This window comes from Maribacter polysiphoniae, from assembly GCF_003148665.1.
Lineage (GTDB): Bacteria > Bacteroidota > Bacteroidia > Flavobacteriales > Flavobacteriaceae > Maribacter_A > Maribacter_A polysiphoniae.
In genome coordinates, this window is the sequence record NZ_QGGQ01000001.1 from 199433 (window position 1) to 257103 (window position 57671).

Annotated in this window: 59 protein-coding genes and 1 pseudogene (2 of these 60 running past the window's edge); 13 read left to right on the forward strand and 47 right to left on the reverse strand. The window is 38.7% G+C overall.

Annotated features, from left to right (window positions below; genetic code table 11):
• The 15 genes and pseudogenes from atpG to LX92_RS00930 all read right to left on the reverse strand — a co-directional run.
• Positions 1-534: the 5' portion of an ATP synthase F1 subunit gamma gene (atpG, locus tag LX92_RS00860; protein ID WP_109648389.1), read on the reverse strand. 327 nt of this gene lie to the left of the window's left edge; only the first 534 of its 861 coding nucleotides appear in the window; the start codon lies at positions 532-534; its stop codon lies off the left edge, out of view.
• 30 nt (positions 535-564) lie between these two features.
• A pseudogene (locus LX92_RS00865) lies at positions 565-902 on the reverse strand (four helix bundle protein).
• A 23-nt stretch (positions 903-925) separates the two neighbouring features.
• Positions 926-2506 carry a F0F1 ATP synthase subunit alpha gene (gene atpA / locus LX92_RS00870; protein WP_109648390.1) on the reverse strand — a complete coding sequence of 527 codons (1581 nt, stop codon included), beginning with the start codon at positions 2504-2506 and terminating at the stop codon, positions 926-928.
• Positions 2507-2550: 44 nt separating this feature from the next.
• Positions 2551-3090 (reverse strand): ATP synthase F1 subunit delta, encoded by a 540-nt coding sequence (gene atpH, locus LX92_RS00875; protein ID WP_109648391.1) that lies wholly within the window; start codon positions 3088-3090, stop codon positions 2551-2553.
• 6 nt (positions 3091-3096) lie between these two features.
• Positions 3097-3597: a F0F1 ATP synthase subunit B gene (locus LX92_RS00880; RefSeq protein WP_109648392.1), complete on the reverse strand. Its 501-nt coding sequence runs from the start codon at positions 3595-3597 to the stop codon at positions 3097-3099.
• Positions 3598-3681: 84 nt separating this feature from the next.
• Positions 3682-3873 carry an ATP synthase F0 subunit C gene (gene atpE / locus LX92_RS00885; protein ID WP_109648393.1) on the reverse strand — a complete coding sequence of 64 codons (192 nt, stop codon included), beginning with the start codon at positions 3871-3873 and terminating at the stop codon, positions 3682-3684.
• A gap of 68 nt (positions 3874-3941) precedes the next feature.
• Positions 3942-5069 carry a F0F1 ATP synthase subunit A gene (gene atpB / locus LX92_RS00890; RefSeq protein WP_109648394.1) on the reverse strand — a complete coding sequence of 376 codons (1128 nt, stop codon included), beginning with the start codon at positions 5067-5069 and terminating at the stop codon, positions 3942-3944.
• A 114-nt stretch (positions 5070-5183) separates the two neighbouring features.
• On the reverse strand, positions 5184-5582 hold the full coding sequence (locus LX92_RS00895; protein WP_223308299.1) for a hypothetical protein: 399 nt from the start codon (positions 5580-5582) through the stop codon (positions 5184-5186).
• Positions 5579-5809 (reverse strand): AtpZ/AtpI family protein, encoded by a 231-nt coding sequence (locus LX92_RS00900; protein ID WP_109648395.1) that lies wholly within the window; start codon positions 5807-5809, stop codon positions 5579-5581. The genes LX92_RS00895 and LX92_RS00900 overlap by 4 nt, the downstream gene beginning before the upstream one ends.
• Positions 5787-6230, reverse strand: coding sequence for a bactofilin family protein (locus LX92_RS00905; RefSeq protein ID WP_109648396.1), 444 nt, complete (start codon positions 6228-6230; stop codon positions 5787-5789). Before LX92_RS00905 ends, LX92_RS00900 begins: the two co-directional genes overlap by 23 nt.
• A 2-nt stretch (positions 6231-6232) precedes the next feature.
• Positions 6233-8788 (reverse strand): type IX secretion system periplasmic lipoprotein PorW/SprE, encoded by a 2556-nt coding sequence (gene porW / locus LX92_RS00910; RefSeq protein ID WP_109648397.1) that lies wholly within the window; start codon positions 8786-8788, stop codon positions 6233-6235.
• Between the two features lie 142 nt (positions 8789-8930).
• Positions 8931-9650: an ABC transporter ATP-binding protein gene (locus LX92_RS00915; RefSeq protein ID WP_109648398.1), complete on the reverse strand. Its 720-nt coding sequence runs from the start codon at positions 9648-9650 to the stop codon at positions 8931-8933.
• A 64-nt stretch (positions 9651-9714) separates the two neighbouring features.
• Positions 9715-11184 carry a DUF5687 family protein gene (locus LX92_RS00920; protein ID WP_109648399.1) on the reverse strand — a complete coding sequence of 490 codons (1470 nt, stop codon included), beginning with the start codon at positions 11182-11184 and terminating at the stop codon, positions 9715-9717.
• A gap of 59 nt (positions 11185-11243) precedes the next feature.
• Positions 11244-11936, reverse strand: a complete 693-nt coding sequence (locus LX92_RS00925; RefSeq protein WP_109648400.1) for a hypothetical protein — start codon at positions 11934-11936, stop codon at positions 11244-11246.
• 11 nt (positions 11937-11947) lie between these two features.
• Complete coding sequence (locus tag LX92_RS00930) at positions 11948-12286, reverse strand: PadR family transcriptional regulator (protein WP_109648401.1); 339 nt, start codon at positions 12284-12286, stop codon at positions 11948-11950.
• A gap of 135 nt (positions 12287-12421) precedes the next feature.
• Between LX92_RS00930 and LX92_RS00935 the strand changes: the two genes are divergently transcribed.
• From LX92_RS00935 to LX92_RS00955, 6 genes are all read left to right on the forward strand, one after another.
• Positions 12422-13474 (forward strand): ferredoxin--NADP reductase, encoded by a 1053-nt coding sequence (locus tag LX92_RS00935; protein ID WP_109648402.1) that lies wholly within the window; start codon positions 12422-12424, stop codon positions 13472-13474.
• Positions 13475-13505: 31 nt separating this feature from the next.
• The gene (locus tag LX92_RS22360) at positions 13506-13679 is read left to right on the forward strand and encodes a hypothetical protein (protein WP_170117772.1); all 174 of its coding nucleotides are present in this window, start codon (positions 13506-13508) and stop codon (positions 13677-13679) included.
• A 91-nt stretch (positions 13680-13770) separates the two neighbouring features.
• On the forward strand, positions 13771-14466 hold the full coding sequence (locus LX92_RS00940) for a TIGR04282 family arsenosugar biosynthesis glycosyltransferase (protein ID WP_109648403.1): 696 nt from the start codon (positions 13771-13773) through the stop codon (positions 14464-14466).
• Between the two features lie 128 nt (positions 14467-14594).
• Entirely contained in the window at positions 14595-14930 is a 336-nt protein-coding gene (locus LX92_RS00945) for an arsenosugar biosynthesis-associated peroxidase-like protein (protein ID WP_109648404.1), read from the forward strand.
• Positions 14931-15013: 83 nt separating this feature from the next.
• Positions 15014-16069, forward strand: coding sequence for an arsenosugar biosynthesis radical SAM (seleno)protein ArsS (gene arsS / locus LX92_RS00950; RefSeq protein ID WP_109648405.1), 1056 nt, complete (start codon positions 15014-15016; stop codon positions 16067-16069).
• A gap of 235 nt (positions 16070-16304) precedes the next feature.
• Positions 16305-16922: a TetR/AcrR family transcriptional regulator gene (locus LX92_RS00955; protein ID WP_109648406.1), complete on the forward strand. Its 618-nt coding sequence runs from the start codon at positions 16305-16307 to the stop codon at positions 16920-16922.
• 11 nt (positions 16923-16933) lie between these two features.
• Here LX92_RS00955 and LX92_RS00960 read toward each other — a convergent pair whose 3' ends face one another.
• From LX92_RS00960 to LX92_RS23020, 3 genes are read right to left on the reverse strand one after another with little or no spacing between them, the layout of a single operon-like run.
• Positions 16934-17974, reverse strand: a complete 1041-nt coding sequence (locus LX92_RS00960) for a glycosyltransferase family 9 protein (protein WP_109648407.1) — start codon at positions 17972-17974, stop codon at positions 16934-16936.
• 17 nt (positions 17975-17991) lie between these two features.
• Entirely contained in the window at positions 17992-18594 is a 603-nt protein-coding gene (locus LX92_RS00965; protein WP_109648408.1) for a DUF4254 domain-containing protein, read from the reverse strand.
• 35 nt (positions 18595-18629) lie between these two features.
• On the reverse strand, positions 18630-19208 hold the full coding sequence (locus LX92_RS23020) for a hypothetical protein (RefSeq protein ID WP_394340333.1): 579 nt from the start codon (positions 19206-19208) through the stop codon (positions 18630-18632).
• Positions 19209-19605: 397 nt separating this feature from the next.
• On the opposite strand from LX92_RS23020, the gene LX92_RS00975 reads away from it, so the two are divergent.
• The gene (locus LX92_RS00975) at positions 19606-19827 is read left to right on the forward strand and encodes a DUF6341 family protein (RefSeq protein ID WP_109648410.1); all 222 of its coding nucleotides are present in this window, start codon (positions 19606-19608) and stop codon (positions 19825-19827) included.
• On the opposite strand, the gene purD is transcribed toward LX92_RS00975, so the two are convergent.
• The 20 genes from purD to LX92_RS01075 all read right to left on the reverse strand — a co-directional run bounded on the left by purD (position 19822) and on the right by LX92_RS01075 (position 42066).
• Complete coding sequence (purD, locus tag LX92_RS00980) at positions 19822-21093, reverse strand: phosphoribosylamine--glycine ligase (protein WP_109648411.1); 1272 nt, start codon at positions 21091-21093, stop codon at positions 19822-19824. The two genes, LX92_RS00975 and purD, sit on opposite strands and share 6 nt — an antisense overlap.
• Before the next feature lie 41 nt (positions 21094-21134).
• Positions 21135-22115 (reverse strand): UDP-glucuronic acid decarboxylase family protein, encoded by a 981-nt coding sequence (locus tag LX92_RS00985; protein WP_109648412.1) that lies wholly within the window; start codon positions 22113-22115, stop codon positions 21135-21137.
• On the reverse strand, positions 22116-23294 hold the full coding sequence (locus LX92_RS00990; protein ID WP_109648413.1) for a glycosyltransferase family 4 protein: 1179 nt from the start codon (positions 23292-23294) through the stop codon (positions 22116-22118).
• A gap of 85 nt (positions 23295-23379) precedes the next feature.
• Positions 23380-24627 carry a glycosyltransferase family 4 protein gene (locus tag LX92_RS00995; protein ID WP_109648414.1) on the reverse strand — a complete coding sequence of 416 codons (1248 nt, stop codon included), beginning with the start codon at positions 24625-24627 and terminating at the stop codon, positions 23380-23382.
• 377 nt (positions 24628-25004) lie between these two features.
• A complete protein-coding gene (locus LX92_RS01000; protein ID WP_223308300.1) occupies positions 25005-25739 on the reverse strand; it encodes a UDP-N-acetyl glucosamine 2-epimerase in 735 nt (244 codons plus the stop codon).
• Between the two features lies 1 nt (position 25740).
• Positions 25741-27015: an O-antigen ligase family protein gene (locus LX92_RS01005; RefSeq protein ID WP_109648415.1), complete on the reverse strand. Its 1275-nt coding sequence runs from the start codon at positions 27013-27015 to the stop codon at positions 25741-25743.
• The gene (locus tag LX92_RS01010) at positions 26996-28123 is read right to left on the reverse strand and encodes a glycosyltransferase family 4 protein (RefSeq protein WP_109648416.1); all 1128 of its coding nucleotides are present in this window, start codon (positions 28121-28123) and stop codon (positions 26996-26998) included. Before LX92_RS01010 ends, LX92_RS01005 begins: the two co-directional genes overlap by 20 nt.
• Entirely contained in the window at positions 28113-29363 is a 1251-nt protein-coding gene (locus tag LX92_RS01015) for an oligosaccharide repeat unit polymerase (RefSeq protein ID WP_146197783.1), read from the reverse strand. Before LX92_RS01015 ends, LX92_RS01010 begins: the two co-directional genes overlap by 11 nt.
• A complete protein-coding gene (locus LX92_RS01020) occupies positions 29341-30618 on the reverse strand; it encodes a lipopolysaccharide biosynthesis protein (RefSeq protein WP_109648418.1) in 1278 nt (425 codons plus the stop codon). Before LX92_RS01020 ends, LX92_RS01015 begins: the two co-directional genes overlap by 23 nt.
• 208 nt (positions 30619-30826) lie before the next feature.
• Complete coding sequence (locus LX92_RS01025; RefSeq protein ID WP_109648419.1) at positions 30827-31765, reverse strand: Gfo/Idh/MocA family protein; 939 nt, start codon at positions 31763-31765, stop codon at positions 30827-30829.
• Entirely contained in the window at positions 31762-32859 is a 1098-nt protein-coding gene (locus LX92_RS01030; RefSeq protein WP_109648420.1) for a DegT/DnrJ/EryC1/StrS family aminotransferase, read from the reverse strand. Before LX92_RS01030 ends, LX92_RS01025 begins: the two co-directional genes overlap by 4 nt.
• A gap of 19 nt (positions 32860-32878) precedes the next feature.
• Entirely contained in the window at positions 32879-33463 is a 585-nt protein-coding gene (locus tag LX92_RS01035) for an acyltransferase (protein WP_109648421.1), read from the reverse strand.
• A gap of 18 nt (positions 33464-33481) precedes the next feature.
• On the reverse strand, positions 33482-34279 hold the full coding sequence (gene rfbD, locus LX92_RS01040) for a dTDP-4-dehydrorhamnose reductase (RefSeq protein ID WP_109648422.1): 798 nt from the start codon (positions 34277-34279) through the stop codon (positions 33482-33484).
• Positions 34258-34803: a dTDP-4-dehydrorhamnose 3,5-epimerase gene (rfbC, locus tag LX92_RS01045; protein WP_109648423.1), complete on the reverse strand. Its 546-nt coding sequence runs from the start codon at positions 34801-34803 to the stop codon at positions 34258-34260. The genes rfbD and rfbC overlap by 22 nt, the downstream gene beginning before the upstream one ends.
• Positions 34804-34932: 129 nt before the next feature.
• Positions 34933-35796: a glucose-1-phosphate thymidylyltransferase RfbA gene (gene rfbA / locus LX92_RS01050; protein WP_109648424.1), complete on the reverse strand. Its 864-nt coding sequence runs from the start codon at positions 35794-35796 to the stop codon at positions 34933-34935.
• Positions 35797-35828: 32 nt separating this feature from the next.
• On the reverse strand, positions 35829-36872 hold the full coding sequence (rfbB, locus tag LX92_RS01055; protein ID WP_109648425.1) for a dTDP-glucose 4,6-dehydratase: 1044 nt from the start codon (positions 36870-36872) through the stop codon (positions 35829-35831).
• A gap of 54 nt (positions 36873-36926) precedes the next feature.
• Positions 36927-37928: a hypothetical protein gene (locus tag LX92_RS01060; RefSeq protein WP_109648426.1), complete on the reverse strand. Its 1002-nt coding sequence runs from the start codon at positions 37926-37928 to the stop codon at positions 36927-36929.
• A gap of 6 nt (positions 37929-37934) precedes the next feature.
• Positions 37935-39620: a DUF6909 family protein gene (locus LX92_RS01065; RefSeq protein WP_109648427.1), complete on the reverse strand. Its 1686-nt coding sequence runs from the start codon at positions 39618-39620 to the stop codon at positions 37935-37937.
• 72 nt (positions 39621-39692) lie between these two features.
• Entirely contained in the window at positions 39693-41195 is a 1503-nt protein-coding gene (locus tag LX92_RS01070) for a GH3 family domain-containing protein (RefSeq protein ID WP_109648428.1), read from the reverse strand.
• Position 41196: 1 nt separating this feature from the next.
• Positions 41197-42066 (reverse strand): M23 family metallopeptidase, encoded by an 870-nt coding sequence (locus LX92_RS01075; RefSeq protein WP_109648429.1) that lies wholly within the window; start codon positions 42064-42066, stop codon positions 41197-41199.
• A gap of 490 nt (positions 42067-42556) precedes the next feature.
• On the opposite strand from LX92_RS01075, the gene LX92_RS01080 reads away from it, so the two are divergent.
• The 4 genes from LX92_RS01080 (at position 42557) to LX92_RS22960 (ending at position 46335) form a co-directional block, all read left to right on the forward strand.
• Entirely contained in the window at positions 42557-42742 is a 186-nt protein-coding gene (locus LX92_RS01080) for a Sec-independent protein translocase subunit TatA/TatB (protein WP_109648430.1), read from the forward strand.
• Positions 42743-43083: 341 nt separating this feature from the next.
• On the forward strand, positions 43084-45558 hold the full coding sequence (locus LX92_RS01085; protein ID WP_109648431.1) for an OmpA family protein: 2475 nt from the start codon (positions 43084-43086) through the stop codon (positions 45556-45558).
• A 190-nt stretch (positions 45559-45748) separates the two neighbouring features.
• Positions 45749-45919 (forward strand): DUF6747 family protein, encoded by a 171-nt coding sequence (locus LX92_RS22365; protein ID WP_170117773.1) that lies wholly within the window; start codon positions 45749-45751, stop codon positions 45917-45919.
• Between the two features lie 239 nt (positions 45920-46158).
• Positions 46159-46335: a DUF6747 family protein gene (locus tag LX92_RS22960; protein ID WP_188245151.1), complete on the forward strand. Its 177-nt coding sequence runs from the start codon at positions 46159-46161 to the stop codon at positions 46333-46335.
• A 68-nt stretch (positions 46336-46403) separates the two neighbouring features.
• On the opposite strand, the gene LX92_RS01090 is transcribed toward LX92_RS22960, so the two are convergent.
• The 3 genes from LX92_RS01090 to LX92_RS01100 form a co-directional block, all read right to left on the reverse strand.
• Positions 46404-47390 (reverse strand): DUF4837 family protein, encoded by a 987-nt coding sequence (locus LX92_RS01090; RefSeq protein WP_109648432.1) that lies wholly within the window; start codon positions 47388-47390, stop codon positions 46404-46406.
• Positions 47391-47402: 12 nt separating this feature from the next.
• Positions 47403-49046, reverse strand: a complete 1644-nt coding sequence (locus tag LX92_RS01095) for a LysM peptidoglycan-binding domain-containing protein (RefSeq protein WP_109648433.1) — start codon at positions 49044-49046, stop codon at positions 47403-47405.
• Between the two features lie 114 nt (positions 49047-49160).
• The gene (locus LX92_RS01100) at positions 49161-50354 is read right to left on the reverse strand and encodes a phosphoglycerate kinase (RefSeq protein ID WP_109648434.1); all 1194 of its coding nucleotides are present in this window, start codon (positions 50352-50354) and stop codon (positions 49161-49163) included.
• A 136-nt stretch (positions 50355-50490) separates the two neighbouring features.
• Here LX92_RS01100 and LX92_RS01105 point away from each other — a divergent pair, with 136 nt between their 5' ends.
• Together LX92_RS01105 and LX92_RS01110 are read left to right on the forward strand one after the other, a co-directional pair.
• The gene (locus LX92_RS01105; protein ID WP_109648435.1) at positions 50491-51666 is read left to right on the forward strand and encodes a DNA polymerase III subunit; all 1176 of its coding nucleotides are present in this window, start codon (positions 50491-50493) and stop codon (positions 51664-51666) included.
• An 11-nt stretch (positions 51667-51677) separates the two neighbouring features.
• A complete protein-coding gene (locus LX92_RS01110) occupies positions 51678-52076 on the forward strand; it encodes a DoxX family membrane protein (RefSeq protein WP_190263527.1) in 399 nt (132 codons plus the stop codon).
• A 55-nt stretch (positions 52077-52131) separates the two neighbouring features.
• Here LX92_RS01110 and LX92_RS01115 read toward each other — a convergent pair whose 3' ends face one another.
• The 6 genes from LX92_RS01115 to LX92_RS01140 form a co-directional block, all read right to left on the reverse strand.
• Positions 52132-52638: an OmpH family outer membrane protein gene (locus LX92_RS01115; RefSeq protein ID WP_109649025.1), complete on the reverse strand. Its 507-nt coding sequence runs from the start codon at positions 52636-52638 to the stop codon at positions 52132-52134.
• A 313-nt stretch (positions 52639-52951) separates the two neighbouring features.
• A complete protein-coding gene (locus LX92_RS01120; RefSeq protein WP_109648436.1) occupies positions 52952-53779 on the reverse strand; it encodes a class I SAM-dependent methyltransferase in 828 nt (275 codons plus the stop codon).
• Positions 53757-54317, reverse strand: coding sequence for a hypothetical protein (locus LX92_RS01125; RefSeq protein WP_109648437.1), 561 nt, complete (start codon positions 54315-54317; stop codon positions 53757-53759). Before LX92_RS01125 ends, LX92_RS01120 begins: the two co-directional genes overlap by 23 nt.
• 145 nt (positions 54318-54462) lie before the next feature.
• Positions 54463-56331, reverse strand: coding sequence for a tRNA uridine-5-carboxymethylaminomethyl(34) synthesis enzyme MnmG (gene mnmG / locus LX92_RS01130; protein WP_109648438.1), 1869 nt, complete (start codon positions 56329-56331; stop codon positions 54463-54465).
• 4 nt (positions 56332-56335) lie between these two features.
• Entirely contained in the window at positions 56336-56758 is a 423-nt protein-coding gene (gene ybeY, locus LX92_RS01135) for an rRNA maturation RNase YbeY (protein WP_109648439.1), read from the reverse strand.
• Positions 56751-57671, reverse strand: partial view of a hypothetical protein gene (locus LX92_RS01140; protein ID WP_109648440.1) — the 3' portion only. 2496 nt of this gene lie beyond the right edge of the window; only the last 921 of its 3417 coding nucleotides appear in the window; its start codon lies beyond the right edge, outside the window — the gene reads right to left on this strand; its stop codon occupies positions 56751-56753. Before LX92_RS01140 ends, ybeY begins: the two co-directional genes overlap by 8 nt.

Here is a 57671-nt window from a genome sequence, read left to right on the forward strand (position 1 = left end):
AGCGGCATTCTTGAATTTGTTATAGACGAGTTCTATACGATCGTAAGATCCGTTTTTAAACAACCCCATCAATTCCTCAGCAATAGCGGCAACATTCTCAAAGGTCAAATCTTCATAGACATCACTATGGTTTGCCGTAATTGTACGTTTCTTACCTAGAATATCATTGGCTTTCTTGCCTATCGCCATAAAATCGACTTGCTTTCCTTGAAAGGTTTCATCAGCCAAAAATGTACTCTGCTTTAGAATATTGGTATTAAAGGCTCCACACAAACCACGATTTGAGGTAATTGCAACTACCAAAACCTTATTGATCGGTCTGTTATCCGCATATGTACTACCCGAATCAGCATCCATACTTGCACTTAAACCCTGTAAAAGTTCAGTAAGCTTATCTGAATATGGCCTCATGGCGGTAATTGCGTCCTGTGCCTTCTTCAACTTTGCGGCAGATACCATTTTCATGGCACTGGTAATCTGCATCGTTGATGATACCGATGATATTCTGTTACGTATTTCCTTTAAGTTGGCCATTTTTATAAATTATAAGTTGTGAATGATGAGTTATGAGTTTTTTATTATTGCCACTAAAATTCGTATTAACTCTTCACATTTTTTCCTCATCCCTTTTGGTACTTGCCTACCGGTTGCTTCTAAAATATCTAACCAATACAACGTTTCGTCTGCCTCCTTAAGCGCAATACCAAACTTATGTTTAAAATCTTTTTTACTAACTCCTCTTTGTGCTTCCTTAGTATTTGCCCAATACTCGTTCCACTTTTTAACAACTGGGATGCTAGTTCAAAATCATTATTTTTCTTTAAAATATCACAGTATAGAACAATATCACAGGCAAACTGAAAGCTTTTAATCTGAATCGGACTCTCATTCAATGTGCCCATAACCCTGCACTCATAATTCTTAACTAGCTTCTGTATTTTCCTGTTAGGTCCTTACAAACTGCCGTTAATGTATCGGTAACCTCATCGGTCAATTTACCTGTTTTAAGCAAATCCAACACATTCCTATGTTTGGCATTCATGAATTCAATGAAATCCTTTTCAAATTCTTTCACCTTTTCTACAGGAACATCACGTAATAGGTTCTTGGAACCAGCATAAATAATGGCTACCTGATCTTCCACGGTAAAAGGATCATTCTGGGCTTGTTTTAGAATCTCAACGTTACGACGTCCTTTTTCAATAACGTTCAATGTTGCAGCATCCAAATCGGAACCAAACTTGGCAAAAGCTTCCAATTCCCTAAACTGGGCTTGGTCCAATTTCAAGGTACCCGCTACTTTCTTCATTGATTTTACCTGGGCGTTACCACCTACCCTAGACACAGAGATACCTACGTTAATCGCGGGACGTACACCTTGGTTGAATAAATCCTGCTCCAAGAAAATCTGTCCGTCGGTAATAGAGATCACGTTTGTTGGGATATAGGCTGAAACGTCACCTGCCTGGGTCTCAATAATAGGCAAGGCCGTTAAGGAACCTCCACCTTTTACCATAGGTTTTAATACATCCGGTAAATCGTTCATATCTTTTGCGATGTCATCATCGGCAATAACCTTTGCCGCACGTTCCAACAATCTTGAATGCAAATAGAATACATCCCCAGGATATGCCTCACGTCCCGGTGGACGTCTTAATAACAATGAAATCTCACGATAAGCCACCGCTTGTTTTGATAAATCGTCATATATGATCAATGCTGGTCTACCCGTATCCCTGAAATACTCTCCGATCGCAGCACCTGCAAAAGGAGCATATACCTGCATTGGTGCAGGGTCAGAGGCATTTGCCGCTACTATCGTAGTGTAGGCCAAAGCACCTTTGTCCTCCAATACCTTAGCTATGGCTGCAACGTTCGACGCCTTTTGGCCAATAGCCACATAGATACAATACACAGGGTTACCTGCATCGTAAAATTCTTTTTGGTTTAGGATGGTATCGATACATACTGTAGTCTTACCCGTTTGACGGTCACCGATAACCAGCTCCCGTTGTCCACGACCTACAGGAATCATAGCGTCAATCGCCTTGATACCCGTTTGCAATGGCTCTGTAACCGGCTGGCGGAAAATTACCCCTGGTGCCTTTCGCTCCAATGGCATTTCGTAAAGTTCACCGGAGACAGGACCCTTACCATCGATGGGAGCCCCTAAAGTATTTACTACTCGACCAACAATACCTTCACCTACATTAATAGATGCGATACGCTGTGTACGTTTTACAGTAGCCCCTTCTCCAATTTCCCTGGAATGGCCCAAAAGTACAACACCAACATTATCCTCCTCCAAGTTCAAAACGATACCCTCAAGGCCTCCTTCGAACTCAACCAATTCACCATATTGGACGTTTGATAATCCATATACCCTTGCAATACCATCACCTACTTGCAATACGGTACCTACTTCATCCAACGAAGCGGTTGATTCAAATCCTGATAATTGCTGTTTTAAAATTGCTGATACCTCAGCGGCTTTTACTCCTGCCATTTGTTTTAGATATAAAGTTTAGACTTGTTGAGCCTTCAAATATATTATAGACTATTTGTAAATTCTCTTTTTAAATTATTCAATTTATTGGCGACACTGGCGTCGAACTGCAAATCACCTATCCTAAGAATAAAACCACCAATGATATCCTCATCGATTTTATTCTGTATGGTAACCTCATTACCGGTAATCTGTGCCACCTGGACCAATATCTTTTTCTCAAGATCTTTGGTCAATGGTACGGCAGTTGTTACTACAGCCACATCCTGACCTTTAAGTTGCTCATTAAGAATGATATATTTTAAGGCCACCTCGTTTAACATGCCGATTCGCCTATTGTCAACCAATAGCTTGATCAAACCCTCGGAAATCGCATGGGCACCTTTAAAAATAGTGGTTAATGCCTTCTTCTTATCCTCAGCCTTGACAATCGGACTTGCCAACATATTCTTTAATTCCTTACTATCGGAGATAGTTTTGACCACAGTGCGCATATCGTTTTCAACATCAGCGGTTGCTTTGTTGTCAACAGCAATATCCAAAATTGCTTTTGCGTATCGTATGGCGGCTCTCGTATCCTTCATTCTTGATTAATTCAATTTAATATCACCTAACATATCATCGACCAACTTCAATTGTTTGTCTTTGTTGGACAATTGTTCCTTGATGATTTTTTCAGCGATATCAACAGAAAGTTCCGCTACTTGGTTCTTAATATCGGCAACCGCAGCTTTTTTCTCGCTTTCGATGGCAGCTTGGGCCTGCTTGATCATTTTATCACCTTCCACTTTAGCCTGCTCCTTTGAATCGGATATCATTTTATCCTTAATCTCACGGGCTTCTTTCAATAATGCCTCACGCTCGGCTCGGGCTTCTTTCAAAAGCTTTTCACTATCGGCCGTAACATTCTGCATTTCCTTTTTGGCATTTTCAGCTGCCGCTAGAGCATCCTTAATACCTTCTTCCCTATCATTAACAGCATTCAAGATGGGTTTCCATGCAAACTTTCGCAATAACAAAAGCAATAGCACGAACAATATGATCTGCCAAAAGAAAAGGCCGAACGAAAAGTCATTTACTAATTTTTCCATGTTGTCTTGTATTCTATCCTATGTTTTTAAACAATAACAAACAGCTATAACCAACCGTTATAACTGTTTGTCTTTTTGTCTGGTTTATCCCGCAAAAATAGCGGCAAAACCAATTCCTTCAATAAGCGCTGCTGCAATCAACATCGCTGTTTGAATTTTACCGTAAGCTTCAGGCTGACGAGCAATAGCTTCCATTGCTTTTCCACCAATCATTCCGATACCGATACCAGCACCGATGACCGCTAAACCTGCACCTACTACACTTGGAATTTCCATAAAATATATATTAAAAATTAAACATTCAACTTAGTCGCCCAAACCATCGGACATTAATAATTCTTTTGCTAATGTGCCAATTCGGCGTCATCATCAAATTCGTGCCCGGGATCATGCTCTTCCGAGGCGAATCCAAAATACAAGGCGGCCAACATGGTGAAGATATATGCCTGTAAAAGCGCAACCAACACTTCAATCAACGAAATGGCGAACGAAAGTCCAAACGACAATGGACCTCCCACCCAACTCTTGAAAATAAAGATCAATCCGACCAAACTCATTAAAACTACGTGACCTGCAGTCATGTTCGCATACAAACGAATCAAGAGTGCGAATGGTTTAATGAACAAACCTAAAATTTCAATGGGGACCAAGATAATATAAATAATGATCTTACCATACCAAGGCATACCATCACCAAGAGGATCGAAAACATGTTTCCAATAATCCTTGGTTCCCGTTAAGTTGGTAATTATGAATACCAATAATGCCAAAGCCGTAGTTACGGCAATATTTCCCGTTACGTTAACTCCCAATGGGGTTAAACCGAACATATTCAAGAACCATATAAAAAAGAATACGGTCAACAAGAAAGGCATGTACCTTTTATATTTCTTTTCGCCGATATTGGCAATGGCAATATCATCCCTTATATAGAGTACGATAGGTTCAAAGAAACGACCCATACCTGTGGGTATGCTATTGTTCTTTGCGTAGCTTTTTGCAAGACTACTGAAAAGCCAAAGCAATAAAAGTCCTGTTACTATCATCATAACAACACTCTTGGTAATGGAAAAATCCAATGGTCTTACATTGGTGGGATGATGCTCCCCATCGTAACTGATGGTACCTTCGGCATCGGTTTTATATATTTTACTGTGGTACAACACATAATGGTTGCCATCTACCTCTGCGACTTCCTCCCCATGGTGGAATTTGGATGACGAAAACACTTTCAAGCCATTATCCCATAAAATAACAGGCAATGGTAGACCAACGTGATGCACTTTACCATGCTCGTCAGTGGTGCCATAAAAATTAAAATAGTGGGAATCTTGAAGGTGATGTTCTATGAATTCCTTTATTTCGGTTTTCTTGTCCTTTCCTTTCTCAACCTCCTTTTCATTGGCAAAAGAAGAATTGCCAAAAAGAAGAATTGCAGCCAAAAGAAATTTCAATAAAAATGGTTTTCGCATATCACTTTATAGTATCGGTCTCTAAAAATCGCTGCAAATGTAAGTTATTCCCGCAAAAATAAAAAAGCATTCTTGAGTTTATTTAAAGGTATAGGCGCTATAAATGAGAATGTTCTAATTAATCCATTTCTTTAAGGTTTGGGCTGTAAATATCGTTTCGATGATTAGGGAAATACCATAAGGAACAAAAAAAGCGGCAAATTCCAATCGACTCATCTCTCCATCTGCCTTATAAGTCGGATAAAACAATAGGAAGAAGAAAAGGAATTTTATAAAACTTCCTCCCATAAAAAGGAAACCGATCTGGTTTTTCAATTTACTCCTGAAAATATAAATGAAAATAAAGATAGAGGCGGCCAAAATGCAGTTCACCACATAGGAAAGTACAATGAGGTTGTCGTACTTCGGAAATCCTTTATTACCGAGAAAAGTGACATGCACGAGGAATGCCAGACCCAAAGAAAGGATCACAAGGGCAAGAAACTGTATTATAGGGTTGATCTTCGCTATCAATACTTTATTCTTTTTAGCTGTCGCAAAACTACCCAAATAGCAATGGCCACACCGAAAAGGGTAGCTATCGCGGTATAAATTCTTTTTTCAGTCTGATAATGTTCATCGAGCCACATGCCCCCTTGTGCCGCCAAATAAATGATAGCACCCATTTCAAAGGCAATACCTGAGAGCATTGCCACATTTCTAAGGTTATTCTTTTTCTTAGGAGGCTTTTGCTGGTCCATTGTTGTTCGATGTACTGCCGCTTATAGATGATTTGAAACCACCGGAAGCCGAAGTTCCTCCTTTACCTTTCATGGTACAGGATGCGTTGAAAGTAGCACCGGGTTCCACGGCCAATTTGGTCACTGACACCGTTCCTTCTATAACAGCGGATGATTTAAGGGACAATAGGTCGGATACTAAAAGCTCACCATTGAAACTACCTTCAATATCAGCATTTACACATTCTACCTTCCCGTGAATATAGCCATCCTTACCGATGACCACTTTTCCTGAAGTCTTTACATTACCGTCAAGTTTGCCATCGATGCGGAAATCAGCTTCGGAAATGATATCACCTTTGATCCGGGTGTTCTTTTCTATCCTGTTGGGCTGTCCACCAATTTCATTAGTAGCTCTGGGTTTTTGTTTGTCTGAAAACATGTTTATGGTTTTGGGGTTAAAACGAAATTCTTATAATCCAACAGGTTTTTATGTACCTGAATGATTTTATAGTTTGAAGATAAAATTACAAAATTCTCATTGCTAATTCTGTAATCCTTATTGTTTTTTAGCAGTTCGGCATATCCCAAGGCAAAATCCCTCGATTTGAATCCGTGTACCACCACAAATTGATTCTCAACATCATAAATATCCTTGGAAACAACATTCCTGTATTTTAAATCCTGTATGGAATTTTCCAGGCGTTCCATTAAGTCAACCGCTTCTTTTTCGTTGGTTCTCTTAAAAGGAAAGACCACTTTCCAATTCCCTTTTCCCGTTGTACCTGTTTCCTTTGAAAATTCCTTGACTTCCAATTTTGGCAGTTGTTCGGCCACCATTTGCTCGGCCTTCTTGCCTTCCGGATTGTTGGGGTAGGTCAACGCCACATAGTTCAAGGCTTCCTTAAAATCCTCAAAGCCCTGCAACCTTCCAATAGCATTGGCTTTCAACATCTCAAACTTCGGTACGATTGGATCCCCTGTATATTTATTTATATTCTCCTCCGCTTCAGCGATTACCCTTAGGAACTTTTGCTCTTGGAACATTTTATAAAGCCTATCATAATGGGCATCCGGACTATTGGTATTGCCCTCGATCACAGCCGCAGGATTCAATAAAATCTCAGCATATCTCGAATTGGGGTGGTTTTGAAGGATATTCGTTTTCATATCAGCAGCCAACGGACTCCCTTCTTCTTCGTATATCTTGAAAAGGTTGTATTTCGATGGAAGTATCAAACGTTCTTCCGGATTCGATTTTAACACCTCTTCCAACTTACCGGCCGCCAATAGGTTCTCTTTGAATTTTTCCTTATAGATCAATCCCAATTGATAATTGGCAAAATTCCGTTCGGTATTTAAACTGTCAATGACAGTCATATCGGTCGGAATCCTATCTATATAAAAATCCAAGGAAAATTTCTCCTCATCGGATGCGACAAGACCTTGAGCGCCCCCATCAGCAACAACAGCATTACTCTCATCTACCCTGGAAATCGTATTCTTATTCGACCAACGCCAATCATCTTCTAGGTTTCTTTTTCCCCATTTGTTCGTAAAATCGTTTTTACCATAGCCAAGACTGGTGATATTATAAAAATAGAACTTGCCCTTGTTCTCTTTTCCTCCTTTGCTGGCGGCAAAAGCGGCGAAACCTTGGGAAATGCGCTCTACTTCCTTTTTTTCCGCTTCTTCCTTGGCTTTTTTCAAGGCTGCGATATGGGCTTCAAAAAACGCGACCTGTTCGTCCTTAGGTAGATTAAACAAGGTAATTACACTATCGGCATATTGTACGATGTTCTCATATTTCACTACATCTTCCAGGTTATCCAATTTCTTTTTAACCGACCGGTATTTTTTAGTGTTTTCCGGCAAGTTGGTCAAAACGCTATCGTAATAGGCCCCTGCCGTCTTGTATTCGTTCAGGTCAAAATTGTAAATGGCCAGATTCTCATAATTCAAGGCATTAAGCTTGGGTTCATTCTTTGTGGCACGCAAGGATTTATTGAAATACACAATGGCCATACTATCTGACTTGGTGGCCAAGTGGTATTCTGCCAACTGCCTATATATTTTATCGAGAAACGGACGGTTCTCCCTGTTCTCCTCCAAATCGGTCAAATATTCAAATAGTTCCTCACGGTTTTCATTGGTCAGTTCTGTATTCCTGATCTTTTGCAAATGCGCATTGATCATATACACCCGGGGCGATTTCCTATTGAGCTCAATAACCCTGTCAAAAGCAAGGTTTGCACTGTCCTTATATTGCAATTGATTGTATAACTGTCCGATAATATAGTAATATCGCCCTTTTTCTGGATTTTTCTTCGTGTAATAGGAAGCGACCTTTAAGTTTTGTATCGCGGTGTCGGGAACGTTAAGATTGATATACGCCTGGGCCATCATTGCCCTTGCATCGGCATATTCCTGGTCTTTTAGATTTTCAAACTTCATCAAGCGCTTTAAGTTCTTAATGGCCAGTTCCTCGTTCTCTAAACGGATGTTCACTTTCTCCCGCCAAATATTGGCTTCATTCAACTTATCGCTCTCATCGTATTTCCTTAAAATGTAATTGAAGGCCTCTAAGGCAGGAATGTATCGCTCGTCAAAATATCGGGCCTTGCCCAAAAGCAGGAAAGCCTCATCGGTCTGGGGATTGCGTTCAATCTCCTTGATGTCCATGCTGTGCTTTTGAATGGCTTTTGTGGCCTTTTCCTCGGCGATGATAAAGTTGGGGTTGTTATCCTCCGAATCCAGTTTTACCTCATCGGTTACCTCTAGCCTTTCTATGGGCAAGATTTCCCAATAATCGTCCTGATAACCGGCATTGAGTTCCTCGCGACCTTGTTCAAAGGCAATTTCACCGTTATACAGTGTATTGTATTTGGTGTTCATGGCGTGCCAATTTCTATTGATAAATGCGTCCTTTTTGGTAGAACAGGCACTTAGAATGGTCATCGCCAAAACGGCTGAAAGGATGATTTTATATTGAAGCTTCAAAATTCTCTGTATTCGTACATCTAGTAAACTGAAAAACGACCGGATTATTATGCAGTTGGTCGATAAAATACAGTTTTAGGTGGCAACAGGGACTCCTTGAATTGAAAGAACGATGGAAATCGGGAAATCTCCAAGCCAGGAACTATTCTTCCTCCTCTGAAACCTGGTTGCCCGCAAAGAAGCTTTCGAGTTCCCGCAAGGTCTCCGCGGAGGTCTCAATATCCCTAACGACCACGCCTTTGTTCAAAACCACAATGCGCTCGCAGACTTCGGTAACATGCATCAGGTCATGACTGGAAACCAAAACGGTAATTTCCTTTCTTGCCGACAAATCCTTTATGATCGCCTTTAACCTAATCTGGGTGGTAGGGTCTAGGTTGGCAAACGGTTCATCCAATATAATTACTTGCGGATTTCCAATAAAGGAAGCTACGATTCCCGCTTTCTTCTGGTTTCCTTTAGAGAGGTCCCGCAAATATTTTCGCTGTCCTAAAATCTCCCCATGGAAAAAATCCTCAAAATTGGCCAATAAGGCATCCACATCGGCCTTGTTCTGACCCCGAAGCTCACCTATAAAATAAAAATACTCCTCTGGGGTCAGGTAACCGATCAAAAAGGACTCATCAATAAAAGATGATGTAAAAGGTTTCCAATCCTCACTCGTGTTTACCTGTACATCGTTATTTATAATTTGACCGGTGGTCGGTTGTATCAAATCCAACAACAAACTAAAATACGTGGTTTTACCGGCACCATTATTACCTACCAGTCCAAAACTTTGGCCTTTTGGAATTTCCAAATGCCCTATGTTCAAAACCATTTGGCTTCCATATTTCTTGGTCAGTTGTTGTGTTGTGATCATAATTCTAGTTCAAATTTTAAATATTCTTTTTTCTTGCCCAACAAGATTATAACAACCCATAGGCTTAATTATTCTGCTCCTTAAACCCAGCAAGCATGGTGTATTTTCTTTTTCTATAGGCTTCGGTCACTTTGTCTAACAAGGTTTTGCGAAATACAAACCCGACAATACCCATTACCGATAGTGTAATGAGGGCAACCTCAAAGGAGACAAACGTCTTCAAAACAAAATAAAGCACACTTGGAACCACCATAAGGGGCAGCAATACCAAAAACTGGGTAGCACTGGTTCCCTGCATGTTGCCCACCGCACTTTTGGTCAAGTCTATCCTTTTTTTGTTGAAAGACCCGAAAAACAAAATCACGGGAACATTCACCCCGAGATTGTATAGGGCGCAGGCAAAATTAATGGCCAAGGCTTTCCATCCAAAATACACATACGGTATAGAGAGTAAGAACATAACGACTATACTCACGGAAATAAGTCCGGCCTTACTTTCAAGGTATTTGCGCAAGGGAATATTCTGTGACATCATCATACCGTAATACTCACTGTCCCACGCTGGAATGAATTGGCCAAAGTTCGAAAGAAAAATGCCGGTCATAAAAATACCGACAAAAAGGTATATGGTACTGGTATCCCCATAGGTATCCATACTATAAAAAAACAATCCATAGAGTATCATCGCCAAGGAAATGAATACCTGCATCTTGGTACGTTTGTTTCTCCAGATAAGTTTTAAATCCAGTTGAAGAAAAGGTGCAATACTACCAAAGCGTTTGGTCCATGTTAGATCGGAAGTTTCGACCTTGATCGCTTTCTTTTTTAGGGAAGCATCGAGATATAGTTTTTTTCGAAGAAAATTATAATTAACATAGTAGGTACCAATGGCCAACACAAAAGGAAGTAGTGCCAAAATGGGGTTTTGATACAGGCTATAAAACAATTGGCCGGCATACTCCTTAACAGGGAAAACACTAAAATATTCCAAACTATAAAGGGCTAAAATCAGTACTCCCAAAAACAGAAATACCTTATCGCTCTTATTAATAATAAAGTTGGTGTAATTGATGGTGAGTACGATACAGACAATCGCAACCAACCAACCTAAAACATTGGACACAGGATAGCCCTGCGTGATTAAAACGATCGAAAAAGGCACTGCTATGAACAGGGATAGGAAATTATAACCCGACAGTCCTGACTTGACCAAAATATAATGTGCGATCTTACTTTTTTTTATCGGATATAGCAATAAAGGCTTAATATCCATAACCGGTAATTTTTGCATAAAATACCTAAAGAAGAGCTCTATCAGCACCCAGTATAACAAATATCCACACACAATAAGCATGGGGTCTGAATCGGGAAATGCTTTTTTTAGGATAAAAAACAGCCCCACACCCAAACCGGCAAAGGTCACCATCATATAAACCCCCAAAAAGCCCATTAGGAGCTTAAGGGCAAGACTTTTCCCAAAGTTGGAAGACCTGAAGAACGATTTCCACTGAAGGCTAACAAAGTGTTTGAACATAGAGGTTGGTTTTTTGTTCTGTGGAGTTAGTGTTTATAAACATGGTTTTGTTACAAAATTCATGTCATTTTGTATTCGGGATAGGTTTCAGCCAAGAGTTCTTCGGTTTTATGGGGAATAATATTGACCATAACGTGAAATAAAATCCCAATGAGGACCACCACAAAAGAAACCATAAACATACCAAGGGGACTTCCCAAAGGCCATTTTATAAGATTAGGGAAAAGTAAAATCTGAAGTGCAAAATTTAAATAGATAAAAATATTGCCATTGGCCGCAATCATATCCTCCAATAACCATTTCCTGGTTTTAGATCTTTGTTTTCTTCTGTTTCGAAAAACATTGATAAGAAATAAAACCAATACAATTAATATTGCCAGTCCGGGAATATATTTGCTTGTTTCAACGGGTAGCGCTCTCAATACAAGAAAGAGCAATGTCGATGCAGCAAATAGCATGAGCACCTTTGGAAGCTTAAAATATTCCTTGTAAAACCGAAAGAAAATCTTCCAATAGCGCTTATGCATGGCATCACTCTTTTTTTTGATGACATCATAAAAACCAAAGACCCCAAACTTTTTGAATTCCAGATCAAGTGCCTCCTTGAAGGTCAATTGGGGCCGTTGAACCATTACTTCCTCAATACCGTTGGCCAAATGATCGACCAATTCCAATTGCACGTCATAGTACTCAACATAATGTTTGCGAGTGAATTTGAAGAGTTCTTGTATTTGGTCTTGGGTTAGTTTCATTGAAAATAATATTATTGGATACTCCAATCAGGATTGACCAGATTGTGCATACTTCGAATAAATTCTTCCAGTTCTGCCAAACGGTTCACGGTTTCCTTTTCCCCCTTTTCTGTGAGCTTATAATACTTGCGAAGTCGATTATCCACTTTGGCCACCTCTGCTTCCAGAAGTCCTTCTGCCTCTAATTTATGAAGTGCAGGATAAAGAGCCCCTTCAGTAATTTTTAATTCCCCCTTGGTAAGCTCCTTTACCTTTTGGGTAATCTCATAGCCATACATTTTACCCTTTTCCTCCAACAACTTGAGGATAATCGTATTTAAGCTACCTTTGAATAATTTGGAATTTGCCATTTTTCACTTTATGCCATTTCAAATTTATACATAATTTTCTTATGCATAAGATAGTTATGTATGTTTTTTTTATATTCCAGTTTAAAATAGAATTCCCAATGCTTAGCTTTGCAGTTCATTAATAAGAATTTAAGCATGACCCATTTTCATCCTTTGACCGTAAAACAGATCAAACAACTTACACCAAGTTCAGTGGCCATTACTTTTGAAGTACCCAAAGAATTAAAGCAGACTTTTGCTTTTGTTCCTGGTCAGTATATCACTATAAAAAAGGAAATTAAAGGTAAGGAATTGCGTCGTGCCTATTCAATCAGTTCTTCACCCAAACGCGATTATATAACCATTGGAGTGAAAAAGGTGGATAAAGTTGGATTTTCACATTACGCCAACACCGAACTAAAAGTGGGCGATGTCCTTGAGGTTATGCCTCCTGATGGTCGGTTTGTTTTTGAACCTACCGATTCACCTACAAACGTGGCTGCATTTGCTGCCGGCAGTGGCATTACCCCAATCATGAGTATTTTAAAGGAGGTTTTGGAAAGCAATCCCCACAATACATTCGTACTCGTTTACGGTAACAAATCCAATGCCGAAACCATGTTCTATAAGGATTTGCTAAAACTACAGCTAGACCATGCCGATCGTTTTTTCGTGTATTTTACCAATAGTAAGGTCCAGGAAGAAGGTTCCTTGTTTGGACGTATTGATACGTCATCAGTCAACTACGCCTTAAAGAACAAGCATAAAAACATCAAATTCGACGCCTTTTATCTTTGTGGTCCCGAAGATATGATCCATTTAGTAAGCAATACACTCCAGGATAATGGCGTTGCCAAGGATAAAATCCATTTTGAATTATTCACCACTACCGAAACCACTGCGGAGGTCGCACCGGTCGCGACTGACGGCAAGACCCGGGTAACGGTTATTCTGGATGATGAGGAATTTAAACTTACCATGGGTAAAAACGAAGTAGTCCTTGATGCCGTTTTGAAGGAGAACATCGATGCCCCTTATTCTTGCCAAGGTGGGGTTTGCAGTAGTTGTATCGCTAGGATTACAGAAGGAAAGGCCGAGATGGTGAAAAACCAGATCCTTACCGATGGGGAGATTGAGGAAGGATTGATCCTCACCTGCCAGGCACGCCCCTTGACTCCGACTTTAAAAGTCGATTATGATGATGTTTAAGAGTATTTGGGCCTAAAAACACTTTGTGTGGATGTGCCGTTTTCAAACCAGCCGGTTTGTTTTGGTCGCCAAGGCATTCATTACCATTGAATCGATGCATTTCATCGATGACACAGGGCAATCTGGCCATAAACACCTATTACCACAGATTAAAATAAATATCAAAACCGACCCACGGGTCGGTTTTGACAAACCACCCATGTAAATAAATTATTTTCTTGGCTGTTAAGAATACCCTCTCTTTTCGACTTATTTGAAATAGGTTTTGTATAAATTTACAGGAACGCTTTACACAAATGCACGCATTGAACATACATGATACGGCTATTTTGGTTTTTGCACTGTCCTCGCAAGCGGAATGCAGACGCAAAAAAATTGCAAATAGCAATGCTTTGTTCAGCGCGCTTTCCGAGCACAGTCTTGGTATGGTTACCAAAACAGGTCTTCCCTATTTTCATTACACTGAAAAAGAACAGGAAGGCCATACTTTTGGCGAACGATTCACGAACGCCATACAAGCTGTTTTCGAAAAAGGTTATAAACGTATCATTACCATTGGCAATGACACACCCCAATTAAAAACCTCCCACATCCTGGAAGCAGCCAAGCTTTTGGAAAACAACAGATTGGTATTGGGGCCTTCAGCCGATGGCGGCTTTTATCTGATGGGGCTTCATCAAGAAAATTTCAATCCGGAAAATTTCCAAGCCCTGCCTTGGCAGACTTCGGGATTGGTTTCCCGGCTATTAGCGTCATTTCCTGCGGGCAATCATGAAATAGTCCAACTAGATAGGTTGTTCGATATTGATACGTATTGGGACATTAACCTTCTTTCCAAGTTCTCAAATCAGCTTACCCCCTTTATTGAGAAGATTATTTTGGCATTGATAAACACCAATGCCGTTATATATCCATATACACTTCTTTCCAAAGAACAGTTCAACTACTGTATTCATCAAAACAAAGGCTCGCCAATACCTTTAGAGGCATAGCATTACACTGCCTTTTCCTTCGACATATCACAAAAACACAACACCAAAGGGGTGCTCCTTGCCATTTCGCTTCGAAATGAATGGGAATATCACCCTAAAATCAATAACAACTTCTTAAAAGCTTTATAATGGCAAAATCATATTACGACCCTGCAGACCTTAGAAAATTTGGAAAGATTACGGAGTGGAGTGAGGAATTAGGTACTAAATTCTTCGATTATTACGGTAAAGTCTTTGAAGAAGGAGCCTTATCGGCGCGCGAAAAATCGTTGATTGCATTGGCCGTTGCCCATGTGGTCAAATGTCCCTATTGCATCGATGCCTATACCAAAGACGGATTGCAAAAAGGAATTACCAAGGAAGAAATGATGGAAGCCGTTCATGCTGGGGCCGCAATTGAAAGTGGGGCAACCTTGGTACATGGGGTGCAGATGATGAACAAGTACGATAAATTAAGCATGTAAACAGCACAGTGGCGGCACACAAATCCAATCGGGCAATTATTTGTCCCGATGGGATATGGTGACCGACAACCAAATAGGAAACTATGGCGACAAAATCATTAAAAGCAAGGCATAATGGACTTGCGGAAAAAAACGAGCAACTGAAAATACTCAATGGCGGTGTTTTTGAAGAAGGTGAACTGCCTTATTTTAAAGATAAGATCGCGCTCACAGGACATTATCCCCTGAGACCGAAAAAGCTGGAGATCTTTCAGATCAATTTAGGTTATATGTGCAATCAGGTTTGTGAACATTGCCATGTTGATGCAGGACCGGACCGTAAAGAAATCATGACCCGTGAGACCATGCAGTATTGTTTGGAGGTCATTCGCAATACGGGGGCCCATACGTTGGACCTTACCGGAGGTGCCCCTGAAATGAACCCCGACTTTCGATGGTTTGTTGAGGAAGCTGCCAAGGCCGGTATCCAAGATTTTATCGTTCGTTCGAACCTAACCATCATTAGGGCCAATAAAAAGTACCATGATTTGCCAGAGTTCTTTAAAAAACACAATGTACATGTGGTATCCTCTATGCCCCATTACACTCGGGGAAAAACCGATAAACAAAGGGGTGACGGGGTTTTTGATAAGTCGATCAAGGCTTTGCAGGAGTTAAATGCCGTAGGCTATGGCCTGCCAGACAGTGAACTTAAACTGGATTTGGTATATAACCCTTCCGGCGCCTTTTTGCCCGGAGACCAAGTAGCCATGGAAAAGGATTTTAAAAAGGCCTTGAAAGAGGATTTTGATATTCAGTTCCATCATCTGTTTGCCATTACCAATTTGCCTATTTCACGGTTTTTGGACTATCTGATCGCTACGGATAATTATGAGGACTATATGTATGCCTTGGTTGAGGCCTATAATCCTTCGGCGGTTGAAAATGTAATGTGTACCAATACGATTTCAGTCAGTTGGGACGGGTGGTTGTACGATTGCGATTTTAACCAGATGCTCGAATTGAAGGTCGATAGTAAAATCAAACACATCAAGGATTACAATGAAGATATTCTGAATGATAGGGATATCATCATCTCACAGCATTGCTATGGTTGTACCGCAGGGGCAGGTAGTAGTTGCCAAGGAACTGTGGCCTAATATTGGTCTAAATCTTAGCATGTATAGGATTTAGACCCCCTTTTTATCTAGGGAATACAACACTTAAACCGACCGGCCGGTTTGTTGAAGCGTTCGACAATTGGGTAGTACATCGGGATTTCTGCATTTTAACGTTTTTTTCCTTACCCTTATCCTTTTAAAACGGGCATTACCTAAGGTTGGGGGTTCTTTGTTTAAGACTTAACGGTCTAATTGAACCATTAAACCCAATCTTATGGACAAGAACCTAAAACGCATGGCTACCATGCAACGATTACAAGTAACAGGCCTTGAATTGTTTTACAAAAATGGCTATTACAATACTAGTGTCGATGATATTTTAAAAAAGCTTTCCCTTTCCAAAGGGGCATTTTATTATCATTTTGACTCGAAGGAGGATTTCTTTACCCAAATTCTTGAGAACCTTTTGGCCCGTAAAGTCTATAGCATGTTGATAGAACCCATCGAGGGGCATGAAAATCCGTTGCTTTTAATCACCAACTGTTTTGAAAATGCATTGGAAACCGCTGTGCACAACGAGATGGATTGTGGCTTTGTCCTGAACAATTTCATTAATGAGTTTCGTGGAAAAAACGAAAAGATAATGAAGCACCTGAATGATATTCTCCAGATTTGGGAAGTCAACCTGGTATCCGCATTGCAAAAAGGAAAATTCAACGGCCATATCGATAGGCATATTGATGCCGAGGGCATTGCTTTATTCTTAATGAGTTCGTATATGGGCATACGTACCCTTATGGCCGATAACGCCCCAAGTGCGCGTAAATACAGATTCATGTCGCAACTTAAAATGTACTTTAAGACGATTGAAATCAAACAACCCACCCTATAGTCGAAGAACAACTACGCATTCAGGAGAAAGATGATTTTTTCAAGGATATCTTCGGGGTCTATTGAAGTCATCACATTTTCATACCCTTTGGGAACTTTGTTACCATAAATGGAAGTCGGTATCAAGGGATAATTGGTCCTGTCGGATAAAAGTGCATTATCCAAATCTTGTCCATAGGGATAAAATCCGGCAAATGGATGTGTAACACCCCATAGGGTAATCGTAGGGATACCGAACAGTGCAGCCAAATGTGCATTGCCACTATCCATGGATACCATTACATCCAGGTTCGAAATCAAGGCCAGCTCCTCTTCCAAGGTAAGCTTGCCTACAACCGAAAGACAATCATTGTACGTTACGGCCCAAGAATCGAGGAGTTCTTTTTCCTTTTGCCCCCCTCCAAACAGCAATATTTTATACTGATTGGTACTGTTTAAGTCCCGCACTACCTGTTCCATTAACTCCAAAGGGTACATTTTTCCGGAAAAAGCGGCAAAAGGCGCAATTCCCACCCATTTTCTTGAATCGCTTCCCACAGTATCCAAAATAAAATTAGGCAATGTCCTTTTCGGCAAATAGTTGTTGATTGTGAGGTTAAAAGGATATCCCATTTGAGAGAAGACATCTGCATAGCGCTGATGCGTGGTTTTTAATTGCTTAAAGACTCTATTCTTTTCAGCGGTCAATGCCTTTTTCTCTTTTCTTCCCTTATCAATCTGTATAAAAGGAATCCTGTCCAAACGGAAATACTGTTTTAGGATATTGCTTCGAAGCACGTTATGTAAATCGGCAACGGCATCTATTTTTAATACCTTAAGTTCCTGGTATAGTTTCCAAAGTCCAAAAACCCCTTTATGTTTCCCAGAAACATCGGCAACATGAACATTAACCCGTTCCAAACCATTGAAAATAGGTACAAGGAATTTTTTGGTAAGTACGGTCACCTTAAGATCGGGATAAGCATCAAGAAGTGATTTAATCACCGGAACGGTCATTGCAACATCACCCATGGCAGAAAGCCGTATTACCAATAGGTGTCTACCGTTTTCCATAGTATAAAGTCCAAAAATTACTTTTGACCGCGAAGAACCGGGTTCAATTCGTCGTCATTGTACATTTTCATTTGTTTATAGACCTTCATATACTTTTGTCCAGCTTCGATATCGTTCAATAATTGATCTATGGCCGTTGACAAATCAACTCGCTGTTCCAGCAGTACATTCAATTTTTCCCGACATTTTTGAAGATGTTCTTCCGAGGCGTCTGTTCGATCCGCCTCCTCTTGCATGTGATAGATCTTCAATGCCAGAATTGATAATCGGTCTATGGCCCAAGCCGGACTCTCCGTATTGATAACAGCGTTATCCACAATGTTGACCGATTGGTATTTTTTAAGGAAATAACTGTCTATATATTCAACCAAATCAGTCCTATCCTGATTACTGGCATCGATTTTCCGCTTTAAAACAAGGGCAGCCACCGGGTCAATGTCTGGATCACGAATAATATCCTCATAATGCCATTGAACCGTATCAATCCAATTTTTACGATATAGCAAATGTGCGATATCATCTTTAGGATACGGGTTATTAAAAGGTTGGTCCACGGAATCTATTTCGTGGTATTTTAAGATACTTTCCTGAAAAATACGATTGGCTAACGAACTGAACATCTCAATTTATTTTACACAAATATACCTTTTATTTGCTATAAAATCATGACGGATAAGAAGACAATAACAGGGATTAATATGGATCCCAACAAAACAATTTCCTTGATTTTCTCGCGCTTTATGGACTCAACATAATTTGTCATGAACACCGCTCCCGGGAAAAATGTCAGCAATATGGGGTATTGTTCTTCTGAGGATACCAACACATTTATAACCAGACCGATAATAAGGAAAAAAACGACGAGCCGCGTTGTCACGATTTTACCGACACCGGAATTCCCAAGGTTTATAAAGGCCAAAACACCTAATATAAACAAGACGAGAACGTAAATAATGAGTCTACCACTACTCGCCCAATTTAGATAATCACTAGGGTCGAACATGACCGTAAAGTGGTAATGTGTAAGAAAGAAATCGAGATTACTGGTCAACACCAAAAAACCGGAACTTAACAAAAGTACCGCAAAAAAAGCGGCAAAAGGCACCAACCAATTTCTAAAGCTCTTAGGGTCATAGATGTAAATTGCAATAAATACGACCAAAAGGAACAAAAGTGCCCAATCATAAAAGAGACTGGCAAAAAGAATCCATAACGATGCGTCGAATATCTTCATCTTAATCCCCTTCAATGTCCGCATACTAATAATCCTCCGAATGGACAATAAGATAAAAGTATTGCTTAGGATAGCTTTGTTATCGCTCAAAGTTTCCGGAAAGACAACCATCAAGAGGGCAAAAAACAAGATTGTATAGGAGTTCGCCAGCGTTATTTTATTCCTTTTTACAATGAAATCGACAAGAAAAATGGAAAAAAACAATGTGGACAACACCAATGTTTGCCACAACAATTCCTCTGGGGGATAAGCCTTTTTAAATAGTAAAAAATGAACAAGCCAATAGAGCAAAAACAAAAAAGTTACTACAATTATGTAGTTAATAGGTTTAGTTTTGCCAAAAATACTTGTAATCATCTGCGGTTTTTATATTTTTGTCCCGTAAATATACTATAAGATGAAGGCATTTTTTGAAGGCATACAGGATTTATTTGTGAATGGTCTTTTCTGGCCCTATGATTTTTTAAGGTTCACCAAAAACTGGTGGGCCGCCAATACGGTCAACTGGATATTCATGATTATCTGCTTTACCGCTTTTGTGTATTGGATGCTTCAACTCAAGAAATACAACGACAATAATGAAGAGGATAAATCAATCTCTTCACATTCCTACTTATAGGTCGAACCCAATATCCTTTCGAAAGTCCATCTTCTCAAAACATATCTTAGCGATATTTTGATAAGAGGTTTGTAGTGCTTCCTTAAAATCATTGCCATAGGATGTAATTGCCATTACCCTACCGCCATTGGTCACCACCTTACCGTCTTTAAGGTCTGTGCCTGCATGAAATACAATGGAGTCCTTGATGTTTTCGAATCCCATAATTTCCTTTCCTTTTTCATAGGCTTCAGGATAACCCCCGGATACCAACATTACGGTTGATGCCGTGCGGTCATCAATTTCAAGGTCGATGCTATCCAGAGTTTGATTGGCAACCGCTTGGAAAATGGTGACCAAGTCGGTTTTTATTCTTGGTATGACCACTTCGGTCTCTGGGTCTCCCATTCTAACATTGTACTCAATAACGAATGGATCATCACCTACTTTTATCAAACCAATGAAAATAAAACCCTTATAAGGCAGTCCATCGATTTTAAGCCCCTCTACGGTCGGTTTAACCACTCGCTCGTGTATCTTGTCCATTAACTCCTTATCCGCGAAAGGAACTGGCGAAATTGCACCCATACCACCGGTATTCAATCCAGTGTCACCTTCACCGATTCTTTTATAATCCTTGGCTGTTGGCAAAACTTTATATCCCTTACCATCAGTAAGCACAAAGACGCTTAATTCTATACCCGATAAAAACTCCTCGATAACAACGGTCGTACTCGCTGCGCCGAATTTGGCATCGACCAACATGGATTTCAGTTCCTCCTTGGCCTCTTGTAAATCGTTCAAGATCACTACCCCTTTACCAGCTGCGAGCCCGTCTGCCTTTAAAACGTATGGGGGTTTGAGTGAATCCAGAAAAGTATACCCAGCTTCCAAGGTCTCTGCAGTAAAACTATCATACGCTGCCGTAGGAATATTGTGTTTTATCAAAAACTCTTTGGCGAACCCCTTACTCCCTTCCAAGGTAGCAGCTGCTTTCTGGGGCCCGATTACCGGAATATCCTTTAGCTCGGGGTCACCAAGGAAAAAATCATGGATTCCATTCACCAATGGGTCTTCAGGACCCACGACCACCATATCAATGTTATTGGCGATTACAGCCTCCTTGATTTTTTCAAAATCATTTACACCGATGGGTAAATTAGTACCAATAGTACTCGTGCCAGCATTTCCGGGAGCAATATAAAGATGTGATAATTTAGGGCTTTGGGCAAGTTTCCAAGCGATGGTATGTTCACGACCACCCGATCCAAGAATAAGAATATCCATAATTAAAGTTTGCGCAAAAATACAGCTTGAACGCTAATAATCTATACTATACCCGAAAAATCCCTATGTTCCTTGTCGTGCAGTTCTTCCGGAGTCAATGACTTGAAATATTCGAAAACCTTTTTTAAGCCTTCAGCACGCCCTACCTTGGGTTCCCATCCCAATATTTCCTTGGCCTTTGTTATATCGGGTTGTCTTTGTAAAGGATCATCCTTAGGTAATGGTCTATAAACAATTTTCTGATGGGTACCTGTCAATTGGATGATCTCTTGTGCGAATTCCAGTATCGTAGTCTCGTGCGGATTACCAATATTAATGGGATTGGTATAATCACTCATCAACAAACGATAAATTCCCTCGACCTGATCATCGATATAACAAAAAGATCGTGTTTGTGAACCATCGCCAAAAACGGTTAAATCCTCACCTCGTAGTGCCTGCCCCATAAATGCCGGTACCACACGGCCGTCATTTAACCGCATTCGAGGTCCATAGGTATTGAAAATACGGACGATGCGGGTATCTACTTCGTGATAACGATGATAGGCCATGGTAATGGATTCCATAAAGCGTTTGGCCTCATCATATACCCCGCGAGGGCCTATTGGACTCACATTGCCGTAATACTCCTCATTTTGGGGATGTACTAAGGGGTCTCCATATACCTCCGAGGTGGATGCTACCAAAATCCTTGCTTTCTTTTCCTTGGCCACCCCTAACAGATTAAGAGTACCCAAAGACCCTACCTTTAAGGTTTCTATAGGGATTTTCAAATAATCAATAGGACTTGCTGGAGAGGCGAAATGTAGAATATAATCCAGTTCACCGGGCACATTCACGAACTTGGACACATCATGATGGTAAAATTCAAAATGCTCCAAGGGGAAAAGATGTTCTATGTTCTTAAGGTCACCGGTAATCAGATTATCCATCCCGATGACATGAAAACCTTCCTTAATGAATCTATCACATAGGTGAGAGCCCAAGAAACCGGCTGCACCCGTTATTAAAATTTTTTTCATTTATTCTTTGTACTTTTCATTCTTTTTAACACCACCATCTACACCGTTACGGTTGCTTTCTTTTTTCCTTCCTATAATATTTTTAACCTTTCTTTTTAAAAGAATTTTTTGCTTTAAATTTGTGAAATTGTAGTTGTACTTAAAAAAAATATAACTTAAAAACACCACCACAGACACTAACATAATTACCATGCCTAAATTTTTTGCCTTACTTCCCAAAACAATAAAGAGAACTACAAAAAGCAAATTAAAACAACCGATAATAAAACTTGCCTGTTTATGGCTTAGTCCCCAATAATCAATAAGTACATGATGAACATGGTTTCTATCTGGTGAGAAAGGTCCTTTTTTATTTGCGATGCGAATTGTAAAAACCCTGGCGGTATCAAAAAGTGGAACTATCAATATACTAATTGCGATTAATGGTGCATTTTCCAATAAAAAAGGTAATTCCGAATAGGATTGTGGTTTAAGGGCCAGGAACTTCAACGTTAAAATACTTATTATAAAACCAATAATAAGCGACCCGGTATCCCCCATAAATATTTTGCGATCAGAGGAGATGTTAAACCCAAAAAATGCAATCAGACATGCGTTTACCGTAATAGTAATCAAAGCAAAGAAATATTCACCGACCAAATAAAAAATAGTTGTGTAAATAACCATTATAACAATCCCAACTATAGATGCCAACCCATCTATACCATCAATAAGATTATATGAATTAATAATGGTCAACATCATAAATCCCCCAATGATTAAATAAATAAAATATGGTATTTCATAAATATTCAAAAAACCATTTAATGAAGTAATAGTAAAACTTGGATTTATCAAAATAAATGTTAATGCGCACGCCTGCGCAATTAATTTGGCTCCTGGGGAAATAACGACTAAATCATCTTTTAAACCTACTATAAACAAAATTGTTAAACCTGGAATTATATACATTGCTTCATCGTATAAATCCCTTCCCCTAATAAAAAACAAAGCGAAAATCAATGTGTAATAAAAAGCAATCCCTCCCAATGTTGGTGTTCTTGAAGTATGTGAACTTCTATGGTCTGGATCATCCATTAACCTTTTAACCTCAACCACCTTAATAATTTTTGGTATGGTTAAATAAGTCATAAGAAATGCTCCAATGAATAATAATATGGCGGTTTCTAGAAAAAACAAATCTTAAAATTTAATCAAAAATAGTAAAAGAAAAGACTCTATTATCATCTTTAATCCTAAACTGAATTTTTTTCTTAAACAAAACTTAGTTTAAATCTTGATTTAACTCATCAAATACTTTCATATATTCTTTAGCCAATTTTTCATATGTCAATTGCGCGATAACATATGAATATCCATTTTTCCCTAACTGAGATCTTTCCATAGAACTCAAATTCCGAAACTCATGGATTTTCTCTTTTATACTTAAAGAATCTTCCGCCTTAGTCACAAGCCCGCAATTTGCCTCTTCGATAATATTATCAGGAATATTGCAAGACATTAGTATTGGCGTTTGCGAGTACATATACTCAAATAGCTTATTTGCAGAAACCCCAAATTTGTATAAATCAACATTGCGCCAACTCAAATACAACACATCACATTGCTGATAAAAAGAATTAAGGGATTCTCTTTTAACAGATTCTAAAAACACGATATTATTGTTTCCCTTTGCCTTTTCAATCAAATTTTGTTTCTCTCCTCCTTCCCCTAATAAAACCAAATAACAGTTTGAACCTGCAAAAAAATCATTGAATGCCTCGATTATAAATTCCATAGCGTTGGCATTGCCTAGGGTGCCAGCATAGCCAATTATAAATGCATTTTCATTAAACATTTTACCTTTAAACCCCCAATCTTTTTCTTTTTGAATACCAGCAAAACCTTTTAAATCTATACCATTCGAAATCCACTTAAAATTAAACTTCTTTGACCCAAGTACCGATTCAATATGTTTGTCTGAATTCTTTAATACCGAAACTATATAGTCGGCTTTAGAATAGCATTTGTATTCCAAATGTGTTAGGATTCTGATAAACAAGCTTTTATCAGAGTAATTTCCGATACTTTTTGGAGTCATGGGCCAAAGATCCCTTGTTTCAAATATAAACTTGCAATTGGGGTAGATTAATTTAAAAAACAAAACGTTGTACACCGGAATCATCGGGGTAGATGACAAAATAATGATATCTGGCTTAGAAATTCTTGAAAATGGAGCGAAAAAGAGTAAGGCTGAAAATAAAACCCAATTGATTATTCTAATAATACTACTAGAGTTTTCATGTGCAAAGCCTTTTATTATCAAAGTAGGTAAGGCTCCTTTAAGAACTTTCATTAAACCTATTAATCCAACCTTTCTTTTAGGATTGTGAGAAAATGATGAAGTAATCAAAGTTACGTCATATCCATGCTTTAAGAACTCCGTTCCTAGAGTAAAGTGCCTACTATGGCCGTTTTCACTCAAATCAGGAGAGGTCAAATGCTCATTAATGATCCAAATTCGTTTTGTCATACTTTTAAAATAATACCATTTGAAATAATTTTGTTTAATTCCTATTGTGATATGCTATCAATTTCGAAACAATTTCTTCGCCGGTATTACCCGTACCATACAAATTAATATCAAAATTGATTTTCACATTTTTCAAATTATTAAATGTACCCAATATTCTATTTTTGTTCGGCACTGTGATAAATTTAACCTTATGTTTTATTAGTTCTTACCATTCAGTTTCTTCTCTAACCGTAATACATGGCTTCTTTTTGAAGTCCACCATTATCAGTAATAACACAAGAGTAATTTTTAGTAACCAAATCATTTCAAAATATCCAACAGGATCTAAAATTTTAATATTCTTATGAATATCGATGCCATATTCTTTTAATTTTTTAATTGTTCTTGGATGCAATGGTAGTACAACCATGGTTTTTATTGCAATCTCCCCCCAAGGCATCAAAAATAGAAGCAAGTGAATCTGGGTCATCCGTATTTTCTTGTCTATGTATCGTTGAGAGCACAAAATCGCCTAGTTCAATCTCACTTTTTGGTTTAGCGGCATCTTTGGTGTGAAAAAGGGCAGCATCGTACATTACATCACCACAATGTACTTGTTTGATTTCAATATTGCTATAACCTTCATTTTTTAAGTTATCAATAGCTGTTTGAGTTGAGCAAAAAAGGGTATCACTTATGTGATCGGTTAAAATTCTGTTGACTTCTTGTGGCCTAAGCATATTAAACGAACGAAACCCGGCCTCCCTATGTGCGACTTTGATATGTATCTTCTTTGCAGCTAACCCACCTGCAGTGGTAGCATTGGTGTTACTATAAACCAATACCCAATAAGGCTTTTCGGCCACCAAGACCTCTTCCGTTTTTGCTAGCATTTTTCCTTTCATTGTCCCATGAGATAAACTCTTGAGATCAAGATTATAATGGGGCTTAGGAATATCCATTTGATTAAAGAACACTTCACTCATATTCCTATCAAAATGCTGACCGGTATGCTCAATAATCTCTTGAATCTTAGCGTCATTAACTTCATTATACCTAAATATGGCCCTACTCACATCTGCAGCTTTAACAAATTGTGGGCGCGCACCATCTATAGTGATAATCTTCATTTTATAACTTTTGAAATTGTCTTAAACTATTTTTTAAGAACTCGTTATCATTCCGCATTAAAAGTGGGATTATAATCGCATAAAATATAATTCCATTGTATCTAACCAATAAAGATTCAAATCCCATCAAAATAACTATAGCTATGATTGCGGCTAGCACATATGGATTCCGAAGACCCTTGGAAAATATCAAACCAATTGGTACAATTAATATAACAAATGCAATTATACCTGCTTGTAGAAACGTTTGAAAAAACTGACTATGTGCATTGTACTGATTTTTTGCTAAGGTTAAATATGAGTTGGCCGAATATTCTTCTTGTAAAACATCATTAGCGTCACCAATACCATACCCCATAATTGGACGTTTTTTAATCAATTCCATACAAGTGTGATAAATCAAGATTCTTGATTGCTCAGAAGTAGTATAATTGTAATTTTTCTTTTCCTTAAAAGTTATGATTCTTTCATAAAAGGTTTTTGTCCTTGGATTTAAAAAAATAAAAAGAATAACCGCACTTAATGCGAGCAAACCTAACCCTATTCTCTTTTTCATGTCTCCAAAATAAAATATAAAAAGAAAAGCATAAGACAATAAAACCATCAACGCAGCCCTTGAGGATAATAAGAATAAATAAACAAGTAACGCAGCGAAAACTATATACTTGAACCTAATTCCATTTTTGCCAAAATATACAAGACTTATTAAAATGTAAAGGGCAATATAAGTGGGGTGTATGGTATTAGAAAACCTTGTTCCAAAAAAATGGTTGCCTCCATGATTAAACGATTCGTAAAAAGAAAAACCACCTTCGTATGAAGCATCAAAAATCAATTGACTCTCGACAATACTAAGGGAGTTGTTGAGGGCCAAGAAAAGATTAATTGCCATTGATGCCAATATACCTATGAGTAGCATAGTAAACAACTTTCTTAATACATCTTCATTTTCTCGTATATACAATAAGAGTAAGGGGAAAATAGCAATGGGTATCATTCTAGTGATTAAATCGATACCGGTTTTAATGTTATTTGTATATATAAGGCTTATAACTAATAAAATCCATAGGATAGGAAGGCATAGAAAATATAAATCTTTTTTATCAATCTTACTTTTATTTTTTATGCTATAAAACGCACCCAAAAGCATCGCTATTACAAAAAATGGAGTAGATGGATTAATGCTAATAGGCAACAATAAAAAACCTATTAAAATCGAATTCCAGAACAAACTTAAAGTAGGTTCTTCACCTAGCTTAACGAATAGCTTCTTCATAAATAGCGTGAAATTTTTCAGATATTTTTTCCCATGTAAAAGCTACTGATTCTATTCTAGCCTTTTTACTCATTTCTTGGTAATTTCCAATAATTTGTTCAATCCCACGTAATGTATCTTCAGGGTCGCTAGCCTTTATTGCCACACCTACGGTGTTATTTTCGAAAAAACCATCTACCGCTTCATCTTTACAGTATAATATTGGCAAGCCTTGCGACATTGCTTCAATGTAAACTAATCCAAAGGTTTCTTTTATAGATGGCATGGCAAAGATATGACAGCTATCAAAAATGCCTTGAAGCACCTTAAAATCGCTAATTCGCCCCAAATACTTTACGTTTTCATCAAAGAGTTTTTCTACATCCTTTAAAAAAGGTCCGGAACCAACAATATCCAGTGTTGCTTTATGATTACTTTTAGCATTAAACAATTTCATTGCTTTAATAACCACATCAAGTTTTTTGCGTTTTATAATTTGGCCAACGTAAAGTAATTTTAAAGGTTCTGATATCGTTTTGACCCTGGAATTGGTGGCAAACCACTTTTGGTCTACTGCATTGGGTATAACTGCAACCTTATTGTCAAAATCCTTAAAAAAAGAGCTTAAATATTTTTTTTTGAAAAGGTTGACATACGTAGGATTAATAAAAATAACCCTTTCCGCTGAAGACATAATCTGGTTGCCGAACTTTCTTTCATGCACCATGAGTTTAAAGAAATAAAAAAGATCTGTGGCACGAACACTCACAACATAGGGAATGCCAAATTTTTTTTTTATTAAGTACGCCACGCCACCATCACTGAACAAAAAATGAGCATGAACCAAACCTACGGACCCAATCTCGACTTTTGAAAGTAAATCATTATAAATAATTTTCAACTTTCGCCTAAACCTCAATTTGAATAAAAAATTGTCTTTCAATACATGTGAATACACATATTCGCAATTGGGTATGGTATCATCTCTATTACCATTTAACTGTGCCGAATTTCGCACAGGAACGTAAATAATTTGATCATACCCTTTTTCAGAAAGCTTTTTCGTCAGGTTTATATAGATCTTTTGAATTGCAAAAGCACTTGAGATCTGTAGTAATTTATCTTTCATAATCCTTGTTCAAAAAAAGGTAAGCAAAAAATACAAAGAATGCTAAACCATGTGTTAACAAAAGCGTTGTGAAAAAGGAGGTGTTCATATAATAGATATAAACGAATACCAATCCGAAAAAAATAGGATTCATCTTAATATGCTTTAAAATCAAAAAAACGAAACCAATAAAAAGTGAATGTAATATTACTCCTATATACCCAAATGAAAAATAACCCTCCGTAATTAAGCCTACGTTTGCATTTAGACCTTCTTTTTCAAGCAACACTTCGCCTACATAATAATTTGGAGATTGTTCCAAAGGATAGTCCATAAAATATTCACCAATAGAATTGTGGCTCCAAAACGTAGGGTTTTCTCCAAAAAAAGAGTAAAAGGAATTATCCATTCTTGCGGGCGTAAACAAAACCCTTCTTACAAATGAATTTACTAAAAAGGTGTTGTCCGTTATAATAAAAACTAGTAAACCAAGAAAACATAAGCCAAAAAATAGATACAGTAAATAGTGAAGCTTGTCAATATACGCTTTGCCTTTAAAAAAGAAAACCGCAGCGATCATACCTATGAAAATACTCTTCAAAGCACCTATCAAAAAAATAAATGATATCATAAAAATAGAAAGACCAACCAGCCAAAACTTTTTTTTCACAATACCGATAATTAACAAAGAAGGCAATATTACTCTCGACAAGGGTGCGCTTAAATACCCGAAATAGCGATCTTGAATTTCTCGAAAATAATATCGTGTTTCATAAACATCGGCCAACAAAAGATTTTTGAGTTTCACATGAGGCAGATATTTTATAAATATGGGTACAAATAGCACAATAGAAATCAATAAAACAATGCTCAACATTTGCCCTTTAAAATGTATTACACTAAAGTTTAATTTGAAAAATGAACAAACGAAGAGTACTAATAAAAGAATACTGTGTGCAAAGACTGGTTGTATGATGCCATCATTAAACTGATAATACATCACCTGACCAAAAAAATATAGTACGAAAATCACATGCCAAATGGTATAAAAAAAATCTCCCTTAACCTTGGTGCCTAGAAATAGCATGGGAATAAAAAATAGCCAGCCTATAATTACTTTGGCTATTTTTATATCATGGTCATGCCCCATATAACCGTACATGTCCTTTATTATAAAAACATAGACAATTGATATAATTACAAAAGTTATAGCCTCTAATAAAAAAACACTCTTTTTACTATGTCTGAGTTTTAATTTCAATTTGATATTTATGGGTTTGATATATTATTATAGCCCCATATAAAAGGTAGAAAAAGACAATTATGCCCGTGTACAACCAGATATATTCTTTAATAGTATAACTATTTGGGTAAAATAAAAACAATATTGAGATGAATTTTGTTATCTCCCAAATTGAATTTGTCTTGAACTTCTTTAATGCAATTAGCACCTTACCTAGCGGAGAAAAAACCAGCATGACCGCTGATGCATACACTAAAATTTTTGAGTATTCACCCGACTTCTCCCACCCATCACCGCCTATTAACACAAATATCGATTCTCCAAAAAACTCGATTACAACTATAAATAAAAAAGAGACCATAATTAATAACGACATAAGCGATAAAACCAATGGCATCACTTTTTCTTTTTTATTGATCAAATTGCTAACGCGTTGAAAAACTACTTGCGAAATAGCAACCGAAACAAATACCGAAGGAATAGCCAGGATTCTTTGGGTAAATTCTAAAAAACCTACTTCTTTAAGGTCAAAATTATTCAAAATCAAGAACGTTAATGCCCCTAAAGCAAAGGTGTTAAGCACATTTGGCACCAAAGTGTATAAAGGCAGTTCTCTATACTCCTTTAATACCTTTTTAATTCTAGTTTTACTAATTAACCTAAAAGGACTAATTTTATCAGCCTTCCAAAAAGAGTAAAAACCTTGAACCACATTGCCCACAAAATCACCAACCACAAGACCATGTGGATTCTTGAAAAGACCAATAATCACTTGTACTACACCTTCACCAAGCCTTCTTGAAATTTTACTGGTAGATGATAATGCAAATTTTCTATTTCGAATGAGATATAGGTTAAACACATTAAAAACCGCATAAAAAAATACGCTTAATGGAAGTAAAAACAGAGCAATCATGTTCATGTCTATTAACAGCCCCACTACAAAATCAGAGAAAAGAAAGAAAAACAACAAGGTAACAAGAAATATCACACCACTAATAAGTAAGCATAAGTATATTACATGTTTAGAATCCGAATCTTTCTTAGGTAAAAGAATAGCATTTTCATATTTGAGGCACGAGAGTGCTACTAAAATCGAAAACGTCTTTAGGTATACATCATAGGCTCCAAAGTCTTCAGGTGAAAATGTACGTTTTAGGAACGGTTGTAAAAGAATCGGTATTAAACTTGCAACTATCACACCCATTGCCAAAACCATCACATCTTTTGACACATTCAGAATAGATTCGTCGCCTTTTTTTATTTCCGGCATACATTAATATTTGAGCCTTGCTAACTTAGTGCTGTTTAACAAACATTTTCCTAATTGAAAAACCTTTGACTCCTATAATTCGTTGAGTCAATCAATAGCCTTCTAACTTTCATGTCATAAATGAGGTTTATGGTTAACTCATAATCTAGGTGTATAACTTTCTATCTTTACACGTCTTTAGAATAGTGTAGTCTAAAATAAAACCCTACTACTTCAAAAACCCATGATACTCTCCCTTTAGCCCTATCGGCTTGGCATTTCGGATATCGTGTACAATTTCAATAGCCGTTCTGGCCGCATCAACGCCGTAACCCTTACCCGCTAGTATGTCTTTATAGACCATGGTATGAAGGTCCTTAAAACCGCCGCTAAACTCCAATTCCTCGCCATTAATGGTAATGGACCTAAAGGTGGTCTGCCCTTTTTCCTTAATTTCTTTCGGCAAGTACTTTGAACTGATCGAAAGAAACCATTTTACCCGGGCATTCTCGAACTCCAAATAGCCCGCGGCGCGGTCGTTTTCGTGCACGTGTACAATATTTTGCTGTACATCGCCGAATATCCAAGAGAGCATATCATAAAAATGCACCCCTATGTTGGTAGCTATACCCCCTGACTTTGTCTTGTCTCCTTTCCAAGAGGTATGGTACCAGTGTCCCCTTGAGGTGAGATAGGTAAGGTCTACTTCAAATTTTGTATCCTTCTTTGCATTCTTTACTTTCTCTCTCAGGGCAATTATACTTGGATGTACCCTTAGTTGTAAAATGTTGTATATTTTCTTGCCCGTTTTTTCCTCAACATGCTGTAACTTATCTACGTTCCAAGGGTTGAGCACCAAAGGTTTTTCACAAATGGCATCAGCCCCACTGCGCAATGCGAACCGAATATGCGCATCGTGTAGGTAATTGGGCGAGCAGATACTTACATAATCCAAGTAGGTATCCTTCTCGTATTTCAACTTTTCTATATGGCGGTCAAAACGTTCGAATTCGACGAAAAAGTCCGCATTGGGAAAATAGGAATCGATTACACCCACACTATCGCCTTTATCGAAAGCCGTAAGTAAATTGTTTCCTGTATCCTTAATGGCTTTCATGTGCCTGGGCGCTATATAGCCTGCTGCGCCAATTAATGCGAAGTTTTTCATCTAAAAGAGTTTATTATGTTTGATGTTATATATTCTAGTTCGTCGGTGGTTAAATACGGATTCATGGGAAGGCTCATGACCTCTGTAGCACAAGTCTCGCTAATGGGAAAATCACCCTTTTTATGTCCTAAATAAGCAAAACATTCCTGTAAATGCATGGGTATAGGATAGTGTACCGCGGTAGGAATACCAGCTTCTTTCAGCTTAGACTGGACTTCTTTCCGATTTTTGATTCTAATGGTATACTGTGCCCAAACCGAGGTTCGGTCTTCTTTTATGCTCGGTGTCGATACATAGCTCTTGAGCAATTCGGTATATTGTTTGGCAACCTGCTGCCTTCTTTCAATATCCTTCCCGTAATGTCGAAGCTTTACGTTCAGGATAGCGGCCTGAAGGTTGTCCAATCGTCCGCCCATACCGATATATTTGTGGGTATAGCGCTTTACCTGTCCGTGTACGCGCATCGCTTTCATTTTCTCGTAAAGCTTTCGGTCTTGTGTAAAGACCGCTCCCCCATCACCAAAGCATCCCAATGGTTTTGCGGGAAAGAAACTGGTACAGCCAATGGTTGAGGCCGAACAACTTCGTTTTCCCTTGTAAAGGGCCCCAAAGCTCTGTGCGGCATCCTCGATTACCGCCAAGTTATGCTTGGCTGCAATTGCGTTGATTTCGTCCATATCGGCCATTTGCCCATATAATGATACTGGCATAATAGCCTTTGTCTTGTCGGTAATGGCATTTTCGATTTGAGAAACATCAATATTGAAGGTTTCTTCATCTATATCGACAAAAACCGGTTTTGCCCCCAAACAGGCAATGGTCTCGGCCGTTGCGATAAAGGTAAAGGGCGTGGTTATGATTTCATCGCCTCCGCGTATGCCCAATGCCATCATGGCCAATAGCAGGGCATCGGTACCCGACGAGACCCCTAAAGCGTAATCGCTTTTGACATATTCTTGCAGCGATGCCTCCAGTTCATTGATCTCCTTGCCCAAAATATAACGGGCCGATGACATAACATCCAAGGATACCCGCTCAAATTCGGCGCTATGCTCGTCATAGGCTTTGGTCAGGTTGGCAAAATCGATTTTCATATAGGGTCTCTGTTTAAGATTATTTTATCCGTACTACGGCTTTGTCGTCCAACTTGTATTCTTGACCGCTTTCGGGACATACGGCCCCCCGGTGGTCGGCATCAAATTCCAAGCGATGCCCGTATTCGCTCACCCAACCGATCTGCCTCCCCGGGTTTCCCACGATAAGTGCATAATCGGGCACTTCCTTGGTGACGACGGCCCCGGCGCCTATAAGACAAAACCTTCCTAAGGCATTACCACAGACAATGGTAGCGTTGGCGCCGACCGAAGCTCCTTCCTTTACGAGTGTCTCCTGATAACTATCGCGACGGATAATGGCACTTCTAGGATTGATGATATTCGTAAAGACCATGGAAGGCCCTAGAAAAACATCATCCTCACAGATAACGCCCGTGTATATCGATACATTGTTTTGAACTTTAACATTGTTACCTAGCACTACCTGGGGCGAGACTACGACGTTCTGCCCAATATTACACCTTTCCCCTATTTTGCAATCAGACATAATGTGGGAAAAGTGCCATATTTTAGTACCTGTCCCTATAATGCAGCCTTTATCAACAACTGCAGTTTCGTGGGCAAAAAATGTATCGGTAGACATATTGGAAAGTTAATTCTATTATTCTTTTAAGACACTATATTTCGGCTTTCTAGCAAAAGTACGATAATTATTGTCCTTCACAATAATTGTAGTATTTTTCAATCCATTTTCTCCCAGGATGTTGAGGGCAAAACCATACCAACTCATGGCTTGTCCATCCGTAAAATGGTGAATGCCATATTTCTGATTTTCAGTAACAATGAGTTCCAATACATACTTCGCTAAATTTATGGCATCAGTGGGGCAACCCACCTGCTCGTCCGTAATGCGCAATTCTTCTCCTTTGTGTGCTTTTTCCAATATGGTCCTATAAAAATTCTTGCCATATTTTTTATGGTACAGCCATGAGGTGCGGATAATGAAATAATTAATTGAAATCCCTTGAATGTATTTTTCGCCTTCCCATTTTGATTTCCCGTATCGGTTGATGGGATTGGGTAGGTCTTTAACGGTATAAGGGGAACCCTTTCCCCCGTCAAAGACATAATCCGTAGTGATATGGATTAGTGTTACTCCGTATTTTTTGCATGTCAATGCCAAGTTCTTTACGGCCTCTGCATTCACTTTAAAGGCTTTTCCCGGGCTTTTCTCGGCCTGATCCACATTGGTGTAGGCTGCACAGTTGATGCAATAGTCAAAACCATCCGTTTGGAAAATCTGGACAAGTGCTTTGTAATCGGTTATGTCCAAAGCATCCGAATCCAGAAAAACGAATTCCGTTTTAGGGTAAACATGAGCCAAATCCTGAAGACTTCGTCCCAATTGTCCCGATGCCCCGGTAACCAAAATCCGTTTTACATTTTGCGATTTTTCCATAACGGCAATCTTAAATCTTTTTCGGAAAGTATCATATTCGTTTCCGGAAATTCCCAATCAATTTTCAATTCCGGGTCATTATACACTATTCCTGCTTCCGATAGGGGGTGGTAATAGGCATCACATTTATAATAAAAAACAACTTCTTCCGAAAGGGCCAAAAACCCATGGGCCATACCTTTTGGTATAAAAATTGATTTCTTGTTTTCAGATGAAAGTTCTATTTTAAAATGCTGTCCAAAAGTGTTGCTATCCCTACGCAGGTCTACCACTATATCCAAAACCTTACCTTTTATAACTTGAACCAATTTGGCCTGGGCATATTTTTCCGTTTGAAAATGTAAACCGCGCAAAACGCCTTTTTTGGAAACTGAAATGTTGTCTTGGACAAAATCTATGGACGCTCCAAGGGTTTCCTCCAATTGTGCCTTGTTATAGGACTCAAAAAATAGTCCACGCCCATCTTCATATACCTTAAGCTCCAAAATAAAACAGCCCTTTAGCTTTGATTCCGTTATTTTCAATGTTCTTATTGTTATCTAGTTGTGTTATTATCAGATTGAGGAACAATATGGTTCTTTAATTGTATTTTATTTAATCGAGGTTTAATTATTCCAATTGCTTTTATTTCCTCACTACAAAACTGATTAGCATTATTCCCCAATCAGACCCATCAGATATTTGCCATACCCACTTTTTAACAATGGGATGGCTAGATCGTGCAACTGTTCCTTGGAAATATATCCCATCGTATAGGCAACTTCCTCTATAGCCCCTATCTTCAAACCTTGACGCTCTTCAATAACTTCTACAAATTGTGAAGCCTGCATTAAGGAGGCAAAAGTACCCGTATCCAACCAGGCGGTTCCACGATCCAAAATTCTGACCTGTAATTTGCCTCTTTCCAAATAAGCTTTATTGATATCGGTTATCTCCAATTCCCCTCTTTTACTGGGCTTTATGTTCTTAGCAATGGCCACCACTTCATTATCGTAGAAATAGATGCCAGGCACTGCGTAATTAGATTTGGGTTTAGTCGGTTTTTCCTCAATGCTTATGGCCATTCCTTTTTCATTGAATTCCACTACACCGTAACGTTCCGGATCTTGTACGTGATAGCCATATATAATTCCACCATCCGGATTATTATTGGCTTGTAATAAATCTGCCAGACCAGACCCATAAAAAATATTATCCCCCAGTATCAAAGCGACCTTGTCGGTCCCAATAAACTTCGCACCAATCAGAAACGCTTCGGCCAATCCGTTTGGTTTTTCCTGACTTGCATAAGTAAATTGGCAACCTAATTGAGAACCATCCCCCAAGAGTTTATCAAATAGGTTCCTGTCCTGCGGAGTGGTAATAATCAATATTTCACGGATACCGGCCGACATTAAGGTGGCTAGTGGATAATAAATCATGGGCTTGTCATGGATGGGCATCAGTTGTTTGCTCATCGCTATTGTGATGGGGTATAATCGCGTTCCGGAACCACCTGCTAATATTATTCCTTTCATGCTCCTGTATTTCTTCTAGTCCAAAAAACGATTTAATAATACATTTTCTTGTAATACTCTTGATAACTTCCTGACGTAACATTGTTCAACCATTCCTCATTCCCTAGGTACCAGTCAATGGTTCTTTCAAGACCTTCTTCAAATGTAACAGAAGGGTTCCACCCTAATTCCCTATTTATTTTATTGGCATCAATTGCATAACGCAAATCATGCCCTGGTCGATCTTTAACATATGAAATAAGTTTCTCGGAAGAACCTATGGGTCTACTCAGCTTTTTATCCATCAACTTACACAAAAGGGTAACCAAATCTATATTTTGCCACTCGTTAAAACCCCCAATATTATAGGTTTCATGATTTTTCCCTTCGCGAAAAACCAAATCAATGGCCCCTGCATGATCTTCAACAAATAACCAATCCCTTGTATACCTACCATCACCATACACCGGTAAAGGTTTGTTCTCTATGATATTATGGATAAATAACGGAATTAACTTTTCCGGAAACTGATTGGGACCATAATTATTGGAGCAATTGGTAATAACATAGGGTAAGCCGTAAGTTTCTCCATAAGCCCTCACAAAATGATCGGAACTTGCCTTAGAAGCTGAATAAGGAGAATTTGGATCATAGGCCGTTGTTTCCAAAAAGAGGCCTTCTTTACCTAAAGACCCATACACCTCATCCGTACTCACATGATAAAATCGCTTATTGCTAAAATCTTCTTTCCATGCTTCCTTGGCAGCGTTCAACAAATTTACAGTGCCAATAATATTGGTCCTTACAAAAGCCAGGGGATCGGTTATTGATCGATCCACATGGGATTCTGCCGCTAAATGAATAACTCCATTAAACTTATACTTCTTAAAGGTTTCCTCGATAAAATCAGCATCTACAATATCCCCTTTAATGAATTTATAATTTTCATGGTTTTCAATATCCCTTAAATTCTCGAGATTACCTGCATAAGTTAAGGCATCAAGATTATAGATTTTATAATCCTTATACGTATTCACAAATTTGCGAACCACATGGGAACCTATAAATCCTGCACCTCCTGTAATCAATAATTTCATTGCCCATATTTTATCTATAATTCAAGTTTTTTGTGATTTGGAACATGCGTAATGTTATTCTTGAACATTACTTGCTTTCTTATTAAGGAATTTCAGAAAAGACCCCAAAAAGAACAATCCAACAAGTATTAAAGGTATCAATATAATATTCTTTCCAAAAAATGCTTTAATTACTTCTTGTGGCTTCCCGAAATTTATGATTTTGATGGGATCCGTACGTTCTGCGAGTTCTAGATTTTTTGATTCAATATCTTTAATCAAACTATTTTTAAGATCAAACAACCCTGTAATATTCACTGTTTCTTGATTGTCCAAAACAATTCTATCATTACCGACCATTCCATCATTTTCTGCCATTTTTTTAGCATAGTTGGTAATTATCTGATCCACTTGCTGTAGTAGTTGCTTATTTTCCTCAATCCGGGTGGTTGCATTTTCCCTATATACCGTTATTAAACCATCAAAATACTCATTGGTATTGATATATTCCATTACTCCTTTAGCCAAATTTTCGCCTACTTTGATATCTTTATAATAAAAGGTGATGCGATGGTTAAACGAGCTTTTATTCTGTAATTCAGCCCTAACAATATCTGAGATTGACCCCGTATTTTCAAAACTTTGAAGCAATTCCAAATATTTCATTTCACTTTCGCTGCTCACCCGATTTTCATCTACTGGGGCAATTGCTATCTCTAATCCCTCGAAATTGGTTATTTGAACTCCAATCTCCGAGAAAAATGTCGTATTCCTTGTTTCAATATTCGCCTGAATTTCATTGACTACATCATACAAATAGTTCTTGCTCTCCATAAGAGGCTTCACAATAACCTCTGTCTTTAATTTTTTGGAAACAATCTGATTTAAACCGAAGCCTATTGCCGCCCCTAAAACAATCAGTCCAACAAGAATCAGGGCATTCTTTTTTAAGTATAGGAATACTCTTAAAAAAAACCTGAAAATACTGTTAAACCCTTTTCCTATAAGTTGAAACAACTGCCCCAAATCTATTTCGTCCGAAGCGTTGGTGTTGTTGGGCGTATTACTTTCTGCCATTGTATCTTATGAATTAAATATTTGTTCTAAAATTCGGTCTGTAATCAAATAAGTAGGTTTTACCCCTGTGGTCCCCAATCCGCCTGAAGCTAATGTCCCTCCTGTTTCCAAAGGGTTATCCGAGGCATAATAGGCATACCGTACTTTTACATCCTCTCGAATACTCTTCCGTATTTTCGATGCCGATTGGATGGCTTTCTGATAATGTACCCCTTCCATTTCCAAACCTATGACATTCCAGGTGGACTTATGGAAAAACTTCAAAATATCCCTATTCTGCAATGAAGTACCCAAAACCGTAACCATTGCTCCTTCAAAAACCTCTAAACCATATCCTTGGAAATCCTTCGCACATAATTCATTCTTAAAAGGGTAATTATCCGAAGTGCCTTCAAATATATGTGCAGAAGGTATCATTAAATCACCTTTGCCCCCTTCCAAAATTCCAGCCTTGCCCATGATTGAAATCGAAGCAACATCCAAGAAAATATCCCCTTTTTGTTTGCTCTTATAAGGTTTCAACAACTCATCTATGGTTTCATAGGCTTGCTCCCCAAAGGCATAATCCATCACAAATATAACAGGTTTTTCTTCTTGTGGAAGTCCTTTTGGTAAATCGTAGCAACAGGCATCCTCCCCAATTTTTGCCAAATCGAAAATTTGAACATCAATATTGGTCCCCGTATGATCATCTATGGTGATCATCCCATTTTTTCTTGCAATATCACTCACTTTCTTTTGCAACAAATGATTCTCAGGTGAACTCAACGCTTTATAGATTTCCAATGAGCCGTCTTTCGGATATTCCTTGGCCAATGCCTTTTTGGCAAACAAGGAGTTCATTACGCTATGCATGTTCGCACTTATGATATGGATGGGCCGTGATAACAAGTCGTTTTTTGCCATGACCTCTTTGATCGTATTCGCCCAACGTTCCCCATGTATATGGTGCCCCAATCTTTCGCGTAACATCGAGGTAAAGGTAATCGCTCTTTTATTCCCCGTCACTTCTTCCTCTATAGCCAATTTACCCATCCAGTAAATGATATGAAGAAACTTTTCCGGTTCGGCCTTGGTGGCGAATTTTTTGTGGTATTCCAACACTTCCTCAAAGGGCCGGTTCAATATATTTGAGGTGTGGATCAATGCCACTTCACGTTCGGCCAATGAAAGTTTTTTCTTTTTAACCGCAGCTTCCAGTTTACCCCAATCACGAATGGTTTCATCCGTATCCTCTATAAGTACATGTTTACAGATTTTATGGGACTCAATAAACAAAAATGTAAGATGCGTAAGAATATCATAAATATCGGAACGCCCCCTGGTAATCTCGATATTCATCTGCTCGTCATCGATGCGATAACAATTTCTTCTTCTCTTTGGTGGAATTATCGGTGCAAAATGGGCCTTTCCGTACCCTTCATCCGAGGTAAGGTTTATAAACCTACATTGCTCAATGCCTTCTGGCAAACGCTCCAAAACATATACAAGTCCGTCAAGTTCTGCTTTCTCCTCGCCTATGGAACCATAAATCTCCGGGCGTAACTGCAATAAGGCATTCCTTAAGGTTTCCCCTGAAACCCCCATTGGTTTATAAAATCCGCGGTTGAACAGATGGCGCATCGTAATATACAAACGCTCAATGGCATTGGTGGATTCTTGCGCCCTAGTAGTTACTCTAGTATTTTTCATACAAAAATTTCAAGCAAAATTACAATTTAAATCTATCAATAATAAGTGGTGTATTAAAGTTCATGGTTGTGGCTACCCTTCTACCGCGAAGTGTGATAGCGCATCGGCCACTTTACGGTCATTGGCCAAACGTTGTACCTTGTTCTGTCCACCCAACTTTCCGACCGATTTCATATACTCCTGGAAACCACCATTCTTTATCGAACAAACCTTAAGGGTCTGTAAAATCTTACCATCGATCAAATCAAAATAATAGCTGTTTTGGGCCTGTAGGGAAGTATCCAGTATTTGAATGAATTTTTCCATATCCGAAGGTCGTTTTTCAAACTCGATGAACCATTCGTGATAGGGCAATTCGTTTTCGTTGGGGGTTATTTGTGGGGCCACCGTAAACTCATTGATACGTGCATCCGTCGCATGAACCGCCTTTAACATCGCTTCTTCCACTTCCTTGGCGATAACATGTTCCCCAAAGGCCGAAATAAAGTGTTTTATACGCCCCGAGACCATGATTTTATAGGGGTTCAATGAAATAAACTGAATGGTATCCCCAAGATTATAGGCCCACAATCCCGCATTGGTAGAGATAATCATCACATAATTAATCCCGACCTCTACATCCTTTAGGGTAAGTCGTTGCCTATCTTCATTAAAAAACTCATCGGCCTTTACGAACTCGTAAAATATCCCGGAATTCAAAAGCAACAACATCCCCTTTTCGGTCTGGGAATCCTGATAGGCGAAAAAACCTTCACTAGCGGGGAAAAGCTCTAAACTATCGACTTTTCTCCCGATCAGGTTTTCGAACTTGGCGCGGTAGGGTTCGTAATTCACTCCCCCATAAATGAACAATTGGAAGTTCTTGAACAGTTCACCGACCTTTTTTTGGCCTTTGGTATTCAATTTCTCAAAATACATTTGCACCCAAGAGGGTATCCCTGCAATGACAGTCATATTCTCTCTAATGGTCTCGTCTACAATGGCATCGACCTTGGTTTCCCAATCTTCTATACAATTGGTTTCCCAGCTGGGCAATCTATTTTTCTGAAGATAGCTTGGCACATAATGTGCGGAAATACCGGAAAGCCTCCCTAATTTAATACCGTTCTTTTCGTCTAATTCGGGGCTGCCTTGAAGAAAGATCATTTTTCCATCCACAAAATCCGCCTGCCCGGTTTCATCGATATAATTCAATATCGCATTCCTCGAGGCTTCCACTTGTTGTTTAATGGACACTTTTGTAATCGGAATATATTTTGCCCCAGAGGTCGTCCCGGAGGTTTTGGCAAAATAGATAGGTTTCCCTGGCCAAAGTACATCGGCATCCCCTGCCACTACTTTTTCCACATAACCTTTAAGCTCTTCGTAATCACGGATCGGCACATTTTTTACGAAATCGGCATGATCCTGTATTTTTTCGAAATTATGTTCTTTTCCAAAAAGCGTGTTACGGGCAGTATGTACCAGCTCTTGAAATACCGCATCTTGGGTTTCCAAAGGATTGTTTACCCATTTGGCTGTTTTTTTAGCGACTTGTTTTGCAAATATTTTGGCCGCGATGGACTTTAATGACATATTATTTAAAATCTATAAAATCAAGTGGATTTACTGGATTTCCATTATCCCATAATTCAAAATGCAAATGGGGCCCTGTGGTAAATTCCCCCGTATTGCCAACGGAAGCGATAACCTCCCCTGCCCGAACGATATCACCCTGCACCTTGCTCAATGAACCATTGTGTTTATAAACACTAAGAAGTCCGTCTTTATGTTCCAAAATAATGACATATCCGGTTTCCGCAGTCCATTCCGAAAAAATGACGATTCCACTGGCCACGGCTTTTATAGGGCTATCCTTAGGAGCGACGATATCAACCGCGAAATGCTTCTTCTCCCTGTCAAAAGAATCTGAAATTGATCCACTTAAAGGAGGAAACAGCACCAAACTGGATTTATCGCTATTTGTTTCGAATAAGTTATACTTGTCTTCCAAGGCTACCTCAGCCCGTAGTAGGGAATCTTCCTTAATCGGATGAAGATCAACACTGGAAGGATCTAATTTAAATTGTTCGAACAAAGAATCCCTATTGATCTCATTGTTTTCTATATCACCTCTAAGTACCTTTCTGATATTATCTAAATACTTATTGGTATAATTTAAGACGTTGACCAAAGAGTCCGTTTTATAGGTAAGTTCTGTAGCCTGTCTCTTTAATTTCGTGGATGAATATCCTGGAATGTATTCCCGAAGTGGCGTGAAGGCAATCAATAATATCGTAAAGCCAATTAAACCTATAATAAAAAGGGAACCCGAAACAAATACGTTTAACCGACTTAACTTAAAACTTATTTTTTCCTCAAATGTACTTTCATTAAGAATCACCAAGCGATACTTATGCAGTAGCTTTCTTTTGATAGCCTTTCTCTTTTTTACTTTTTTAGCCATTGTTCACAAAGATAAACTTAGAATTTAATTTTATGACCATCTTTAAAATTTATAATTGAACAAGATAGGGCAAAAACTCCCTCTAAATACGTTAATTTATCATTGTTGGTTTATACGCTTAACATTTCACTTTGAAAGTTTTAGGTGGGGTACCTTAGATATTTACCGGTTATTCGTGATCGAATATCAAATTTAACCAAGATTATCCCTGCCATATTTTTCCAACTTAATTATTCCCTAACAAAAAGTCAATCGCCGCGAACTGCCAATAATACTATGGTATAACACTCGTTTACGACAGATTTAATACTAATTGGTATAATATAGGTTTGATTACCATTCACCACCTTAAAATGCCTCATTGGCAAAGTTTTTATTTTATTAATCTTTATAAAGCACGTATTTAGGAATAAAAAAATGCCCCTTACGTTAATTTTAACAGCAAACTAATAAGTTTTTAGTACATTTGTTTTCCATAAAATCATATATTATGACAGCTTTACATATATTTTTGGCAATCGGCCCATGGCAAATAGCAATTGTTGTTTTTGCCGTTCTTCTTTTATTTGGCGGGAAAAAAATTCCAGAACTTATGCGAGGACTGGGAAGTGGTATAAAGGAATTTAAGGATGCTTCCAAGGAAGATGACAAGATTGAGGAAAACACCGAAAAGTAAACTTTTCGACATTATAATTTAAAACACCCTTGTATGGGTGTTTTTTTTGCTCCAAACCCAGCAAAATACTTAAGGGTATTTTCTAACTCCATGGCAAAACAATAGTTCCTTGGCTACCTCCTGATTAGAACCGAATTACCCCACCAACTGCCATTATACACCATTTTAAATGCCTAAATATTAGATGGCTATCGACGAAAAGCATCAATACACGACAAAAATCCCTCCTTTCACAACAAAAAATATTAGGTAAGGCCAAGAACGCCTAGTTTCGGTCACTAATCCATCATTGGATTCGATTACAACCAGACTAATCAAGACGAACTATAGTTTTTGCCCACATGAAATTCAATATAAACATCCTAGTTATTCCCTTCTTGCTGCTTTTTTGTTCTAATGTCGGGGCACAGACCGCTCCTTCAACAAAAACGATTCAAGAATACGGTGATCTAGCATCTTCAATTAGCACAGTAGAAAGCACCACGTCAAACAATTCCACGCTTTTTGAGGAAGCTGCGGAAAAAAATGATATTCCCCATCGGAAACTAACCCATTTAAACATAAAGGACGGGTACTATATTATTGCCGGTGTTTATTCAAAAAACAGAAATGCCAAAAAGGTGGTAAAAAAGAATAAGAACAAGGGATATGATTCAGGGTATATCCACAATCCCGAGAATAACCTCAATTATGTTTATCTAGCCCATTATACCGATTGGAAACCCGCAATTGACGCCTGTACGTCAAACTTGGAGGGACATTACAACAAATCCATATGGATCCTAAATAGTGCCTCGTCAACCCCTATCGAAAGCAATGCGCCAATTCCTATGGAGGATGTAACCTATGCCTTATTGGAAAGTCAAAAACCCGCTGATAATGAGTCTCACTCAGACCCCATAAACAAGAGTAAGTTAATTCAAAAGGCAGATAGTTATTTTGATAAAATGTGGTATGCAGAAGCGGCTGAATTATACGAACAGGCTTTAAGCAAGGGAGAAAAATACTATTCTTTTGAAATTATCCAAAAAGCAGGAGATGCCCACTATTTTAATACAGATATGGAAAAAGCCTATCACTGGTACAACATTTTGTATGAAAAATATGGTAAAGAAATGTCCGCTGATAATATCTTCAAGTATGCACACTCGTTAAAAGGGACAGGGAAATATGCCCGTTCTAAACGACTAATGAGGTTATATAATCGTAAGATGAAGGACCCCAATGCGACCATGGCCGATGCGACAAGCCAAAAGGCCTTACCCAACGAAGTCATCTTAGATGAATTAAGGAATACAAAACAGGAATTCGATATTCAGAATTTGGCCATAAACTCCAAATATTCAGAATTCGGTCCCATGTTCCACAACGAGGGACAATTGGTTTATTCCTCTGCGAACGATACTTCCATTTTTACAACTAGAAAGTACAAATGGAACAATCAGCCCTATTTAGACCTATATGTGGCTAAATTGAATGAAGAATCACAGGAGCTCAAGGATGCCCTGAAATTTTCAAAAGCGGTCAACACAAAGTATCATGAAGCGACCGTTACTTTCTCCCCTGATAATGAAACCATGTACTTTACCCGTAATAATTATGGTAAGAAACTGAAAAGGGACAATAAAGGTGTAAACCACTTAAAAATATATAGATCGAAGAAAATCGATGGGGAATGGACAACAGCTACCGAGGTGCCCTTCAATAGCGATAATTATTCCACAGGTCACCCTGCTTTAAGTCCTGATGGCAAAAAACTATATTTTGTGTCGGATATGCCTGGAAGTATAGGCCAAACCGATATTTTCGTGGTCGATGTACTCAAAGGAGGCCAGTTTTCAGAGCCCAGAAATCTAGGGCCTGGCATAAATACTGAAAGAAAGGAAATGTTTCCTTTCATCAGCAACGAAAAATTATATTTCTCCTCGGATGGCCATGTCAGTCTTGGCGGATTGGATATTTTTGAGGCAGCTATTGATGACGAGGGTGGTTTCATGGAAGCAAAGAATTTAGGTCAACCGATCAATAGTAAAAAGGATGATTTTTCCTATATCATTAATGAAGAGAACCAAAAAGGATTCTTTGCCTCCAACAGAATGGGCGGTAAAGGGGATGATGACCTATATTCCTTTAAAAGATTGAAAATCGAGGAAGTTCCTGAAAATCTGAATGCAATAGCAGGGGTAATCACCGAACTGGTAACAGGGGATGTAATGCCAAAAACATTGGTGACCTTGCTCGATGAGAATAACATTAAACTAAAAGAAATGGTCGCGAATGAGGATGGCAGTTTCTTGTTTGAAGATCTTGAAGGAAATACCAAGTACACTATAAAAGTAACAGCCAATGATTACTTCGAAGAAACAGTTGCGGTTTCCACCGAGGAAAACCAAATGGTCAATACTGAAGTTGCCATGCGCCGATTAAAGGAAATGATCGCTGTCGAAGATGGTATTCGTAAGTTGAAAACCGAAATGATTTATTTTGATTTCGACAAGTCCTATATAAAATCCGAATCGGCCAAAGAACTTGATAAATTGGTACAGGTGATGACCGAATATCCTAAAATGGTAATTAAAATCGAATCACATACCGACTCCAGAGGTAAGCGGGCCTATAACAAGTATCTGTCCGATAAACGTGCCAAATCAACAAGGGACTATATCATATCCAAAGGAATAGATGCCAGTAGGATACAAAGTGCCATTGGATATGGAGAAGAAAAATTGATCAATGAATGCGACGGTACGGTGAGGTGTACTGAAGCCTCCCATTTACTTAACCGTAGATCCGAATTCATTATTGTAGCTATGTAGACCTACCCCCAATCAGAAATTTTCCAAACCGTGAATCCTTACCAGTTCACGGTTTTTTTATACCCTACCACGACATACACAACAATCTAAGTGCCATTTACAACAAAACCAGCCCTAAATGATACTTAATAAACTGATTATCTGTTGTATATAGAACCAAACACTTTTGTTTAACCTAAAACCAACCCACATGAAAAACGTATTATTAATTAAAGAGATTTATTTGGAAGCCTTTCGGAATTTAGGACATGCCCTACTCAAATCTTATTTCAAGGCCTTTTCCTGGTTCTGTATCGCCAGTTACATTGTAATGCTATACGCATTCATATTTAGGGTGTCTACAGGCTTCGCTTTCGATTAAATTGGCATATCCAACCAACCAACCATGGAAATGCGCTCATAAGGGCGCATTTTTTTTATTTACGTAAATAAGCCTAAAATTATACAGAGGTCATTTAACGTTAATATTTACCGTTCATGGGAAGAACATAATTTGGTTTTATTCCTCATCTAATAAAAGGGTATTTCAGCCCTTTTTTTTTATTCCTTAGTCCTAAATAGGGACTTTAGCGCCATTCACTAATAAAAACCAATGGGCGTATGAACAAATTATTACTTTTGAAGGAGATTTATTTTGAGGCATTTAGAAACTGGAGTAGTCTGTTTTTTAAAAAATATTTTAAGGTTTTTTCCTGGTTCTGTTTTGCTTTAATCGTACTTGCAATTTATGCATTTGTATTTAGGGTATCCACAGGATTTAGTTTTAGCAATTTATAAGGAACCGATATCAAACAAAAAAGCCCTGAAACTTAACGTTTCAGGGCTTTTTGATTTTAACCGTTAGGTTATTCCTTGAATCGCAATGTTTTCATGATGGCTTCGAGCTCGAACATGGAATCGCGTTTCTCCGTAGATGGAGCAAAAGTGAAACCTTCTACCACCATTTTCCGATTGTGCTCTTTATCGTTTACGATATAGGTTATGAACGGTCCGGCCATAGGATAGTTTTTAATATCCCATAGACCCCGTACCTCCGCAGCCTTGTTTCCTGCAATTTCAGAAGGAAATACCGAAGGGGAGAATGCCGGTTCAGTGCGCATATGGGTCCTTTTACCAGGAACATCAGGTCCGGGAATATAAAGGCTGCCAATAGAATCACGCATACGGACAATATCCTTCACAAAAGTGGAATCGACAGAAAAACTATTCCAAGGCATCGTATAGGCTATTATGTTCATCGTGCCTTTTTGAATCTGCCTTTCGTACCATACAAAATTATCCTCAGACTTTACTACCTTGTAGACCGAAGGTATATTCAGGTTTACACCAAACTTATCCTGTAAGTCCTTTTCCTTATTCAAAGACTTTAAAAAGCGCTGTTGTGCCTCTTTTAGTTCGAGTTCTTTGAATGTACGAATGAATTCCGGGGCTTTCTCCTCTATATTCTCTATAATCTCATCATCGGTTGTTCCCTTGATAACCGCTACTTTCTGGGGTTGGGAATACATATTGCTTTTGACGTGCGCGAGGTTCAAGGTGTCTTTTTGCACATAGAGCACGTTTCTACTATTTCGTACGGAGCCTGAAAATACTTCGGGTGGAATCTGTGTAATGGAAAATATAGGTTCATCCATTGTCAAACCCAAGGACGATGCGGCAAAATACTCCCTTACCTTGTCACCGACCTTTGACTTCCATGTCTGATTGTCAATTACAACTATCAATGAGTTATACGCTCCAATAGAGCTAGGTAAGTAATTTTTAGTACCGCTCTCTTTGCAGGAAATAATCATTACAAAAAAAAGGGCGAACAATAACTTAAAGTGTTTCATGGGATTTTTTGTTTACGATGAACAATTGCACAATTTCAATTTCGTGCCAGGTTTTAGATTGTTACCACTAATACCGTTCCATTCTCGTAAATTTTCGATACTAATTCCTGGATATTTTTGTGAAATGGTCCATAATGAATCACCACTTTTCACCGTATGTATTTTCGATGCCGGTACCTTTGACGTGCTGGCAACTGTTTTAGCGCCTTTAGAAGCGCTTTTCGAAGCAATTACAGGATTCCGTGTGAATATGGTCAAACGTTGGCCAATCCTAAGGTTATTGCTCCTTAAACCGTTCCACCGCTTGATCTGGCTAACACCAACACCATAACGCGCTGCTATTTTCCCCAAATAATCCCCACTACGTACCTTATACCGTATACGGTCATCAGCCTTTACCAACTGTGGCAAGGGGGATTCCTGGCTTTTAAGCTGCTCTTTCACATGGGCATAAATGGCCTCTTCATTCGCCACGAATTTACCCATATCCGCCCTTGGTAACCTAAGGGTATATTCCTTTCCTTCCACATAAGGAATGATATTCAGTTTATAGGAGGGGTTCAATACTTTCAATTCCTCCACGCCAATACCTACCAATTCCGAGATTTGGTCAAAAGAAATCAAACTTTTAACATGTACGGTATCCGTCTCAAAATAGTTCCGATCCACTTTTTTGGCCTTTAAACCATGTTCATCAGCATATTCCAACAAATACATCGTGGCCAAAAAAGCAGGGACATAACCCGCGGTTTCACGTGGAAGGTTTCTACGGATGTTCCAATAGTTCTTATATCCCCCAGACCTTCGAATGGCCTTGTTTACATTACCGGGTCCTGAATTATAGGCTGCCAATGCCAAATCCCAATCTTCGAAAATACCATAGAGTTTGGATAAGTATTTACAAGCTGCCTCAGTGGATTTAATAGGGTCGCTGCGTTCATCGACATAGCTGTTTACATCCAGTTTGTACATTTTACCTGTACCGTACATGAACTGCCATAGCCCTGTTGCTCCTACACGGGATCTTGCTCTTGGATTCAATGCCGATTCCACAATGGCCAAATATTTCATTTCCAATGGAATGTCATATTTATCCAACTGTTCCTCGAACATGGGAAAATAAAATTGGCTCGCCGTCAACATCCGTTCTATAAATCCTCGCTTACGAACCAGGAATGATTTGATCACATTCTCCAAAGATGGATTGTAGGCAACATTGAAAGGTGTTTTTTGGTTCAACCTTTCCAATCGCAATTTAAGGGTATCTGTATTAAGGGTATTTTCAACAACCGTGGTCGTATCCAATTCGGATACCATTTCGTACATTTCATCAAAAAGCGCGGCACTTTCGTACAACTCCTTCATCCAAAGGCTATCGTACTTGGCTGCAATGTCAAGATCCTTTAAATCATAGGACTTCTTGTCTCCTATCGTAACAACCGGTAAGCTATTATCGTGAATCGCATTGGATGTTTTGAGGGGTTCCATTTGTTCTACCCCTTCCATATCCTTGGCAAGTGAATCCAAGGGAATATCCTTGGCCTCAACGATTTTAGCTTGTTCTTCCGAAGTGTGGTTCGCTTCTTGGGAGAATACCGAAATATTCATAAAAACAACCAAAAACAGGTTCAACCACAAAAATTTATATGAATACATAGGACATTCTTTAGTTATAGGGAACTAACGAAAATCGCATTTTTTTCTGAAAGAATAAAATTTAAAACCTTAAAGTATCGAATCCTACCAGAGTCCCGTTTATCGATAACGCCTTTAATCCTCTAATATTGCAGCGATTCCGGGCAATGTTTTTCCCTCAAGGCTTTCTAACATGGCCCCTCCTCCGGTTGAAACATAACTCACTTTATCCTGGAAACCAAATTGCTTGACCGCAGCCACGGAATCACCTCCCCCTACAAGGGAAAATGCCCCATTTTGGGTCGCTTCATCGATAAAGTTACCGACACTGATGGTACCCTTCGCGAATTTCTCCATCTCAAAGACGCCCACAGGACCATTCCATAAGATCGTTTTACTCTTCAAAATTACCTCCTTGAAGATTTCAAGTGTCTTTGGACCGGCATCCAACCCTTGCCAACCATCAGGGATCTTATCTACATCCACTACCTGTGTATCGGCATCATTGCTGAAGTCGTTCGCAGCCAATACATCAACAGGAATATGAACTTGTACCCCTTTAGCCTTGGCTTGTTCCAAGATGCTCAATGCCAAATCCATTTTGTCATCCTCACAAATTGAATCCCCAATCGTACCACCTTGTGCCTTAACAAAAGTATAGGTCATACCACCACCTATGATAAGGTGATCTACCTTGTCAAGGATGTTCTCTATAATGGTTATTTTAGAGGATACCTTAGCACCACCAAGAATGGCCAATACAGGTTTCTCCCCGGTGCGCATCACCTTCTCGATAGATATTATTTCTTTGGCCAACAAATACCCGAAGCATTTTAGACCTGGAAAGAATTGGGCAACTATCGTTGTAGATGCATGTGCCCTATGTGCTGTTCCGAAAGCATCGTTGACATAAATATCACCTAGTTTTGACAACTGTTTTGCAAACTCCACATCTCCCGATGTTTCCTCACTATGAAAACGAAGGTTTTCCAAAAGAAGGACTTCCCCCCCTTTTAATTCGGCAACTGCCTCTTCGGCTTTCGAACCAACGCAATCATCAACGAATTTTACTTGTACCCCGATAATCTCGGAAACCTTTCCACAGATATGTTTTAGGGACATGGCGTCGTTAGGTTGACCTTTGGGTCTGCCCAAATGACTCATTAATACCGCACTACCACCATCTTCCAATATCTTGATTATTGTTGGTTTTGCGGCTTCAATCCTATTCGTATCGGTTACATTGAATTCCGCATCCAATGGGACGTTGAAATCAACTCGTATCAATGCTTTTTTCTGGTCAAAATTAAAATCGTCAATCGTCTTCATGGTAGTATGCTTTAGTAGTGTGCTTAAAATGAAATGCAAATGTAAAGATTTATAAGGTTCTTAAAAAAATAGGGCACCATAATTTCATGTGTTTCGATGCATTTAATTACTTGGACAAAAGATCTATCTTTGAACCATGCTGTTCAAAGAAATTTTAGGCCTGACCCATATTAAGAACCATTTGGCCTCAAGTGCCAATGCGGGTCGTATTCCGCATGCCCAATTGTTTATAGGACCAGAAGGATCTGGCACCTTGCCAATGGCCATAGCTTATGCCCAATATATTATTTGCGGTAACCAAAATGGGGAGAACAATGGGCAAAATCAAGTATGTAACACCAAGTGTGATTCCTTTTCCCACCCTGACATGCATTTTGCCTTTCCCGTGGCGAATTCTGACAAGGTAAAAAGCCATGCCGTTAGTAACCACTACATGGAGGAATGGCGAAAATTCATCAAGGAACAACCTTATGGGAATCTTTTCGATTGGTACCGATTGATCGGTATTGAAAAAAAACAGGGGCAAATCGGTGTCGATGAGGCTTTTGACATTGTCAAAAAACTTTCCTTAAAATCGTATGAGGGAGGTTATAAGGTGATGTTGATCTGGATGGCCGAAAAAATGAATACCGCGACGGCGAATAAACTTTTAAAACTTATTGAGGAGCCTCCAGACAAAACGGTTTTCCTTTTGATCGCCCAAAATGAGGAACAGATCATACAGACCATTAAATCGCGATGCCAGATTTTGAATTTTCCGCCTTTGAGCGAAGAAGCCATTGCCAAAGGACTGGAAGCCAAGGGTTTATTACGGGAGGAAGCGTTACTCCTAGCGAATGAGGCCAATGGAAATTTTAACAAGGCCTTGGATTTAATGAATAGGGATTCCGAGGATTTGGTCTTTGAAAAATGGTTTGTACAATGGGTACGAAGTGCTTTTAAAGCCCGGGGCAACAAAGCTGTTATCCACGAACTGATCCTTTGGGCCGAGGAAGTTGCAAAGACCGGCAGGGAAACCCAAAAGAAATTCCTACATTATTGTATAACGGTGATGCGTCAGGCCATGCTCATAAATTTCAATGTTAAGGAATTGGCTTTTATGCGTATGCATATAGATGGATTTAAATTGGAAAAATTCGCTCCTTTTGTACATGAGAATAATATTTTGCCATTGGTTGCTGAGTTGGAAGAAGCCATCTACCATATTGAACGTAACGGGAACTCGAAAATAATACTAACGGATCTTTCGATTAAATTGACCCGGTTGTTACATATCAAAGCATCACCTTATCTGGACCAGAACCCATCTTGAACAATTTGTAAATGAAACTACTACTGCACAACATCACGGAAATACTTCTCTTATTGTTTTTGGTAATAACCTTTATTCAAAGTGGACTTGACAAGCTAACGGATTGGTCCGGCAACCTATCGTGGTTAAAGGGCCATTTTGAAAAAACCCCTTTAAAGAATGTTGTGCCTTTGCTGTTAGGTATTATATTGGTATTGGAAGTTGTCGTGGGCATCCTATGTTTTATGGGCATCTATCAGTTCGCTACCATCGGAGAAAGTGAATTTGCTTTCTACGGAGCGATCCTATCCTGTATCGTATTACTGATGTTACTTTTCGGACAACGTGTGGCCAAGGATTATGACGGTGCAAGAACGATTGTCATCTACTTTATGCCTACCATATTCCTGGTTTACTTACTTCAGTCCTAAAACAAAAAAACCCCGACTACACAGTCAGGGTTCCTAGAAATAAATATCAAACAATTTATTTTTTATACTTGTCGTTAAGGATCTTTGTGATTTCCTCAGTAAGATCATTGGCATCCTTTCCGTACAATACACTACCGCCGTCACCGCCGCCAAGAATATAGGAATATGAATTGGCTTCACCATAAGCCCTGATCTCTTCTTTGACCTTGGTTACCAAACTGTCCATATCGGTTTGACCTGCCATTTGTAGTTGTTGTTCTTCTTGTTGAAGTTGTTGCCCAATGAACTGCCCTTTTTGTTGAAAAACACCATACTCCTCTTGGGCTTTTTGCTGTGACATTTTTTGTGCCTTTACTTGAAATGCTTGTGCCTCCAATTGAAATGCTTGGGTAATACTATCTTTCTTTTTACCGAAAGCTTCCAATTTGTTTTTGTATTTGGCCTCAATATCGGTTTTCTCCTGGTAGTCTTCCATCAACTTGACATTATCGACAAATCCAATTTTCTCTTGTTGGCAAGATACCATTATCAATACCACAGCTGCCATTACTAATTTTTTCATTTTGTATAATTTAAATTCCCGCTTAAAAAAGGTTGGTTTTTTGAATTGGGCAAAAATAGGAAAGCTTTTTAGAACTTTTACTTTAATTATATAATTTGTGAATTTATCGCACCCCATGTATTTAGCCTTCAAAAATGTGCACCATCCTTCAATTTTTATTGTATAAGTTATATCTATGGATTTATGTTGTTTTGATTTATAAACTCTATTGGTTTTGACCCTCTAAAACAAGCGTACAGCGCAATAAACAAAATCGAACACCCAGTAACACCCTTGTGTCTAAAAGCGCTGCCAAAAAGCCTTAAAATAAGTTTTATTGCCTTTTAAGGATATAAATATGGGAAGAATACTCCCGGCTACCCAAGGCTTTTAAATTGGACCACAATCCAACCGCAAACGCCCTCACATAATTTTGGTTTCCCGTTTTATATTTTTCAGAAAGCAATGAAACATAAAAGGAATCAAAAAGCATGGGCTTCACCTGAACGACTTTCATACCTTGTTTGCCAAATAACTTTTCAATGGACATTTTGGAAAAATGCCAAAGGTGTCTTGGTACATCATAAGCCGCCCAGAATTCTTTATAGTGTTGCGCATCATAGGATTTGAAATTAGGGACAGCGACAACAAGTGTTCCATCTTCGGAAAGTACCGAAACCAAATTTTTGATCTGTTCCTCCAGATTTGGCAAATGCTCTAAAACATGCCAAAGGGTAACCACCCCATAATTCTTTTCCAAAACAGCATCCAAATCGGAATTCAATTCCACCCCTTTTTCCGCTGCCCTATTCCGGGCATCCAGGTTGGGCTCCACACCTTCAACGTGCCAATTGTTTTTTTGGGCCTTTAAAAGAAAATCACCGGTCCCTGCACCAACATCCAATAAGGTTCTATTTCCACTACTGTACTTTTCTATAAGTGCCACCTTTTTATGAAGGCTGTACTTTTTTACCCGTTGATAAAGTTTTTCCACTACGGTTTCTTTGGCATCAGTATGTGAAATATAGTTTTCACTTTTATAATACACGTCCAAATTTTTGGGCTGTGGTTGGGTAGACAACATCTGCAACACGGAATCATGAACAAGTTCAAAATCCTCCCCCGTAACAGAATAATCCTTAGTTTTTAAATATGGTTTCATTATAATTGTGCGTAGACAAATATTCGTTTTTAAGATCTCGAAGATACTTTAAAACCATTTCACGTGAAAGCGAATCGATATGTAAACAATCCTTTTCCAAATCACTGTAAACCTCTATCGCAATATACCAATGACCCTTTCTTGAAACGGTATTGTCCTCATCCGAAAAGATGGAATCCATGTCATCATTGCCCAAAGCGGCATTTACAAACACATCCATTACCACAGGAAAAAGGTTCAAGGCTTTATCCGAAATTTCCACTTCATAAAATGAAAAAAAGTACTGTTCCCCCTCAATGGCAAAAGGAACATCATCATAAACATTTTCATTATCCAATGCAAACTTGGTGTCCACAAAATTATAGAACCCATTGGCTTCCTTGGGGTCCTCGAAAACAAACATTTCCCTTTTTGGCAATGTTCTTTGGAAAGACTTACCACGGGTAATTCTGTAATCATCAATATCAGGCGCAATTCGTAAAGGGATGCATGAAGTAAAAAACAAAACAAGCAATACTCCAGAAAAAACAATTCTCATTTCAATGTTTTGATTACCTCTAGACCTATCAAAAATCAAGCCATTCCAATCGTTGGCCTGACCAGGAAAACAACAACACAAACAATAAAATGGACTAGGTGATTCTATTTAAATCTTTAATTGTTCCACGTGGAACAATTTGTGCTCACCTTCCCATATACACCAAAAGCACACTGATATCCGACGGAGAGACTCCACTAATGCGCGAGGCTTGTGAGATGGTAACAGGCCTAATGGCCTCCAATTTTTCCCGCGCTTCAAAGGAGAGCGATTTCAATTTCCTGTAATCGAAATTATCAGGGATTTTGACATTCTCCAGGCGATGCAATTTATCCGCATTGTTCTTTTCCTTCTCAATATATCCAGCATACTTAATTTGGATTTCAGCCTGCTCCATTTCTTCCCTTCCCAAATCATTCTCGGCTACATAATCAGAAACAGATTTTAATTCCATCATATGCTCCATAGTAACATTTGGCCTGGAAAAAACTTTGAACATTTTATCTGATTGCTTAACCAAGGATGAATTAACACGGTCCAAAATAGGATTAATATCCTCTGGAATCACACTGGTTTTCTTAAAGAAAGAAACCAATGCAGCAGATCTACGTTCCTTTTCTTCCCTACGTTTTAAACGATCTTCAGAAGCCAAACCTATGGCATAACTCTTCGGCGTTAAACGTAAATCAGCATTATCCTGGCGCAAAAGAGTCCTATATTCCGCTCTAGAAGTAAACATCCGATATGGTTCTTCCGTTCCCTTTGTAATCAAATCATCGATAAGGACTCCAATATAAGCCTCATCCCTTTTTAAAATAAATGGCTCTTTTTCGTTTAATTTTAAGTGTGCATTTATACCTGCCATCAAACCCTGGGAGGCTGCCTCTTCATATCCCGTAGTGCCATTGATCTGTCCCGCGAAATACAAATTTTCGACAAGTTTTGTTTCTAAGGTATGCTTCAATTGGGTGGGTGGAAAGTAATCGTATTCTATGGCATACCCTGGTCTAAAGAATTTCACTTTTTCAAAACCTACAACTGACCGAAGTGCTTTAAATTGCACATCTTCTGGAAGCGATGTGGAGAAACCATTGACATAAACCTCAACCGTATCCCAACCCTCAGGTTCTACAAATAATTGATGACTGTCCTTATCGGCAAATCGATTGATCTTATCCTCAATAGACGGACAATAACGAGGTCCAATACTTTTAATTCGACCATTGAACATCGGAGAGCGATCAAAGCCTTCCTTCAATAGATCATGAACCAAGGTACTCGTATGACTCATATAACAATCCCGTTGTTCTGTAAGCACAGGTGTGTCCAAATAAGAAAATTTCTCTGGAATGGCATCCCCAGGTTGGACAATCATTTTGGAATAATCCAAAGAGCGACCATCAACCCTGGGTGGTGTACCTGTTTTCATTCGACCACTTTCAAAACCTAATTTCGTAAGTTGTTCGGTTATTCCCGTAGCCGCCTTTTCCCCGGCCCGACCACCGCCAAATTGTTTGTCCCCGATATGGATTAAGCCGTTTAAGAAAGTACCATTGGTCAACACCACAGCTTTACCTCGAATATCAATACCCAAGGAAGTCTTAACCCCAACCACTTTGTTCCCTTCCAACAACAAGCCTTGAATCATCTCCTGATAGAAATCAACATTTGGAGTACGTTCCAAAGCCAATCGCCATTCTTCTGCAAAACGCATTCGGTCACTTTGTACCCTAGGGCTCCACATTGCAGGACCTTTGGATTTGTTAAGCATTTTAAACTGTATGGCGGACTTGTCAGAAATGATTCCACTATATCCTCCTAAGGCATCTATCTCCCGAACAATTTGTCCCTTAGCAATTCCGCCCATAGCAGGATTACAAGACATTTGTCCAATGGTTTGTAGGTTCATCGTAGCCAATAAGGTTTTAGAACCCATATTCGCAGCAGCTGCAGCAGCCTCCGCCCCGGCGTGACCACCTCCTACAACTATAACATCATATACTTCTCCAAACATAACTTTACATTTGTTCCACGTGGAACAATTTAATTTTTTCTTCTTCCTTAGTCCGCATCATCTTTATATCCTCTTCATTCTTATCATTATAATCCATGATGTGTAAAAGACCATGGGACATAACACGCAATAATTCCATTTTAAAAGACCCCTTAAAAGAATCGGCATTCTCTCTAACACGTTCTATGGAAATAAAAATATCAGCGCTAATGATATCTCCATTTCTATAATCAAAGGTGATAATATCAGTATATGTATCGTGATATAAATATTGCTGATTTACGTTTAATAAGTACTCGTCATCACAGAAAATATAATTAATATCCCCTACCTCAAAAGACTCAGTTTCTATCACCCTATTTATCCAATGGATATACTTGGGTGCTGATTCTAACTTAAAATTCGTTTCATAGAAAATATTAATCATCCTTTTCGAAATATTCCTTAACCTTAATTTGAAAATTTTGGCGCAAAGGTAATGCTTGTCTATTTAATATTTCGGTGTCGTTCCTATAATTGTCCAGTATACTAGGCCGACTTAATATGGGGTTTTTGAAAGTATCTAGATTAGAATTACTTTTCCTTTCAGATTTTTTTCCCTTCGTAAGCGCAGCATCCTCCAATTTCAACAATTCGTGTTCAATGTTATTGATTTTGTTTAGTGCCCTATTGGTAACACCATTTTCTATCAGGTCATTCTCAAAATCCTCCATTTGTTTCAACAACTTTTCTCCTAATTTTCGATCATCATTATTGATCATGTCATTTAACTGCTTTCCTAATTCCTGTCTTAGGATTTGCTGTTCCTTATAAATCTCATAGATTTCCTTTAAATCGGATTCACTCATTCCCGAACCACTATCCGGCCCCTTGCCATTGGCACCAGAACCTTTATTATTTTCCTGTGTGTCTCCCTTCCCATTTCCATCACCTATACCATTATTCCCGGAATCACCATCTTCCCCTTGTTCACCTTTTCCTTTCTCTCCAGCATTCGGTTTAGATCCCTTAGAATCGCCTAAGCCATTTAACTTTTCCTTTAAACTACCTTGGCCTTTAATAATATCCGGTAATTGAAAGCCCTTTTCCCCTTTTCCCGATCCTGAACTAGGCATCATACTTTGTTGCATGTTATCCAAAATATTGGCAAGAAAATCCGCTAAACCATTACTTGCATTCAATACATACTTTTGATAGGATACACCTTGATACATCTGGTTTTCAGCAATACTCTCCAAAGACTTATCAATATTATAATATACTTCAGTGATCTGTTCATTAACATATTCAGATAACTCTGCTCTTCGCAACGACAATGAAAACAAACTATCATCAATATG

Coding starts and splice junctions, on each gene's coding strand:
- atpA (WP_109648390.1), bottom strand. CDS start 2,506: ATGGCAGGAGTAAAAGCCGCTGAGGTATCAGCAATTTTAAAACAGCAA.
- atpH (WP_109648391.1), bottom strand. CDS start 3,090: ATGAAGGATACGAGAGCCGCCATACGATACGCAAAAGCAATTTTGGAT.
- LX92_RS00880 (WP_109648392.1), bottom strand. CDS start 3,597: ATGGAAAAATTAGTAAATGACTTTTCGTTCGGCCTTTTCTTTTGGCAG.
- atpE (WP_109648393.1), bottom strand. CDS start 3,873: ATGGAAATTCCAAGTGTAGTAGGTGCAGGTTTAGCGGTCATCGGTGCT.
- atpB (WP_109648394.1), bottom strand. CDS start 5,069: ATGCGAAAACCATTTTTATTGAAATTTCTTTTGGCTGCAATTCTTCTT.
- LX92_RS00900 (WP_109648395.1), bottom strand. CDS start 5,809: ATGGACCAGCAAAAGCCTCCTAAGAAAAAGAATAACCTTAGAAATGTG.
- LX92_RS00905 (WP_109648396.1), bottom strand. CDS start 6,230: ATGTTTTCAGACAAACAAAAACCCAGAGCTACTAATGAAATTGGTGGA.
- LX92_RS00915 (WP_109648398.1), bottom strand. CDS start 9,650: ATGATCACAACACAACAACTGACCAAGAAATATGGAAGCCAAATGGTT.
- LX92_RS00920 (WP_109648399.1), bottom strand. CDS start 11,184: ATGTTCAAACACTTTGTTAGCCTTCAGTGGAAATCGTTCTTCAGGTCT.
- LX92_RS00925 (WP_109648400.1), bottom strand. CDS start 11,936: ATGAAACTAACCCAAGACCAAATACAAGAACTCTTCAAATTCACTCGC.
- LX92_RS00930 (WP_109648401.1), bottom strand. CDS start 12,286: ATGGCAAATTCCAAATTATTCAAAGGTAGCTTAAATACGATTATCCTC.
- LX92_RS00935 (WP_109648402.1), top strand. CDS start 12,422: ATGACCCATTTTCATCCTTTGACCGTAAAACAGATCAAACAACTTACA.
- LX92_RS22360 (WP_170117772.1), top strand. CDS start 13,506: ATGTGCCGTTTTCAAACCAGCCGGTTTGTTTTGGTCGCCAAGGCATTC.
- LX92_RS00940 (WP_109648403.1), top strand. CDS start 13,771: ATGCACGCATTGAACATACATGATACGGCTATTTTGGTTTTTGCACTG.
- LX92_RS00945 (WP_109648404.1), top strand. CDS start 14,595: ATGGCAAAATCATATTACGACCCTGCAGACCTTAGAAAATTTGGAAAG.
- arsS (WP_109648405.1), top strand. CDS start 15,014: ATGGCGACAAAATCATTAAAAGCAAGGCATAATGGACTTGCGGAAAAA.
- LX92_RS00955 (WP_109648406.1), top strand. CDS start 16,305: ATGGACAAGAACCTAAAACGCATGGCTACCATGCAACGATTACAAGTA.
- LX92_RS00960 (WP_109648407.1), bottom strand. CDS start 17,974: ATGGAAAACGGTAGACACCTATTGGTAATACGGCTTTCTGCCATGGGT.
- LX92_RS00965 (WP_109648408.1), bottom strand. CDS start 18,594: ATGTTCAGTTCGTTAGCCAATCGTATTTTTCAGGAAAGTATCTTAAAA.
- LX92_RS23020 (WP_394340333.1), bottom strand. CDS start 19,208: ATGAAGATATTCGACGCATCGTTATGGATTCTTTTTGCCAGTCTCTTT.
- LX92_RS00975 (WP_109648410.1), top strand. CDS start 19,606: ATGAAGGCATTTTTTGAAGGCATACAGGATTTATTTGTGAATGGTCTT.
- purD (WP_109648411.1), bottom strand. CDS start 21,093: ATGGATATTCTTATTCTTGGATCGGGTGGTCGTGAACATACCATCGCT.
- LX92_RS00985 (WP_109648412.1), bottom strand. CDS start 22,115: ATGAAAAAAATTTTAATAACGGGTGCAGCCGGTTTCTTGGGCTCTCAC.
- LX92_RS00995 (WP_109648414.1), bottom strand. CDS start 24,627: ATGACAAAACGAATTTGGATCATTAATGAGCATTTGACCTCTCCTGAT.
- LX92_RS01000 (WP_223308300.1), bottom strand. CDS start 25,739: ATGAAGATTATCACTATAGATGGTGCGCGCCCACAATTTGTTAAAGCT.
- LX92_RS01005 (WP_109648415.1), bottom strand. CDS start 27,015: ATGAAGAAGCTATTCGTTAAGCTAGGTGAAGAACCTACTTTAAGTTTG.
- LX92_RS01010 (WP_109648416.1), bottom strand. CDS start 28,123: ATGAAAGATAAATTACTACAGATCTCAAGTGCTTTTGCAATTCAAAAG.
- LX92_RS01020 (WP_109648418.1), bottom strand. CDS start 30,618: ATGCCGGAAATAAAAAAAGGCGACGAATCTATTCTGAATGTGTCAAAA.
- LX92_RS01025 (WP_109648419.1), bottom strand. CDS start 31,765: ATGAAAAACTTCGCATTAATTGGCGCAGCAGGCTATATAGCGCCCAGG.
- LX92_RS01030 (WP_109648420.1), bottom strand. CDS start 32,859: ATGAAAATCGATTTTGCCAACCTGACCAAAGCCTATGACGAGCATAGC.
- LX92_RS01035 (WP_109648421.1), bottom strand. CDS start 33,463: ATGTCTACCGATACATTTTTTGCCCACGAAACTGCAGTTGTTGATAAA.
- rfbD (WP_109648422.1), bottom strand. CDS start 34,279: ATGGAAAAATCGCAAAATGTAAAACGGATTTTGGTTACCGGGGCATCG.
- rfbA (WP_109648424.1), bottom strand. CDS start 35,796: ATGAAAGGAATAATATTAGCAGGTGGTTCCGGAACGCGATTATACCCC.
- rfbB (WP_109648425.1), bottom strand. CDS start 36,872: ATGAAATTATTGATTACAGGAGGTGCAGGATTTATAGGTTCCCATGTG.
- LX92_RS01060 (WP_109648426.1), bottom strand. CDS start 37,928: ATGGCAGAAAGTAATACGCCCAACAACACCAACGCTTCGGACGAAATA.
- LX92_RS01065 (WP_109648427.1), bottom strand. CDS start 39,620: ATGAAAAATACTAGAGTAACTACTAGGGCGCAAGAATCCACCAATGCC.
- LX92_RS01070 (WP_109648428.1), bottom strand. CDS start 41,195: ATGTCATTAAAGTCCATCGCGGCCAAAATATTTGCAAAACAAGTCGCT.
- LX92_RS01075 (WP_109648429.1), bottom strand. CDS start 42,066: ATGGCTAAAAAAGTAAAAAAGAGAAAGGCTATCAAAAGAAAGCTACTG.
- LX92_RS01080 (WP_109648430.1), top strand. CDS start 42,557: ATGACAGCTTTACATATATTTTTGGCAATCGGCCCATGGCAAATAGCA.
- LX92_RS01085 (WP_109648431.1), top strand. CDS start 43,084: ATGAAATTCAATATAAACATCCTAGTTATTCCCTTCTTGCTGCTTTTT.
- LX92_RS22365 (WP_170117773.1), top strand. CDS start 45,749: ATGAAAAACGTATTATTAATTAAAGAGATTTATTTGGAAGCCTTTCGG.
- LX92_RS22960 (WP_188245151.1), top strand. CDS start 46,159: ATGAACAAATTATTACTTTTGAAGGAGATTTATTTTGAGGCATTTAGA.
- LX92_RS01090 (WP_109648432.1), bottom strand. CDS start 47,390: ATGAAACACTTTAAGTTATTGTTCGCCCTTTTTTTTGTAATGATTATT.
- LX92_RS01095 (WP_109648433.1), bottom strand. CDS start 49,046: ATGTATTCATATAAATTTTTGTGGTTGAACCTGTTTTTGGTTGTTTTT.
- LX92_RS01100 (WP_109648434.1), bottom strand. CDS start 50,354: ATGAAGACGATTGACGATTTTAATTTTGACCAGAAAAAAGCATTGATA.
- LX92_RS01105 (WP_109648435.1), top strand. CDS start 50,491: ATGCTGTTCAAAGAAATTTTAGGCCTGACCCATATTAAGAACCATTTG.
- LX92_RS01110 (WP_190263527.1), top strand. CDS start 51,678: ATGAAACTACTACTGCACAACATCACGGAAATACTTCTCTTATTGTTT.
- LX92_RS01115 (WP_109649025.1), bottom strand. CDS start 52,638: ATGAAAAAATTAGTAATGGCAGCTGTGGTATTGATAATGGTATCTTGC.
- LX92_RS01120 (WP_109648436.1), bottom strand. CDS start 53,779: ATGAAACCATATTTAAAAACTAAGGATTATTCTGTTACGGGGGAGGAT.
- LX92_RS01125 (WP_109648437.1), bottom strand. CDS start 54,317: ATGAGAATTGTTTTTTCTGGAGTATTGCTTGTTTTGTTTTTTACTTCA.
- mnmG (WP_109648438.1), bottom strand. CDS start 56,331: ATGTTTGGAGAAGTATATGATGTTATAGTTGTAGGAGGTGGTCACGCC.
- ybeY (WP_109648439.1), bottom strand. CDS start 56,758: ATGATTAATATTTTCTATGAAACGAATTTTAAGTTAGAATCAGCACCC.